Source organism: Ruegeria atlantica (genome assembly GCF_947495585.1).
Lineage (GTDB): Bacteria > Pseudomonadota > Alphaproteobacteria > Rhodobacterales > Rhodobacteraceae > Ruegeria > Ruegeria atlantica_G.
This window is the reverse complement of record NZ_CANLZK010000009.1, coordinates 57,444-111,864: the sequence shown is the minus strand read 5'-3', so window position 1 is coordinate 111,864 and position 54,421 is coordinate 57,444. Positions and strand designations below refer to the sequence as shown.

The 54,421-nt window shown below is 56.2% G+C and carries 63 protein-coding genes and 1 tRNA gene (2 of these 64 only partly in view); 29 read left to right on the top strand and 35 right to left on the bottom strand.

The window, feature by feature from the left end; genetic code table 11:
- Positions 1–202, bottom strand: the 5' portion of a protein-coding gene (locus QMP16_RS15720; RefSeq protein WP_282153142.1) for an adenylate/guanylate cyclase domain-containing protein. 1,043 nt of this gene lie to the left of the window's left edge; only the first 202 of its 1,245 coding nucleotides appear in the window; it begins with the start codon at positions 200–202; its stop codon lies beyond the left edge, outside the window.
- Positions 203–262: 60 nt separating this feature from the next.
- Positions 263–715, bottom strand: coding sequence for a MarR family winged helix-turn-helix transcriptional regulator (locus QMP16_RS15715; protein ID WP_282153141.1), 453 nt, complete (start codon positions 713–715; stop codon positions 263–265).
- A 57-nt stretch (positions 716–772) separates the two neighbouring features.
- On the opposite strand from QMP16_RS15715, the gene hmgA reads away from it, so the two are divergent.
- The 7 genes from hmgA (at position 773) to QMP16_RS15680 (ending at position 7,406) form a co-directional block, all read left to right on the top strand.
- Complete coding sequence (gene hmgA / locus QMP16_RS15710) at positions 773–2,128, top strand: homogentisate 1,2-dioxygenase (protein ID WP_282153140.1); 1,356 nt, start codon at positions 773–775, stop codon at positions 2,126–2,128.
- Between the two features lie 22 nt (positions 2,129–2,150).
- The gene (gene fahA, locus QMP16_RS15705; RefSeq protein WP_282153139.1) at positions 2,151–3,407 is read left to right on the top strand and encodes a fumarylacetoacetase; all 1,257 of its coding nucleotides are present in this window, start codon (positions 2,151–2,153) and stop codon (positions 3,405–3,407) included.
- A gap of 10 nt (positions 3,408–3,417) precedes the next feature.
- Positions 3,418–4,368, top strand: coding sequence for an MBL fold metallo-hydrolase (locus QMP16_RS15700; protein WP_282153138.1), 951 nt, complete (start codon positions 3,418–3,420; stop codon positions 4,366–4,368).
- A gap of 137 nt (positions 4,369–4,505) precedes the next feature.
- Positions 4,506–6,116 (top strand): FAD-dependent oxidoreductase, encoded by a 1,611-nt coding sequence (locus QMP16_RS15695; RefSeq protein ID WP_282153137.1) that lies wholly within the window; start codon positions 4,506–4,508, stop codon positions 6,114–6,116.
- Between the two features lie 5 nt (positions 6,117–6,121).
- A complete protein-coding gene (locus QMP16_RS15690) occupies positions 6,122–6,319 on the top strand; it encodes a DUF2783 domain-containing protein (protein ID WP_282153136.1) in 198 nt (65 codons plus the stop codon).
- 19 nt (positions 6,320–6,338) lie between these two features.
- Positions 6,339–6,977, top strand: a complete 639-nt coding sequence (gene maiA, locus QMP16_RS15685) for a maleylacetoacetate isomerase (RefSeq protein ID WP_282153135.1) — start codon at positions 6,339–6,341, stop codon at positions 6,975–6,977.
- A gap of 87 nt (positions 6,978–7,064) precedes the next feature.
- Positions 7,065–7,406, top strand: coding sequence for a DOPA 4,5-dioxygenase family protein (locus tag QMP16_RS15680; RefSeq protein ID WP_282153134.1), 342 nt, complete (start codon positions 7,065–7,067; stop codon positions 7,404–7,406).
- On the opposite strand, the gene QMP16_RS15675 is transcribed toward QMP16_RS15680, so the two are convergent.
- Complete coding sequence (locus QMP16_RS15675; protein ID WP_282153133.1) at positions 7,403–9,031, bottom strand: acyl-CoA synthetase; 1,629 nt, start codon at positions 9,029–9,031, stop codon at positions 7,403–7,405. The genes QMP16_RS15680 and QMP16_RS15675 overlap by 4 nt on opposite strands.
- Before the next feature lie 219 nt (positions 9,032–9,250).
- On the opposite strand from QMP16_RS15675, the gene QMP16_RS15670 reads away from it, so the two are divergent.
- Both QMP16_RS15670 and QMP16_RS15665 read left to right on the top strand, forming a co-directional pair.
- The gene (locus QMP16_RS15670) at positions 9,251–10,642 is read left to right on the top strand and encodes an aspartate aminotransferase family protein (RefSeq protein ID WP_282153207.1); all 1,392 of its coding nucleotides are present in this window, start codon (positions 9,251–9,253) and stop codon (positions 10,640–10,642) included.
- A gap of 162 nt (positions 10,643–10,804) precedes the next feature.
- Complete coding sequence (locus tag QMP16_RS15665) at positions 10,805–11,266, top strand: hypothetical protein (RefSeq protein WP_282153132.1); 462 nt, start codon at positions 10,805–10,807, stop codon at positions 11,264–11,266.
- Positions 11,267–11,297: 31 nt separating this feature from the next.
- Here QMP16_RS15665 and QMP16_RS15660 read toward each other — a convergent pair whose 3' ends face one another.
- The 6 genes from QMP16_RS15660 to pyk form a co-directional block, all read right to left on the bottom strand.
- The gene (locus QMP16_RS15660) at positions 11,298–11,699 is read right to left on the bottom strand and encodes a GNAT family N-acetyltransferase (protein ID WP_282153131.1); all 402 of its coding nucleotides are present in this window, start codon (positions 11,697–11,699) and stop codon (positions 11,298–11,300) included.
- 139 nt (positions 11,700–11,838) lie between these two features.
- Positions 11,839–12,204, bottom strand: coding sequence for a 50S ribosomal protein L20 (gene rplT / locus QMP16_RS15655; protein ID WP_058279005.1), 366 nt, complete (start codon positions 12,202–12,204; stop codon positions 11,839–11,841).
- Between the two features lie 14 nt (positions 12,205–12,218).
- Positions 12,219–12,419 (bottom strand): 50S ribosomal protein L35, encoded by a 201-nt coding sequence (rpmI, locus tag QMP16_RS15650; RefSeq protein WP_010443552.1) that lies wholly within the window; start codon positions 12,417–12,419, stop codon positions 12,219–12,221.
- 182 nt (positions 12,420–12,601) lie between these two features.
- Positions 12,602–14,152: an alanine/glycine:cation symporter family protein gene (locus QMP16_RS15645; protein ID WP_058279006.1), complete on the bottom strand. Its 1,551-nt coding sequence runs from the start codon at positions 14,150–14,152 to the stop codon at positions 12,602–12,604.
- A gap of 14 nt (positions 14,153–14,166) precedes the next feature.
- Positions 14,167–14,604 carry a universal stress protein gene (locus tag QMP16_RS15640; RefSeq protein WP_058273350.1) on the bottom strand — a complete coding sequence of 146 codons (438 nt, stop codon included), beginning with the start codon at positions 14,602–14,604 and terminating at the stop codon, positions 14,167–14,169.
- A 245-nt stretch (positions 14,605–14,849) separates the two neighbouring features.
- Positions 14,850–16,295, bottom strand: a complete 1,446-nt coding sequence (pyk, locus tag QMP16_RS15635; protein WP_108861341.1) for a pyruvate kinase — start codon at positions 16,293–16,295, stop codon at positions 14,850–14,852.
- 132 nt (positions 16,296–16,427) lie between these two features.
- On the opposite strand from pyk, the gene QMP16_RS15630 reads away from it, so the two are divergent.
- The 3 genes from QMP16_RS15630 to QMP16_RS15620 all read left to right on the top strand — a co-directional run bounded on the left by QMP16_RS15630 (position 16,428) and on the right by QMP16_RS15620 (position 17,862).
- The gene (locus QMP16_RS15630; protein ID WP_282153130.1) at positions 16,428–17,165 is read left to right on the top strand and encodes an N-formylglutamate amidohydrolase; all 738 of its coding nucleotides are present in this window, start codon (positions 16,428–16,430) and stop codon (positions 17,163–17,165) included.
- Between the two features lie 65 nt (positions 17,166–17,230).
- Positions 17,231–17,470 (top strand): DUF6868 family protein, encoded by a 240-nt coding sequence (locus QMP16_RS15625; RefSeq protein ID WP_108861343.1) that lies wholly within the window; start codon positions 17,231–17,233, stop codon positions 17,468–17,470.
- A 77-nt stretch (positions 17,471–17,547) separates the two neighbouring features.
- On the top strand, positions 17,548–17,862 hold the full coding sequence (locus QMP16_RS15620; RefSeq protein ID WP_282153129.1) for a DUF1244 domain-containing protein: 315 nt from the start codon (positions 17,548–17,550) through the stop codon (positions 17,860–17,862).
- A gap of 43 nt (positions 17,863–17,905) precedes the next feature.
- Here the strand turns inward: QMP16_RS15620 and QMP16_RS15615 are convergent, their stop codons facing one another.
- From QMP16_RS15615 to dgcN, 3 genes are all read right to left on the bottom strand, one after another.
- Positions 17,906–18,766, bottom strand: coding sequence for a D-amino-acid transaminase (locus QMP16_RS15615; RefSeq protein WP_109312218.1), 861 nt, complete (start codon positions 18,764–18,766; stop codon positions 17,906–17,908).
- Between the two features lie 11 nt (positions 18,767–18,777).
- Positions 18,778–19,743, bottom strand: a complete 966-nt coding sequence (dgcA, locus tag QMP16_RS15610) for an N-acetyl-D-Glu racemase DgcA (RefSeq protein WP_282153128.1) — start codon at positions 19,741–19,743, stop codon at positions 18,778–18,780.
- A gap of 74 nt (positions 19,744–19,817) precedes the next feature.
- Positions 19,818–20,819: an N-acetyltransferase DgcN gene (gene dgcN / locus QMP16_RS15605; RefSeq protein WP_058279014.1), complete on the bottom strand. Its 1,002-nt coding sequence runs from the start codon at positions 20,817–20,819 to the stop codon at positions 19,818–19,820.
- A 295-nt stretch (positions 20,820–21,114) separates the two neighbouring features.
- On the opposite strand from dgcN, the gene QMP16_RS15600 reads away from it, so the two are divergent.
- On the top strand, positions 21,115–22,074 hold the full coding sequence (locus QMP16_RS15600) for an L-malyl-CoA/beta-methylmalyl-CoA lyase (protein ID WP_282153127.1): 960 nt from the start codon (positions 21,115–21,117) through the stop codon (positions 22,072–22,074).
- Between the two features lie 41 nt (positions 22,075–22,115).
- Here QMP16_RS15600 and QMP16_RS15595 read toward each other — a convergent pair whose 3' ends face one another.
- Together QMP16_RS15595 and QMP16_RS15590 are read right to left on the bottom strand one after the other, a co-directional pair.
- On the bottom strand, positions 22,116–22,691 hold the full coding sequence (locus QMP16_RS15595) for a PA14 domain-containing protein (protein ID WP_282153126.1): 576 nt from the start codon (positions 22,689–22,691) through the stop codon (positions 22,116–22,118).
- Between the two features lie 115 nt (positions 22,692–22,806).
- Positions 22,807–23,259: an Lrp/AsnC family transcriptional regulator gene (locus QMP16_RS15590; RefSeq protein WP_058273360.1), complete on the bottom strand. Its 453-nt coding sequence runs from the start codon at positions 23,257–23,259 to the stop codon at positions 22,807–22,809.
- 73 nt (positions 23,260–23,332) lie between these two features.
- Between QMP16_RS15590 and QMP16_RS15585 the strand changes: the two genes are divergently transcribed.
- From QMP16_RS15585 to QMP16_RS15575, 3 genes are all read left to right on the top strand, one after another.
- A complete protein-coding gene (locus tag QMP16_RS15585; protein WP_109312213.1) occupies positions 23,333–23,929 on the top strand; it encodes a LysE family translocator in 597 nt (198 codons plus the stop codon).
- A 236-nt stretch (positions 23,930–24,165) separates the two neighbouring features.
- On the top strand, positions 24,166–24,849 hold the full coding sequence (locus QMP16_RS15580) for a hypothetical protein (protein WP_282153125.1): 684 nt from the start codon (positions 24,166–24,168) through the stop codon (positions 24,847–24,849).
- Between the two features lie 101 nt (positions 24,850–24,950).
- Positions 24,951–25,913 carry an acetyl-CoA carboxylase carboxyltransferase subunit alpha gene (locus tag QMP16_RS15575; RefSeq protein ID WP_108861352.1) on the top strand — a complete coding sequence of 321 codons (963 nt, stop codon included), beginning with the start codon at positions 24,951–24,953 and terminating at the stop codon, positions 25,911–25,913.
- Between the two features lie 4 nt (positions 25,914–25,917).
- On the opposite strand, the gene QMP16_RS15570 is transcribed toward QMP16_RS15575, so the two are convergent.
- The 3 genes from QMP16_RS15570 to QMP16_RS15560 form a co-directional block, all read right to left on the bottom strand.
- A complete protein-coding gene (locus QMP16_RS15570; protein ID WP_282153124.1) occupies positions 25,918–27,045 on the bottom strand; it encodes a lytic murein transglycosylase in 1,128 nt (375 codons plus the stop codon).
- A gap of 111 nt (positions 27,046–27,156) precedes the next feature.
- Positions 27,157–27,804, bottom strand: a complete 648-nt coding sequence (locus tag QMP16_RS15565) for a GntR family transcriptional regulator (RefSeq protein WP_282153123.1) — start codon at positions 27,802–27,804, stop codon at positions 27,157–27,159.
- 30 nt (positions 27,805–27,834) lie between these two features.
- Positions 27,835–28,530, bottom strand: coding sequence for a M48 family metallopeptidase (locus QMP16_RS15560; RefSeq protein ID WP_282153122.1), 696 nt, complete (start codon positions 28,528–28,530; stop codon positions 27,835–27,837).
- A gap of 100 nt (positions 28,531–28,630) precedes the next feature.
- Between QMP16_RS15560 and QMP16_RS15555 the strand changes: the two genes are divergently transcribed.
- The 3 genes from QMP16_RS15555 to QMP16_RS23585 all read left to right on the top strand — a co-directional run bounded on the left by QMP16_RS15555 (position 28,631) and on the right by QMP16_RS23585 (position 29,576).
- A complete protein-coding gene (locus QMP16_RS15555; RefSeq protein ID WP_108861356.1) occupies positions 28,631–28,957 on the top strand; it encodes a TIGR02300 family protein in 327 nt (108 codons plus the stop codon).
- A gap of 141 nt (positions 28,958–29,098) precedes the next feature.
- A tRNA-Ala gene (locus QMP16_RS15550) sits at positions 29,099–29,174 on the top strand.
- A gap of 63 nt (positions 29,175–29,237) precedes the next feature.
- On the top strand, positions 29,238–29,576 hold the full coding sequence (locus QMP16_RS23585; RefSeq protein WP_348774605.1) for a DUF6538 domain-containing protein: 339 nt from the start codon (positions 29,238–29,240) through the stop codon (positions 29,574–29,576).
- Between the two features lie 59 nt (positions 29,577–29,635).
- On the opposite strand, the gene QMP16_RS15545 is transcribed toward QMP16_RS23585, so the two are convergent.
- The 5 genes from QMP16_RS15545 to QMP16_RS15525 form a co-directional block, all read right to left on the bottom strand.
- Positions 29,636–30,133, bottom strand: coding sequence for a thermonuclease family protein (locus QMP16_RS15545; protein ID WP_282153121.1), 498 nt, complete (start codon positions 30,131–30,133; stop codon positions 29,636–29,638).
- Between the two features lie 194 nt (positions 30,134–30,327).
- A complete protein-coding gene (locus QMP16_RS15540) occupies positions 30,328–30,951 on the bottom strand; it encodes a hypothetical protein (protein ID WP_282153120.1) in 624 nt (207 codons plus the stop codon).
- A gap of 18 nt (positions 30,952–30,969) precedes the next feature.
- Positions 30,970–31,284: a hypothetical protein gene (locus QMP16_RS15535; protein ID WP_282153119.1), complete on the bottom strand. Its 315-nt coding sequence runs from the start codon at positions 31,282–31,284 to the stop codon at positions 30,970–30,972.
- Positions 31,285–31,399: 115 nt separating this feature from the next.
- The gene (locus QMP16_RS15530; protein ID WP_170398463.1) at positions 31,400–31,693 is read right to left on the bottom strand and encodes a hypothetical protein; all 294 of its coding nucleotides are present in this window, start codon (positions 31,691–31,693) and stop codon (positions 31,400–31,402) included.
- A 1,006-nt stretch (positions 31,694–32,699) separates the two neighbouring features.
- The gene (locus tag QMP16_RS15525) at positions 32,700–33,386 is read right to left on the bottom strand and encodes a GntR family transcriptional regulator (protein WP_282153118.1); all 687 of its coding nucleotides are present in this window, start codon (positions 33,384–33,386) and stop codon (positions 32,700–32,702) included.
- Positions 33,387–33,505: 119 nt separating this feature from the next.
- On the opposite strand from QMP16_RS15525, the gene QMP16_RS15520 reads away from it, so the two are divergent.
- The 4 genes from QMP16_RS15520 (at position 33,506) to QMP16_RS15505 (ending at position 37,555) form a co-directional block, all read left to right on the top strand.
- Positions 33,506–34,504, top strand: a complete 999-nt coding sequence (locus QMP16_RS15520) for a TRAP transporter substrate-binding protein (RefSeq protein ID WP_282153117.1) — start codon at positions 33,506–33,508, stop codon at positions 34,502–34,504.
- Between the two features lie 78 nt (positions 34,505–34,582).
- On the top strand, positions 34,583–35,068 hold the full coding sequence (locus tag QMP16_RS15515; protein WP_058276303.1) for a TRAP transporter small permease: 486 nt from the start codon (positions 34,583–34,585) through the stop codon (positions 35,066–35,068).
- Between the two features lie 10 nt (positions 35,069–35,078).
- On the top strand, positions 35,079–36,362 hold the full coding sequence (locus tag QMP16_RS15510) for a TRAP transporter large permease (protein WP_282153116.1): 1,284 nt from the start codon (positions 35,079–35,081) through the stop codon (positions 36,360–36,362).
- 47 nt (positions 36,363–36,409) lie between these two features.
- The gene (locus QMP16_RS15505) at positions 36,410–37,555 is read left to right on the top strand and encodes an alpha-hydroxy acid oxidase (RefSeq protein ID WP_282153115.1); all 1,146 of its coding nucleotides are present in this window, start codon (positions 36,410–36,412) and stop codon (positions 37,553–37,555) included.
- A gap of 24 nt (positions 37,556–37,579) precedes the next feature.
- On the opposite strand, the gene QMP16_RS15500 is transcribed toward QMP16_RS15505, so the two are convergent.
- The 13 genes from QMP16_RS15500 to QMP16_RS15440 form a co-directional block, all read right to left on the bottom strand.
- The gene (locus tag QMP16_RS15500; protein ID WP_282153114.1) at positions 37,580–37,993 is read right to left on the bottom strand and encodes a methylglyoxal synthase; all 414 of its coding nucleotides are present in this window, start codon (positions 37,991–37,993) and stop codon (positions 37,580–37,582) included.
- Complete coding sequence (locus QMP16_RS15495; protein WP_058275460.1) at positions 37,974–38,492, bottom strand: 2,4'-dihydroxyacetophenone dioxygenase family protein; 519 nt, start codon at positions 38,490–38,492, stop codon at positions 37,974–37,976. Before QMP16_RS15495 ends, QMP16_RS15500 begins: the two co-directional genes overlap by 20 nt.
- 10 nt (positions 38,493–38,502) lie before the next feature.
- On the bottom strand, positions 38,503–39,204 hold the full coding sequence (locus QMP16_RS15490; RefSeq protein WP_282153113.1) for an SDR family NAD(P)-dependent oxidoreductase: 702 nt from the start codon (positions 39,202–39,204) through the stop codon (positions 38,503–38,505).
- Positions 39,201–39,827 carry a 2-dehydro-3-deoxy-6-phosphogalactonate aldolase gene (locus QMP16_RS15485; RefSeq protein ID WP_282153112.1) on the bottom strand — a complete coding sequence of 209 codons (627 nt, stop codon included), beginning with the start codon at positions 39,825–39,827 and terminating at the stop codon, positions 39,201–39,203. The genes QMP16_RS15490 and QMP16_RS15485 overlap by 4 nt, the downstream gene beginning before the upstream one ends.
- Positions 39,824–40,744, bottom strand: coding sequence for a 2-dehydro-3-deoxygalactonokinase (locus tag QMP16_RS15480; RefSeq protein ID WP_282153111.1), 921 nt, complete (start codon positions 40,742–40,744; stop codon positions 39,824–39,826). The genes QMP16_RS15485 and QMP16_RS15480 overlap by 4 nt, the downstream gene beginning before the upstream one ends.
- A complete protein-coding gene (locus QMP16_RS15475) occupies positions 40,725–41,414 on the bottom strand; it encodes an RraA family protein (RefSeq protein ID WP_282153110.1) in 690 nt (229 codons plus the stop codon). Before QMP16_RS15475 ends, QMP16_RS15480 begins: the two co-directional genes overlap by 20 nt.
- Before the next feature lie 12 nt (positions 41,415–41,426).
- Positions 41,427–42,458, bottom strand: coding sequence for a C-terminal binding protein (locus QMP16_RS15470; protein WP_282153109.1), 1,032 nt, complete (start codon positions 42,456–42,458; stop codon positions 41,427–41,429).
- Positions 42,451–42,945 carry a lactoylglutathione lyase family protein gene (locus QMP16_RS15465; RefSeq protein ID WP_058275454.1) on the bottom strand — a complete coding sequence of 165 codons (495 nt, stop codon included), beginning with the start codon at positions 42,943–42,945 and terminating at the stop codon, positions 42,451–42,453. The genes QMP16_RS15470 and QMP16_RS15465 overlap by 8 nt, the downstream gene beginning before the upstream one ends.
- A 22-nt stretch (positions 42,946–42,967) precedes the next feature.
- Complete coding sequence (locus QMP16_RS15460; protein WP_282153108.1) at positions 42,968–43,756, bottom strand: SDR family NAD(P)-dependent oxidoreductase; 789 nt, start codon at positions 43,754–43,756, stop codon at positions 42,968–42,970.
- A 1-nt stretch (position 43,757) separates the two neighbouring features.
- Complete coding sequence (locus QMP16_RS15455) at positions 43,758–44,759, bottom strand: ABC transporter permease (RefSeq protein ID WP_282153107.1); 1,002 nt, start codon at positions 44,757–44,759, stop codon at positions 43,758–43,760.
- Positions 44,756–46,279: a sugar ABC transporter ATP-binding protein gene (locus tag QMP16_RS15450; protein WP_282153106.1), complete on the bottom strand. Its 1,524-nt coding sequence runs from the start codon at positions 46,277–46,279 to the stop codon at positions 44,756–44,758. Before QMP16_RS15450 ends, QMP16_RS15455 begins: the two co-directional genes overlap by 4 nt.
- Before the next feature lie 87 nt (positions 46,280–46,366).
- Positions 46,367–47,401: a sugar ABC transporter substrate-binding protein gene (locus tag QMP16_RS15445; protein ID WP_282153105.1), complete on the bottom strand. Its 1,035-nt coding sequence runs from the start codon at positions 47,399–47,401 to the stop codon at positions 46,367–46,369.
- A gap of 25 nt (positions 47,402–47,426) precedes the next feature.
- Positions 47,427–48,296, bottom strand: coding sequence for an SMP-30/gluconolactonase/LRE family protein (locus tag QMP16_RS15440; protein ID WP_282153104.1), 870 nt, complete (start codon positions 48,294–48,296; stop codon positions 47,427–47,429).
- Between the two features lie 110 nt (positions 48,297–48,406).
- Here QMP16_RS15440 and QMP16_RS15435 point away from each other — a divergent pair, with 110 nt between their 5' ends.
- The 6 genes from QMP16_RS15435 to QMP16_RS15410 form a co-directional block, all read left to right on the top strand.
- Positions 48,407–49,078 (top strand): GntR family transcriptional regulator, encoded by a 672-nt coding sequence (locus tag QMP16_RS15435; protein WP_282153103.1) that lies wholly within the window; start codon positions 48,407–48,409, stop codon positions 49,076–49,078.
- A gap of 127 nt (positions 49,079–49,205) precedes the next feature.
- Positions 49,206–50,768: a sugar ABC transporter ATP-binding protein gene (locus QMP16_RS15430; RefSeq protein WP_282153102.1), complete on the top strand. Its 1,563-nt coding sequence runs from the start codon at positions 49,206–49,208 to the stop codon at positions 50,766–50,768.
- Positions 50,769–50,770: 2 nt separating this feature from the next.
- Positions 50,771–51,757 (top strand): ABC transporter permease, encoded by a 987-nt coding sequence (locus QMP16_RS15425; protein WP_282153206.1) that lies wholly within the window; start codon positions 50,771–50,773, stop codon positions 51,755–51,757.
- Between the two features lie 51 nt (positions 51,758–51,808).
- Complete coding sequence (locus QMP16_RS15420; RefSeq protein WP_282153101.1) at positions 51,809–52,804, top strand: substrate-binding domain-containing protein; 996 nt, start codon at positions 51,809–51,811, stop codon at positions 52,802–52,804.
- A 52-nt stretch (positions 52,805–52,856) separates the two neighbouring features.
- The gene (locus QMP16_RS15415; RefSeq protein WP_282153100.1) at positions 52,857–53,747 is read left to right on the top strand and encodes a hypothetical protein; all 891 of its coding nucleotides are present in this window, start codon (positions 52,857–52,859) and stop codon (positions 53,745–53,747) included.
- Positions 53,735–54,421, top strand: the 5' portion of a protein-coding gene (locus QMP16_RS15410) for an NAD-dependent epimerase/dehydratase family protein (protein ID WP_282153099.1). Its footprint extends 123 nt past the window's final position; 687 of the gene's 810 nt are visible here — the first part of the coding sequence; the start codon lies at positions 53,735–53,737; its stop codon lies off the right edge, out of view. The genes QMP16_RS15415 and QMP16_RS15410 overlap by 13 nt, the downstream gene beginning before the upstream one ends.

The following is a 54,421-nucleotide window of genomic DNA, read 5'->3' as shown; positions in this document are numbered from 1 at the left end:
ACCAGCTATAGCCGGTTCCGCCATAAATCGGGTGCAGGGTCGACTGGGCCGCGTGAAATCGCATCAGCGGAACGCCCAGTTCCACCAGGCGATTGCAGTACTCTTCCAGCAGTTCTTCTTTTTCGACACCCTCAAGCCCGCGCGCCACCAGCCAGTTGATCAGATCGCTTGATTTTGCCGTATCGGCATCCAAGGTCGTCATGTTTTGTCCCATTTTTGTTCTGGGCTTCATCTGGGAATTGAGGCAGTAAATTACCAGTGGTCAATTCATATGCGCCAGACGCCGAAGCATTTTTCGCAACAGTTCTGCTTCGTCCCGGGAAAACAGGCCGGCAAGCTTTGTATCATAGGCTTCGGCCACCAGGCGCAAATCCCTGTAAACCGTCTGACCTGCGGATGTCAGCGTCAATTGTTCAACCCGGCGGTCGGATGTGTCGCGATTACGGGCTAAGTATCGGCGCTGTTCCAATTTCGAAACTGCACGGCTGACCTTGGTTTTGTGAATTTTGGCGCGCTCACCTATTTCTTTCGCAGTCATCTCGCCGTAATTTCCCAGATGAAACAAGACGCGCCATTCGGTGCGAAGCATTCCGTAACGGTCCTTATAGACCTGCTGAAACTCCAGCGAACTTTCTTCGGCTGCACGGTTCAGCAGATACGGCAGGAATTCCTGCAGATCAAAGTCATCTTTTTTGGCAGATTTGTCCTGAGTCATGCTTGTTAGTTACAAAATCAACTATTACTCGACAAGCAGCAATTGGAGGAATACAGGATGAACCATCCGACGGATCCGCACAAAATGACGCAAGCCGGCACGCCCGTTGGCACGCATGCGGGTTATATGCCCGGCTTTGGAAACGACTTCGAGACCGAGGCCCTGCCCGGGGCGCTGCCGCAGGGCATGAACAGCCCGCAGCGCTGCAATTACGGCCTTTATGGTGAACAGCTTAGCGGCACGGCCTTTACAGCCAATCCGCCCGAGCGCACGTGGTGCTATCGCATTCGCCCGTCGGTCAAGCATTCGCACCGTTACGAAAAAATCGACCTGCCGCTCTGGAAATCCGCGCCGTGCGTTGACCCGGACGTGATCAGCCTTGGCCAATACCGCTGGGACGCAGTGCCTCATTCCGATGAGAGGCTGACATGGCTCACCGGTATGCGCACCATGACAACGGCGGGGGATGTGAACACGCAGGTGGGAATGGCCAGCCACATCTATCTGGTCACCGACTCTATGGAGGATGACTATTTCTTCTCGGCCGATTCCGAAATGTTAGTGGTGCCACAGGAAGGTCGCCTGCGGTTCGCGACTGAACTTGGAACCATTGATCTGGAACCCAAGGAAATCGCCATTCTCCCCCGTGGCCTGGTGTACCGTGTCGAGGTGCTGGAAGGCCCGGCGCGCGGATTTGTCTGCGAGAACTACGGCCAGAAGTTCGAATTGCCCGGCCGCGGTCCAATTGGGGCCAATTGCATGGCCAATCCACGCGATTTCAAGGCTCCGGTGGCGGCGTTTGAAGACCGCGAGGTGCCTTCGACCGTGACGGTCAAATGGTGCGGGCAGTTCCATACCACAAAGATCGGCCAAAGCCCGCTGGACGTGGTGGCGTGGCACGGGAACTACGCGCCCTACAAATATGACCTGCGCACCTACTGTCCGGTCGGTGCAATTCTATTCGACCATCCCGATCCGTCGATCTTTACTGTCCTCACCGCGCCCTCGGGGCAACCGGGCACGGCAAACATCGATTTTGTGCTGTTCCGCGAACGCTGGATGGTGGCCGAGGATACGTTCCGCCCGCCCTGGTTTCACAAGAACATCATGTCCGAGCTGATGGGCAACATTTACGGCCAGTATGATGCCAAACCGCAGGGGTTTGTTCCGGGCGGCATGAGCCTGCACAACATGATGCTGCCGCATGGCCCGGATCGGGAAGCGTTTGAAAAAGCATCAAACGCGAACCTCGGGCCAGACAAGCTGGACAACACGATGTCCTTCATGTTCGAAACCCGTTTCCCGCAGCATCTGACACCATTTGCAGCCAACGAAGCCCCGTTGCAGGATGATTACATCGACTGCTGGACGTCGCTTGAGAAAAAGTTCGACGGCACACCGGGCAAAAAGTGACACCCAAAAGAGGTTTGAATACATGCCATTAATGAAATCCTGGGTGGCCTCGGCCAATGAGGCCGATCACCCGTTTCCCCTGAACAACCTGCCATACGGCGTTTTCTCGACCGAAGGCGGTGATCCGCGGTGCGGCGTGGCGATTGGCGACATGATTCTGGACGTCACCGCAGCTGAGGCAGGGGGCCTGATCGAACTGGCAGACGAGCCGCTCTTAGATCTGCCTTTCTGGAACCCGCTGATGGAGGAAGGTCCTGCCGTCTGGGCTGCATTGCGCAACCGCCTGACCGCATTGTTGGCCGAAGGTGCAGAGGAACAGGCGCAGGTTGAACCGTTGCTTATTGCCCAGATCGACGCCGAAATGCACATGCCTTTTGCGGTCAGCGAATACACCGATTTCTATGCCGGACGTCACCACGCGCAAAACGTCGGCACCATGTTCCGCGGACCGGAAAACGCCCTGCCGCCAAACTGGTTGCATATCCCCATCGGGTATAACGGCCGGGCTTCTTCCGTTGTCGTGTCGGGCACCGATATCCGTCGGCCTTGGGGCCAGCTCAAGTCGCCCGATCATGACATGCCCGCTTTTCTGCCTAGCCGCCGTTTTGACATCGAGCTTGAGATGGGCGCGATTGTAGGTACACCCTCGGACGGACCCATCTCGGTTCAGGAGGCCGACGACAACATCTTTGGCTACGTTCTGCTGAACGATTGGTCCGCACGCGATATTCAGGCCTGGGAATATCAACCCTTGGGGCCGTTTCAAGCCAAAGCCACAGCCACTTCGATCAGCCCGTGGATTGTGACAAAGGCGGCGCTGGAACCCTTCCGCTGCGACACGCCTGCGCGTGAATTCGAGTTATTGGATCACATCAAAGACTGCGGTCCGATGCTGTATGACATTGATCTTGAGGTCACGATGGAGCCCGACGGCAAGGACGCCACAGTCATTGCTCGGACGAACTACAACGAAATGTACTACTCGGCCGCCCAACAACTGGCACACCATTCGACCTCGGGCTGCCCGATGAACACGGGCGACCTGCTTGGGTCTGGCACGATTTCCGGTCCAACAAAACCAGAGCGGGGCTCGCTGCTGGAACTCAGCTGGGGTGGAAAAGAACCGCTGACGCTGGATACCGGCGAAACCCGCACCTTTATCGAGGACGGGGACACACTGACCCTGACAGGTGCTGCCAAGGGCAAAGGCTACACCATCGGGTTTGGCGACTGTGTCGGGACCCTGCTGCCCGCCCTTGAAAACCCATACACCCGATAAGGAACTCATCATGGCCAAGGCATTCGCGTCCCAAGGGGATATGTCGGAAAAGAAGATCTCTTTCACCGAGGTAGGCGAGGGCCTTTATGCCTTCACCGCCGAAGGCGATCCGAATTCCGGCGTCATCATCGGCGATGACAGCGTCATGATTGTCGAGGCGCAGGCGACTCCGCGCCTGGCCAACAAGGTGATCGAATGCGTGCGATCCGTGACCGACAAACCGATCACGCATGTTGCGCTGACCCACTATCACGCGGTTCGCGTACTGGGTGCCAGTGCGTTTGGTGCGCAACAGATCCTCATGTCCGACATGGCGCGCGCCATGGTCGTTGAACGCGGGCAAGAGGACTGGGACAGCGAGTTTCAGCGTTTCCCCCGCCTGTTTGAAGGTCATGAAAGCATCCCCAGCCTGACCTGGCCCACCACCACATTCAGTGACACGATGACGGTTTATCTGGGTAATCGTCGGGTCGATCTTATGCATTTGGGCCGCGCCCACACCGCAGGTGATATCGTCATTCACGTACCCGACCAGAATGTCATGTTCACCGGTGACATCGTCGAATACCACTCGGCCTGCTATTGCGGCGACGGGCATTTCAGCGATTGGGGTGATACGCTGGATGAAATCAAGTGGTTCGACGTCGATGCCATTGCACCGGGTCGCGGGAACGCCCTGGTCGGCAAGGACATGGTCAATGCAGCGATCGAAAACACCCGTGACTTTGTCGAGAGCACCTATCGCCCTGCTGCGAAAGTTGCGGCACGCGGTGGATCTCTGAAAGAGGCATGGGATGCAGTGCGCGCAGAGTGCGATCCGAAATTCGCGGATTACGCGATCTACGAACATTGCCTGCCCTTCAATGTCGCCCGCGCCTATGACGAAGCACGCGGCATCGACACGCCACGCATCTGGACCGCCCAGCGCGACTTGGAGATGTGGGAGGCCCTGCAGGGCTGAAGTAGACGGGCAAACTTGATCCAGATCGTTTTGCACAGGGGAAATAAGTGGAATCATAGGGCAAGGCCTTCTGGCGCACATGTGCCAGAGGGCGGGATCTAGTGCGCCCACGGCGCCTGAGTATCGGGGGAGAGCCCATGAACAAGATTTTCGAAGTTCCACTCTATGCTTATCAACGCAGCCCGGATCAGGACACGGCAAGCTCGGTACGACACAAGGTTATCGTGATTGGTGCCGGCCCGGTTGGGTTGGCCGCAGCCATTGACCTGGCCCAGAAAGGGGTTCCTGTCGTCGTGCTGGACGACAATGACAAGGTTAGTTTTGGCAGCCGCGCGATCTGCTTTTCACAGCGATCTCTGGAAATCGCCGACCGTCTGGGCGCCGGGGGTAAGTTGGTCGATAAAGGCGTGCTGTGGGATGCCGGCAAAGTCTTTTTTGACAACCGCCAGGTTTATGAGTTTCACCTGCAACCCGACGCGGGCTATGCGCACCCCGCCTTCATCAATCTGCAACAATACTATTTTGAAAAAGCGCTTGTTGAGCGGGTGCGGGAATTGCAGGCCGAGGGCGCGCCGATTGAAATTCGCGGCCAGAACAAGGTCGAAGCCGTCGGTACCCACAACGATCACGTCAAGCTAGAAGTCGAAACTCCTGAAGGCCCCTATAACGTTGAGGCGGAATGGCTGATTGCCTGTGACGGTGCGAACTCGCCCACCCGCCGCATGCTCGGCCTGGACTTCGAAGGCCGCGTATTCGAAGACAACTTTCTGATCGCTGACGTGGTGATGCAGGCGGACTTCCCGACCGAACGCTGGTTCTGGTTCGACCCGCCGTTCAATCGCGGACAGTCTGCCCTACTGCACAAACAACCCGACAACGTGTGGCGGATCGACCTGCAACTGGGCAGGGACATCGACCCCGAGCAGGAAAAACAACCTGAAAACGTGATCCCCCGGCTCAAGGCGATGCTGGGCGAAGAGATCAATTTCGAACTTGAATGGGTCTCGATCTACACGTTCCAATGCCGTCGGATGGAGCAGTTCCGTCATGGTCGCGTTTTGTTTGCTGGCGACAGCGCTCATCAGGTCAGCCCATTTGGCGCTCGGGGGGCCAACTCTGGCATACAGGACACAGACAACCTGTGCTGGAAGCTGAAGCTGGTCATTGACGGCGATGCGCCCGAGGTTTTGCTGGACAGCTACAATCGCGAACGGGTCGAGGCTGCTGATGAGAACATCAGCGCGTCCACGCAATCGACAGAGTTCATCACGCCCAAATCCGACATGTCGCGCCTGTTGCGGGATGCTGTTTTGGACCTCAGTGAGCATTATGAGTTTGCGCGCCCGTTGGTCAATTCCGGCCGTTTGAGCACACCCTGCGCCTATACCGCATCATCGCTCAACTCTGCCGACGCACTGAACGGGCCAGAGCTGACACGCCCCGGTTCCGCTTGCCCGGACGCACCTTTGAGCGATGAATTCCTGCTACCAAAACTGGCTGGGAAATTCACGTTGCTGACAATTGATGCGGATGCGCCCGACAGGATCGAAGAGGGCGGCGTGCAGGCGACGCGGCTGGCTCTGTCGGTCAAGGATGACCTGTCTTTGGAGTTGAAGCGCAGGTATCTGGGTGATGCCACGGGTGCGGTGTATCTGATCCGGCCCGACCAACACGTTGCAGCCCGTCGCGACACGTTCGAAGAAAACGCCTTCCGGCAGGCGATCCGCCGGGCAACCGGTAAGGAGTAAGCGACATGACAGATCTGATCCTCACCCCCAATCTGGAAAATGCCGACGGTTTCTATGCCGATCTGGTGGCGGCGCATGATGGGCTGGTCAAAGCCGACAGCGACGCCCTGAATGCACGTCTGGTTCTGGTCCTGGCCAATCACATCGGCAATGCAAATGTATTGTCTAGCGCCCTGAAAGCCGCCACGCTGAAGGACACCTGACGAACCGAGGAGATCGATGATGAGCGGCGTGGTGCTGTATGACTTTTGGCGGTCTTCGGCCAGCTACAGGGTGCGCATCGCGCTGAACCTGGCTGGGATCAGCTATCGCGGCGTGTCGGTTGATCTGACCGCGGGGGAACAAAGGTCCGACAACCACTTGGCGCGTAATCCACAGGGGCTGGTCCCCGTGCTCGAGATTGACGGGCTGCGGTTGACGCAATCTCTGGCCATTATCGACTATCTTGACCAAACTCGCGGCCTTGGACTGTTGCCTCCGGAACCGGCGGCCCGGGCGCATGCGCTGGCTTTGGCGCAATCCATCGCGGTTGATGTGCATCCGGTCTGCAATTTGTCCGTCGCGCAGTATGCGGCCGCGCTGAGTGATGGTGCTGACGGAATGCCCGGCATCTGGATGCGCCATTTCATTCTCCCCGGCCTACTGGCTTTTGAGGCGCTTCTCGAGGGTTTTGAACAAGCGCCCTATTGCACCGGGGCCAAGCCCGGACTGGCCGATGTTTGCTTGGTCCCGCAAATGTATAATGCGCGCCGTTGGGACGTGGATCTATCGGACTTGCCGCGCAGTCTAAGCGCTGAGGCCGCTTGTGCCGAACATCCCGCCTTTGCCGCAGCCCACCCAGATCTCCACGCACCCGAATGACCTGGCGCACAGAGCCTGTGTGACGGCGCAAGTGGCAATACCATTTGCAGTGCCATACCTTGTTCGAAACGTATGCAAGAGGCCCCAATGTCAGAGATCACCGGCTATCACGCCCATGTCTATTTCGACGCAAACACGCAAGAGATTGCCCAGCAGGTCTGTGAAGAGGTCGCCGCCCTGTTTCCCGTTCAGATGGGGCACATGCATGCCAAAAATGTAGGCCCCCACCCGCGATGGAGCTGCCAGTTGGGCTTTGGCCCGGACGCGTTCGATCAAGTCATGCCTTGGCTAATGCTGAACCGACAGGGCCTGACCATCTTCACCCACCCCGAAACCGGCGACCATCTGGCGGATCATCGGGACCGGGCCATCTGGATGGGTGAAATTCTGGATCTTGATCTGTCGATCTTTGACAAGGTGGGCACTTAAGTCAGCGCCTTTGCCTGATCCCGCAATTTGAACTTTTGGATCTTGCCAGTCGAGGTCTTGGGTAAAGGTCCAAACACCACCGTTTTGGGGGCCTTAAAATGGGCCATGTTTTCCCGACAGAAGCCGATGATATCAGCCTCACTCGCCTGCGCGTTTGGCTTAAGTTCGATGAATGCACAGGGCGTTTCGCCCCATTTGTCATCCGGGCGCGCAACCACGGCGGCCTCCATCACTGCCGGGTGCTTGTAAAGGATATCCTCAACCTCGACGGATGAGATATTCTCACCCCCCGAAATGATGATGTCTTTCGACCGGTCCTTAAGCGCGATGTAACCGTCCGGATGCATCACCCCCAGATCGCCAGAGGCAAACCATCCACCCCGGAACGCCTTATCTGTGGCTTCGGCGTTCTTGAGGTAGCCTTTCATGACGACGTTGCCCTGCATGAAAATCTCACCCATCGTCTCACCATCAGCAGGCACAGGTTCCAGCGTGTCCGGGTCCGCAACCATCAGCCCCGACAAGGCGGTATAGCGCACACCCTGACGGACCTTCAGCGCGGCGCGGTCTTCAGCCCCCTTGTCGTTCCACTCGTCTTTCCAGGCGCAGACAACCGACGGACCATAAGTCTCGGTCAATCCATAGACATGGGTAACCTCGACGCCCATGTTTTCCATGCTTTCGATCACCGCAGCGGGTGGCGGCGCGCCAGCGGTCATCACCTTGATCTCATGATCGAAATCCTTGAGGTGATCAGGCGCGTTGGCCAGCATGTTCAGAACGATCGGCGCGCCGCAGAAATGCGTGACTTTCTCATCCCGGAACGCCGCATAGATCGGTTCGTCCCGCACGGCCCGCAGGCAGACGGAAACCCCCGCATTGGCGGCAATCGCCCAGGGGAAACACCAGCCGTTGCAGTGGAACATCGGCAGGGTCCACAAATAGACCGAGTGCTTTGGCATGTTCCAGTCCAGCAGGTCCGACTGCGCGTTCAGCGCAGCCCCCCGGTGGTGATACACGACACCTTTCGGATTGCCGGTTGTACCAGAAGTATAGTTCAGCGTGATCGCGTCCCACTCATCTTTGGGTAAGGACCAGTTGAAATCCGGGTCGCCTTCGGCCAGCAAGGCGTCATAAGTCAGGCTGCCCAGCTTCTCTCCACCATCAAAGCTTGGGTCTTCGATATCGACAACCAATATATCGTGGTCGACCTGTTTCAGCGCCTCTTTCACCACGCCAGAGAATTCCGGATCGACCAGCAAAATCCTGGATTCTGCGTGGTTCAGAATGAAAGCAATGATCGGCGCGTCCAGGCGGGTATTGATGGCATTCAGAACAGCGCCCGCCATCGGCACGCCAAAATGCGCCTCATACATTTCCGGAATGTTGGCCGCGATGATTGAAACCGTGTCGCCCGTGCTGATTCCACGGGCCGACAATGCGCCTGCCAAACAACGACAGCGGGCATAGGATTCAGCCCATGCATAGCGGCGCGCGCCGAATACCACCGAGGGGTAATCCGGATAAATCTGCGCCGTCCGCTCGATAAAACTCAGCGGTGACAGCGGAGTATAGTTTGCCCGGCACTTGTCCAAATGACGCTCATAGATGCTGGCTTGTGTCATTTACTAACCCTCCCTCGTCCATTTCGGCGAATTGAGCACAAAGTTGATCCTCTGACAAACCCGTAAAAATACGGCGCGGTCATGGACTGGAATTACGGGATGGTGCAATCTGGCCCTATCTCCGACAGAGCTTTCGCGGTGATCTGAGCCATCGAAACACAAAGCCGGGAAAGCCCATTTTTGGCAACCCGCGCCCCAGTCATTCTGAAAGGACATGTCATGGACGGCACGTTCAACGAAAACGATCTCTCCCACGTGGTCGAGGCCGACCGCGCCCATATCTGGCACCACCTGCTGCAGCATAAGCCATTGGAAACCAATGATCCAAAGATCATTGTCGAAGGCAAAGGCATGCGCGTCTGGGACCAGAATGGCAAAGAACACCTTGATGCTGTGTCCGGCGGCGTCTGGACCGTAAACGTCGGCTATGGCCGCGAATCGATTTGTAGGGCGGTTCATGACCAGCTGATGAAGCTGTGCTATTTCGCCAATACCGCAGGGTCTATCCCCGGTTCGATCTTTGCTAAAATGCTGATTGAAAAAATGCCGGGCATGAGCCGGGTCTATTACACCAACTCCGGCTCTGAGGCGAACGAGAAGGTGTTCAAGATGGTTCGCCAGATCGCGCACAAGCGCTACGGCGGCAAGAAAACTAAGATTCTGTACCGTGACCGCGACTATCACGGCTCGACGCTGGCAACCATGTCTGCAGGCGGTCAGGACGAGCGCACGGCTCAGTACGGTCCGTTCGCGCCCGATTTCGTCCGCGTTCCCCACTGCATGGAATACCGCAAGCACGAGCTGGACGGTGCGCCTGAAGAAAACTTTGGCGTCTGGGCCGCGGATCAGATCGAAGAAGTTATCCTGCGCGAAGGTCCCGAAACCGTTGGTGCCCTGTGCCTTGAGCCTGTGACCGCCGGTGGTGGCGTCATCGAAGCGCCCGAAGGTTACTGGGAACGCGTGCAGGAAATCTGCAAAAAGTACGACATCTTGCTGCATATCGACGAAGTTGTCTGCGGCGTGGGCCGTACCGGAACCTGGTTCGGTTATCAGCAGTACGGCATCAAGCCGGACTTCGTGACCATGGCGAAAGGCGTTGCCTCGGGCTACGCGGCGATTGCCGTAATGGTCACCACCGAGGAAGTCTTTGACATGTTCAAAGACGACATGTCGGACCCGATGAGCTATTTCCGCGACATCTCGACATTTGGTGGCTGCACCGCCGGTCCAGCTGCGGCAATCGAAAACATGCGCATCATCGAAGACGAGAACCTGCTGCAGAACTGCATTGATATGGGCAACCGGATGTTGGGCAACCTGCAGGCGCTGATGGAAAAGCACGAAGTCATCGGCGACGTGCGCGGCAAGGGTCTGTTCCTGGGTGCTGAACTGGTCGCAGATCGTGCCACCAAAGAGCCCATGGACGAGAAAAAGGTTCAGGCGGTCGTTGCCGACTGTATGGCGCAGGGCGTCATCATCGGTGCCACCAACCGTTCGATCCCCAGCCGCAACAACACGCTGTGCTTCTCGCCTGCTCTGATTGCAACCGCAGACGACATCGACCAGATCACTGATGCGGTCGACGGCGCACTGGGTCGTGTATTCGGCTGAACGTAACTGAAAACATCTGCCACCACTCACGCAATCACGGCAGATGAACTTAAACCGGCGCGCCCACCGCGCCGGTTTTTTTGTGTTTACCCACGCGGGTTTGTCAAATGCGCCAACTCAAGTACCCTGTGGTTATCACACCCCATGCAGGAGACGTGTCCAATGGTACTCAAGCTCATCCGAAGCCTCGCCGCCGTGGCCATCCTTGCGGTCGCCACCCCTTCCAGCGCCAATGAAGGCAGCGGCTTTCCCCAGATCGTCGGCTCCTGGCACGGCACCTATCTGGTGGCCTTCGCCAAATCGAATCCGAACCACGCAAAAGGCCTGCTGAAAACCGAGATGGAGCTGGAGATCACCAAACTGGACGGCAATCTTATCACCGCCACCAATCGCTGGCGGCGCATCGGGGACAAAGATTGGATCGTCGAAGAAGCAATGGGCACCTTCAGCCTGGACGATCCCACCCGCTTTGTTCTGGCTGAGGCCGGGATATCGGGCGACGATGTTTCATCTGGTATTTTTAACGGAGTCTATCTGGATGAGGTGATAATGGTCACCTATGCCGGGCCGGGAACGGGCGTGTCCTTTGCGGCGCAGTTGGTGAAGAAGGATGACTCAAAGTAACTTCTTGGATCAAATTCGCGGGGACCAGAGATCAACCTCGGCGCAAATACATGTAAATACCGTCCGGTGAGTTCTTGAAGCCGAACGGCCTGTAAAAGTCGTGTGCATCTTTGGTGCCCAAATACCAAGCTCCGACATCTTGCAGGTCGGGGTGGTCTAACAAACCCCGCATCAGGCGCTGGCCGACCCCCTGACCTCGATATTCCGGGAACACCAGAAAATCTTTAATATGCGAGCAGGTAACACGGTCGGAAACGGCCCTGGCAAAACCTAGTTGCTGTCCTGCCCTCACCGCAGTGACACAGGACGAAAATTGGAAAGATGCGCGGATTTGTTCTTTAGTTAAATTCTTCCCCCAGTATTCGTTTTGAATGGAAGAACTGAGCTTCTCAGCTTCGACTCGCGTCAAATCATATATCAGATCGATACTCATTATATCTTCCGGTTATCAAAGTCGAATTCTAACTTGAAGCACCTAATTGGGCTAAATGCGGACAATTGATCCGTCCATTATCACAAAAAAGGCCGCCCCAAACGGGACGGCCCTTCTTTCACTGTCTCTTTTCAGAGGATCAGGCAGCCAGAGCAGCCTGAGCTTGGGCGACGATCGTGCCGAACGCTTCCGGTTCGTGCACGGCCAGGTCGGCCAGAACTTTGCGGTCCACTTCGATACCGGCCAAGGTCAGGCCGTTGATGAAGCGGGAATATGTCAGTGCTTCGTCATGCGAACGGACAGCAGCGTTGATACGCTGGATCCACAGCGCGCGGAAGTTGCGCTTGCGGTTCTTACGGTCGCGGGTTGCATACTGGTTCGCCTTGTCGACGGCCTGACGGGCAACCTTGAAGGTGCTCTTGCGGCGGCCATAATAACCTTTGGCGGCCTTGATAACCTTCTTGTGACGGGCGTGAGTTACGGTTCCACCTTTAACGCGGGACATCTCTTAATCTCCTCTTAGCGGTCGTAGGGCATGTAGCCCTTGACGATCTTGGCGTCGGGGGCGGACAGGGTGGTGTTGCCACGGGCGTCGCGGATGAATTTCTTGGTCCGCTTGATCATGCCGTGACGTTTACCGGCTTGGCCAGCAAGGACCTTACCGGTCGCAGTCACCTTAAAGCGCTTTTTGGCGCTCGACTTTGTCTTCATCTTAGGCATTTCCGTCTCCTTTCGGGGTTCGGTTTCAGACGCGACTCGGCATGCCATCTCGGCCGGTCACGCGATCAGAAGCGCCGTTTACGCAAGTTCGACTATACTGGCAAGGGGGTTTGGACCAGAATCTGCGCTTTTTACAGGCTGATCAGGCACCGGGGCGACAAAGGCCGCCCCGGTGGTTTGATTTAGTGTTCGAATTTGCGGATTTCGCCAGTCTTTAGTCGACTCGCATAGCTGGCCAGTTCTTCACGCACCACCTTCATCAGGAAGTAGAGCGCAAACACGTTCACGACCGCCATCGCAAAGATTGCCGCATCCGAGAAGTCGATGACAGGGCCAAGATTGGCCGCCGCGCCGATAACAACGAAGATGCAGAAGATGACCTTGAACACCAGCTCCTTGGCGTGGCCTTCCCCGAACAGGTAAGTCCAGGCCTTGAGGCCATAGTAGGACCAGCTGATCATGGTTGAGAAGGCAAACAAGACCACCGCAATCGCCAGTACATATGGGAACCAGCTGAAGGCACTACCAAAGGCTGCCGAGGTCAGGCTGACGCCCGAGTTGCCATCAACAGTCGCAATAGCATTGCCCGCTTCGTTCAGCATGTAATTGCCGGTTTCCGGATCGACGATCAGCTGCTGGGTGATGATGATCACCAGCGCAGTCATCGTACAGATCACAACCGTGTCGATGAACGGCTCAAGCAACGAAACGAACCCTTCGGTGATCGGCTCTTTGGTCCGAACAGCCGAGTGCGCAATCGCCGCAGAACCCACGCCCGCTTCGTTCGAAAACGCGGCACGCCGGAAGCCCTGGATCAGTGCCCCGACCATACCACCAGCGACGCCGAGGCCGGTGAAGGCACCTGCGAAAATCTGGCCGAACGCCCAGCCGATTTGATCAGCATTCATGATGATAATCACCAATGCCGCGGCCACATACAGGATGCCCATGAACGGAACGACCTTTTCGGTCACCCGTGCGATGGATTTCAGGCCGCCCACAATGACAAGGAACACGATGATTGCAAAGACAACCCCTGTGATCCATCCGGGATAGTCGCCCGTGATGCCCGCAATCTGTTGGTGAGCCTGATTGGCCTGGAACATATTGCCCCCGCCCAGCGCGCCCAGAATACAGAAGATCGAGAACAGGACGGCCAGAATCTTGCCTCCAGGCAGGCCCAGCTCGTCAAAGCCCTTGGACATATAGTACATTGGGCCACCGGAAACGGTGCCATCTTCGTATTCGTTGCGGTATTTCACGCCCAACGTACATTCGGTGAATTTCGACGCCATGCCCAGAAGGCCCGCGACAATCATCCAGAAGGTGGCACCCGGTCCGCCAATGCCGACAGCAACCGCCACACCGGCGATGTTTCCTAGGCCAACCGTACCCGACAGCGCCGTGGCCAGAGCCTGAAAGTGGCTGACCTCACCCGCATCGTTGGGGTCGGAGTAGTCACCTTTGACAAGGCTGATCGCATGGCCAAAGAACCTGAGCTGCACAAAGGCAAAGTACAGCGTAAAGACAGTCGCCGCGACGACCAACCAACCCACGATCCACGGGAAACTGGTTCCCGGAAACGGAGCAAAGATAAAGCTGACAAATGGCCCGGTGAAATCGGCAAATGCCTGATTGATCTTGTCGTCCAGTCCAGGCGCGTCTTGCGCCATTGCCGGTGCGGCGATCAAGGCGGCAATTACAGCCAGCCAGAGATGTTTCAACATAGTCATTCTCATCCCTCCTGTCAGTTCACAACAGTGACTGGCACATCGGCGTGCATGACCAGATTTTGGGTCGAGCTGCCAAACAAGCGTTTCTTGAAACCATCGGCCGAGGCGCGCCCGACGATGATCTGCGAACCGCCATTCTCGACGGTGATTGCGTTCAGAGTTTCAGCCACGTCGCCATGACGCACGATGCCCTGCACTGTGTAACCATCTGCGGTCAGGGCTTCGACAGCCGGGGTAACAATCCGGTTCGTCGCAAGTTCGATTTCTTCTTCTCGCCGCTTGTGCCGCAATGCGTTCTCTTCAGGGGTCTGAAAAGTAAATGGGGACCATTCGATGACATAAACAACCAGCAATTCACACGTGCCAATTCGGCCAGCCAGATCTTTGGCAAAGGCGATGGCGCGTTCTCCGGTTTCTGTCCCGTCCAGTCCAATGACAATTTTCGTTGTCATAACGTTCCTCCAATAATTTTGGTTATGCCGGGACCCGTGTACCCGGCAGGGCGGCCGGAACCTGGAACTTATTAAGTGGACCGCCCATGCGCCCGAGTATCCCGGAAAAACCCTCAAAAACAGAGAGTTATCTTCCGGACACATCCGTTATTTCGGCATGTCATTGAAATTTATATATTTTTTTTCGCCTAAAATTTAAGCGTATCGGTTTGATACCTGCTTTTCTAGACCCTGTATCGCAACTGTCACCCAGGATCAGTGTTGTAGATCAGTCGTTCATCGCAAGGCGCGATACGCAAAATATTGGTCGTTCCCGGGACGTTGAAAGGCACGCCAGCAGTCACCACGATCTGATCGGCTTCGGAAGCGAACCCTCCGGCACGGGCCGCACGGGCCGCGTTGACGACGGCACCTTTGAACCGCTCCAGCTCGGGCGTCATCACGCAATGACAGCCCCAGCTCAGACACAGACGCCGCGCGGTTCCGGTGGCCGGCGTCATTGCGATGATCGGAACGCCCGGACGCTCGCGGGCGGTCAGCAGCGCGGTGGTGCCGCTTTGGGTAAAACAGCAAATCGCTTTGATATCTGTTTTTTCGGCAATCTCGCGCGCGGCGGCAACGATACCATCTGCAATAGTCGTCCCCTTTGCCGTCCGGGACGCCGCTATGATCTGCGTATAGGTCGGGTCGGCTTCGACCTCGATGGCGACCTTGTTCATAGTTTGTACAGCCTCGATCGGATACGTACCCGCCGCGGATTCCGCGCTGAGCATGATCGCATCCGTGCCCTCGTAGATTGCCGTCGCCACGTCCGAGACCTCGGCCCGGGTTGGCATCGGGCTTTCGATCATGCTTTCCAGCATCTGGGTGGCCACGATCACAGGTTTAGCCGCCCCACGGCATTTGCGCACCAGTCGTTTCTGGATCGGGGGCACGGCTGACACCGGAAGCTCGACACCCAGATCGCCGCGCGCGACCATGATCCCATCAGAGGCATCCAGAATATCGTCGAATGCCTCGACCGCTGCAGGCTTTTCGATCTTCGACAGGATGGATGCACGCCCATCTGCCAGCGCGCGAGCCTCAAACACGTCCTTGGCGCGCTGCACAAAGCTGAGCGCCAGCCAGTCCACGCCCAGTTGGCAGACAAACTCCAGATCATCACGGTCCTTGGCCGACAAGGCGGCCAGGGGCAGCACCACATCAGGAACGTTCACACCTTTGCGGTTCGAGATCGTACCGCCGACCTCAACGGTGCAATTGGCAAAATCCTGGCCACAGTCCTGCACGGTCAGGCGGATTTTGCCGTCGTTGACCAGAAGGCGCGCACCCGGCTCCAACGCGGCAAAAATCTCGGGATGCGGCAGGCAAACGCGGTTGATATCTCCGGGCGCAGGGTCCAAGTCCAGACGGAAGGCCGCGCCTTCTTCAAGTTCTTCTGCGTCGTTGGCGAACACCCCGACACGCAACTTGGGTCCTTGAAGGTCAGCCAGAATTGCTATTGGCCTGTCCAGATCTTTTTCAATCTGTCGGATGATCCGGTGGCGTTCGCGGATCTCATCATGGCTGCCGTGACTCATATTCAGGCGGAAGACGTCTGCGCCTGCCTCGTACAGCGCGCGGATCATGTCATAGTCATTTGACGCCGGTCCCAGCGTCGCCACGATTTTCACATTTCTCAGGCGTCGCATTGGTCTGGCTCTCCTAACGTCTTCTCTTGATTCTGCGCAAATGTTACCGCAAACATTGCTCCGCCTGCTTATTGCGCAATTCCCTTTTCAAAGCAACTGCCCTAAACCTGCGACAAACTAGATGACAGGCTTATGACGTATTCCCCGTTTTTTATCCACGGCGCGGATCGGCCCTCGCGCTGGCTGATCACATGCGACCACGCATCCAACTTGGTTCCGCCCGAAATCCACGGTGGCGATCTTGGCCTACCTCGTGAAGATATGGAACGCCACATCGCTTATGATGTAGGTGCCTACGAGGTGTCAAAACATCTGGGTGAGCTTTTGAATGCACCCGTGATCGCGGCCAATTTTTCCCGCCTCGTGATTGATCCGAACCGCGGCGAAGATGATCCGACCCTGTTGATGAAGCTCTATGACGGGTCGATCATTCCCGGCAACCGGCACGCCGATGCGGCAGAACGAGAGCGGCGGTTGAACATGTGCTATCGCCCGTATCATGACGCGCTGGCGCAGATGGCCGCGTTGCCGCATGCGGTGATCGTGTCGATGCACTCGTTCACGCGGCAATTAAGGGGTCGTGATCCCCGCCCGTGGCATATTGGGGTTTTGCATACTCCGGACGAACGATTCTCGGGCCCGTTGATCAACCGTCTAGAGGCCGAGGGTGACCTTTGCGTCGGCGTTAATGAACCCTATACCGGCGTGCTGCCCGGTGATGCCATTGACAAACACTGTACCAGTTTTGGTCGCCCCAACGCACTGATCGAGCTGCGCAATGACCTGATTGGCGAACACGCGGGACAGCGAGAATGGGCCGAGCGGCTAGCCCCTATCCTGCAGGACGCACTGGGCGAAAGCGGGTTGTGACAAATGCCCTCACGTCATTGTGAGAACCCGCCCCAGACCCCATATTATTGGGAAAGGAGGCCACAATGACTCAGGAGTTTCTGACGTCCGTCTTTGGCTGGATGGCTGTGCTTAACATCGCGGTTCTGCTGTTCACCACAGTGATGATCTTGCTGTTGCAGGATTGGATCGCAGGCATCCACGGCAAGATGTTCCAGATGGAGCGCCCCGCAGTGAAACGGGCATATTTCCGGTATCTGGCCAACTACAAGATTTTGACACTAATCTTCTGCATCACTCCTTGGCTGGCATTGAAACTGGCCTGATACGCTGATCGTTGAAACATCGCCCTTTGGCCGCTAGGTCATTTACAGCACGTATTTCTGTCATCCGGAGCCAGACCATGGACAAGCAAACCGAAATAGAACTTCAGGCCGCCGCATTCCGTCGCTTGCAACAGCATCTGATGGAGGACCGCACCGATGTGCAGAACATCGACATGATGAATCTGGCCGGGTTCTGCCGCAACTGCCTGTCGCGATGGTATCAGGAAGCCGCCAATGAAAAAGGCATTGAGATGGGCAAGGATGAAGCCCGTCAGATTTTCTATGCCATGACAATGGATGAGTGGAAAGCCAACTATCAGACTGACGCCAGTCCGGAAAAACAGGCCGCCTTCAAAGTCGCGTTCGAAGAGAATGTGACGAATAAGGGCTGACGCCCAAAATGAAAGAAGCCCGCCAAACTGGCGGGCCTTTTGCTTAGATTGCGACCTTGCGGCTTTCGTCCAGATAAATCTCTCGCAAACGCTTGGCGATTGGCCCCGGCGTACCGTCGCCCAGCGCAACCCCGTCAATCTCAACCACGGGCATGACAAACGCACTGGCCGAAGTGGTGAAAGCCTCATCCGCTTCCTTCGCCTCATCAATGGTGAACAGACGTTCTTCCACCTCCATCTGCGCCTCGGCGGCCATGCGCAGGACGGCTTTGCGGGTGATGCCGTGCAGAATGTCATTCGACAGCGGACGCGTGACGATCTTGCCGTCCTTGACGTAGTAGGCGTTGTTGCTTGTGCCTTCGGTCACATAACCGTCCTCAATCAACCACGCATCGTCACAGCCTGCCTTCTTGGCCATCATCTTACCCATCGATGGGTACAGCAGTTGAACGGTCTTGATGTCCCGGCGGCCCCAGCGGATGTCTTCGATCGAGATGATCTTGGCACCCTTCTTGGCGGCTGGGCTATCGGCCAGACCAGGCTTGTTCTGGGTGAAAAGCACGAGGCTGGGCTTGGTATCTTCGGACGGGAAAACAAAGTCCCGATCGCCATCCGATCCACGGCTGACCTGCAGGTAGACAAGCCCTTCTTCGATGCCGTTCAGTTCCACCAGCTTGCGGTGAATTTCAAGCAGCTCATCCTTGGTGCAGGGCTCAGCCATCTCCAGCTCATCCAGAGACCGCTTCAGACGCACGGCGTGACCTTCGAAATCGATCAGCTTGCCATCCAGAACGCTGGTGACTTCGTAAACGGCGTCTGCGAACAGAAAACCACGGTCAAAGATGGACACCTTGGCCTCGGTCTCGGGCAGGTATTCGCCATTTACAAAAACGGTGCGGGTCATGTCTTGTCTCCTCAGCCCCAGAGGTCCGCTTTGGGCGGGTGCACTCCGGCATCATCAAAAATCAGCGGGTTGTCGCGGTCTTCGGCCAGCAGAAGCGGGCCGTCAAGGTCTGTCACCATCACACCTTGTGCCAACAGTGTCGCAGGTGCCATAGCCAGAGAGCTGCCAACCATGCAGCCGACCATCACGCGATAGCCTTCAGCCAGCGCCTGCTGGCGCAGGGCCAGCGCCTCGGTCAGGCCGCCCGTTTTATCCAGTTTGATGTTGACCACATCGTACTTGCCCTTGAGGCCCTGAAGGCTTGTGCGATCATGACAGGACTCATCAGCACACACTGGCACGGGGCGCTCCATTCCAATCAGGGCGTCATCTTCCCCGGCGGGCAAAGGCTGCTCGACCAGGGCTACACCCAAACGCACCAGATGCGGGGCAAGGTCGGCGTAAACCGCAGCTGACCAGCCTTCGTTGGCGTCCACGATGATCGTGGCATCTGGTGCACCTGAGCGCACAGCCTCCAGCCGGGGCATGTCATCCGGTGTGCCCAATTTGATCTTCAGCAAGGGCCGATGCGCATTGGCTGCGGCCTGCGCCTGCATTTTTTTCGGCGTGTCCAGCGACAGCGTATACGCTGTGATTTCTGGCCCCGGAACCGGCAGCCCGGCCAGATCCCAGGCCCGCTTTCCTGCGCGCTTGGCCTCAAGGTCCCAAAGGGCGCAATCAACCGCATTCCGCGCCGCCCCGGCAGGTAAAAAGTCCATTAGGCTGTCGCGGGTAAACTCGGCAGGCAAAGCTGCGATCTCGGCCTCGACCGAGTCCAGCGTTTCATCATACCTGGCATAGGGCACGCATTCGCCCCACCCCTGATGGGTACGGTCAGAAATCCGAACCGTCAGCACCTTGGCCTCGGTCCGAGACCCGCGCGAGATCGTAAAGACCTGCGCCAGCCGAAACACGTCACGAGAGACTTCTACCTGCACGCGCCAGCTCCTTCATCTTTTTCAAAATACTTTCGCCGAAGGCGGACAAGCCCGCCTCCGACGCGCCGCTTAGATCACAGTGCGGCCAGCGCATCCACCAGCTTGCCCGAACCAAAGCGGAACGGGTCAGTCGCGGGCAGGCCCATATCGGCCTCAACCTTGGCCAGATATGCGGTGGCGTCCTCTTCGGACATGTGCTGCGTGTTGACCGAAATACCAACGACCTGGCAATCCGGGTTGGCAACCTTGGCCAGACCCAATGCCGTGTCGCGCAGCGCTTCCAGGGTCGGCAACTGATAGGTCGGCAGACCACGCATATGGTCGCGGGTCGGCTCGTGGCTCAGGATCAGCGCATCCGGCTGGCCGCCGTGGATCAGCGCCATGGTCACACCGGAATAAGACACGTGGAACAGCGACCCCTGCCCTTCGATCAGATCCCAGTGATCGTCATCGTTGTCAGGCGTCAGCCATTCGACCGAACCGGCCATGAAATCGGCAATGACCGCATCCAGCGGCACACCGTCCCCGGTGATCAGAATGCCTGTCTGACCGGTTGCGCGGAAGGTCGACTTCATGCCGCGCTCGCGCATCTCGGCATCCATCGCCATCGCCGTGTACATTTTGCCGACAGAGCAATCGGTGCCAACAGCCAGACAGCGCTTGCCCTTGCGCTTGATGCCGTTTGCAATCGGGTATTCCACCGAAGGTACGCGAACATCGTGCAGCTTGCGGCCGGTGGCTTCAGCAACAGCCACCAGATCGGGTTCGTCGCATAGCAGGTTGTGCAGACCAGAGGCCAGGTCAAAGCCTTCCTCCAACGCCATGACCAGAACCTTTTTCCATTCCTGGCTGATCACGCCACCACGGTTGGCAACGCCGATAACCAGCGTCTTGGCGCCGGCTTCTTTCGCCTCGGTCAGGGACATGTCGGTCAGGCCCAGATCGGCCTTGCAACCTTCCATACGGTACTGGCCAACGGCATTCTCAGGACGCCAGTCCTTGATGCCGATTGCAACTTTGGCCGCCAATTGGTCGGGCGCATCGCCCAAAAACAGCAGGTACGGTGTCTCGATCATTGCGGTTTACTCCTTTGATTCTGGCGCAATCTAGGGGACGATTTCCACGAGTGTTTCGCGTTTTCGTCTGACAACGCCCCGTCAGGTGGGAAATTTTTGCGCCTTCTTCCTAAATGGCGCACTAATCTTTCAAGTTTCCAAAGCGATTAAACTTTAATCACTGTTTTGACCCTGTATTGCGGCAATTGCTGCGATTGCATTGCCGCGCCTGCACAAAGATGCTTGCTATGGCTTGCGCAATTTAATACCCCATGAGGCAAGAAAATCGTAATTTCCTTTCTCGCACGAGGTCCAGATGAGCTTTCGCATCCAACCCGCCGCCCCCGCGCGCCCCAACCGTTGCCAGTTGTTCGGACCGGGATCAAACACCAAGCTGTTCCCGAAAATGGCCGCGTCGGCCGCAGACGTAATCAACCTCGACCTTGAGGACTCGGTCGCGCCGTCGGACAAGGACGCCGCGCGCGCAAATGTGATCGAAGCGCTGAACACCGTCGATTGGGGCAACAAATACATGTCCGTGCGCATCAACGGACTGGACACACCCTATTGGTACCGCGATGTGGTGGACCTGCTGGAACAAACCGGCGACCGGCTGGATCAGATCATGATCCCCAAGGTCGGCTGCGCGGCAGATGTCTACGCCGTAGACGCGCTGGTCACCGCCATCGAGCGCGCCAAGGGCCGTACAAAGCCCGTCAGCTTTGAGGTCATCATCGAATCCGCGGCTGGCGTTGCCCATGTCGAAGAGATCGCGGCCTCGTCTCCGCGCATGCAAGCGATGAGCCTGGGCGCAGCAGATTTTGCAGCCTCGATGGGGATGCAGACCACTGGTATCGGTGGCACGCAGGAAAACTATTACATGCTGCGCGAAGGCGAAAAACACTGGTCCGACCCGTGGCATTGGGCGCAGGCTGCCATTGTTGCTGCATGCCGGACACATGGCGTTCTGCCCGTGGACGGACCCTTTGGCGACTTCTCAGACAACGAAGGCTACATCGCGCAAGCGAAACGTTCGGCTACCCTGGGTATGGTTGGCAAATGGGCGATCCACCCCAAGCAGATCGCGTTGGCCAATCAGGTCTTCACCCCGTCGGACGAAGCCGTGTCCGAGGCACGCGAAATCCTGGCTGCGATGGAGCAGGCCAAAGCGAATGGCGAAGGCGCAACCGTTTACAAAGGCCGTCTGGTCGACATCGCCTCGATCAAACAGGCCGAGGTGATCGTGGCGCAGGCCGAATTGATCGCCGCGAACTGATCCAATTGAAAAAGGCGCCCTTAGGGGCGCCTTATTTGGGCCTAACGGCCAAAGACGTCGTTAGGCGTCCATGTAAAACGCTCACCTTTCTTTCCTGACTTCATCATCAGGCAAGATGTACCGAGCTTCTGAAAATAGATTATATTCAGCGGATACCAACCCGCCTTCGGCACCTCTACTTCGGTTCGTTGATTGGCCTCACACCCCTGAATACTATTGACTTTGCCGATCTGCTGCCCGCCAACCCAGGCATCGATCCCATCGTTTGACCATGTCTCCAACTCGTAAACGCCCGGTGAGTCAAAGCGCATGTAACCGGTGATTTCTGCAGCGACATTATAGTGGTGGTCGAATGTCAAAACATCCTCGCCCTCGTTTGTATCCCTATAATCCAAACCGATCAGCGGCTGCCCCGGCTGGGCCTTAGGCAATAACTGCTTGGCATGAGTGAGATTGCGGATTTTGCGCTGAGTACCAGTTCCCACATATTTTACATTCAATCCCGCTTTTGGACTGGGTTGCGGACTGGCGGGCTGCAGTTTGAGCGGCGCGGCCACTGCTGAACTGGCGATAAACGCCGCAGCTGCTATCAGCGCTCCAATGCGAACAAATTTCATTATCTTCTCCCTGTGTGTGGCCTGTTGGGGTTGTTCCCCTTCGATCAGGTCCTTGAGAAGACACTAGGCTGTGAAAATTCACCCGGCAAGCCGGTTGAAGATCACAATTCCAACGTCAGGCGCGCATATCTTTGGGTGAATCCATCACCACATAAGACGTGATCGACGTCACATGCGGCAGTGTTCCCAGAACTTCGGTGTGGAATGTCTTGTACGAAGGTAAGTCCGCGCATTCCACGCGCAACAGGTATTCGATGGTCCCCGTGATATTGTGGCATTCGACCACTTCCGGCACACGTTGAAGGGCGCGTTCGAACCCTTCCTGTGCGGCTTTGGTGTGTTCACCCAGCCCAACGCCGATATAGGCGACGAATCCGACACCAATCTCGGATGGGTTCAAGACTGCGCGGTAGCCCGAGATTACACCCGAACGCTCCAGCTCCTGCACGCGGCGCAGGCAGGCAGAAGGAGACAACCCTACCCGGTCCGCCAGATCCAAATTACTGATGCGGCCGTCTTGCGAAAGTTCTCGCAATATTTGCTGATTTATGTGGTCAATTTTCGCCATTGATTGTGATATTAACGAGATCGCGCATTAAAACGCAATTTCATTTGTTCGGTTTGCAGCAATTATCCAACTTATGACCTACGATATCCTTCTGGCCCTGATCGCCTTTGCTTTTGTCTCGTCCATTACACCTGGACCCAACAACCTGATGCTGATGGCGTCTGGGGCCAATTTCGGATTTCGCAAGAGCATCCCGCACATGCTGGGGATCGGGCTTGGGTTTACCTTCATGGTGCTATTGGTCGGCACCGGCCTGGTGCAGCTATTCGACAGATATCCGATCAGCTACACGGTGCTGAAATTCGCCTCTGTTGCATATCTTCTGTTCCTTGCTTGGAAAATCGCACATGCCGCGCCGGCGAAGGGGCAAAACACGACAGGCACGCCGATGACGTTCCTGCAGGCAGCAGCCTTTCAGTGGGTCAACCCAAAGGCCTGGGCCATGGCCCTGACAGCCACAACCGCCTACACACCTGATCAGACCCTTCAGGCGATCATTGTGGTGGCCCTTGTTTTCGGAGCAGTCAACCTGCCCTCGGTCAGCACATGGACCGTTCTGGGCCAGCAAATGGCACGCATCCTGACGAACCCGCGCCGGTTGATGGTGTTCAACTGGACAATGGCGGCTCTACTCGTCGGCTCGCTCTACCCGGTTCTATACCCGAACTGAGCAATTTCAGCGGTAGGCCTTCAGCCCAATTATCATGAACGTGGGCCAAAACACGCAGAACACGGTCTTCATAACGGGTCGCCATCAGTATCGTTTCTATTTGCTCGCCTACGGATGCATATGCCGCAGCCACAAATCTCGCTGCATTTACATCGGGTTACACACGTAAGAATGTTACACTGGGCGGATAACTCTCGAGATCAATAGATTATTCAACATGGTAAATGAGGACTGATATGAACAATCCATCTCGCCCGCTCCACCAAATCCTGTTTGCCGCCATCCTTGCCGCAATGCCGGCTATTGCACAGGCCGATGACGTCCAGACACAATCCATTATTTCTGAACGTGTCAGCCAGCATAACCCGGCGCCCGAAGCCTATATCAAGGATCGCCCAATCCTGGGCTGGCAGCTGACCAGCGATGACTTCGACGCCATCCCCGAGGCGATCCGCGACAACCTCGGTTCGGTTGATGGCACCAGCTACGATCAAGCTTACCTGACCGAGAATACCGGTTCGATCATTGCGCTGCAGTTCCGCAAAGATGGCCCGGACTTCTACATCATCGGCAAGAGCACGTTTGACGAGGCCTACGAGCTTGTTTCACTGGACGATGTTGTGGCCAAGAATGCGCGCCTGATCGAACGGCTGGACATGGCCCCTGAGGTCAAGGCGATGTTCGAAGATCAAGCGCCCGGCATTGTAGGTGCGCTCAAGACGACGCCAGTTGATATGCTGCGCCTGTCTGATCTGGGATATGCAAAAAGCGATGCTCTGACCATTCAGGCCCCATGGGGCGAACAGACCAAACCCGAAGGGGCGGACGCATTTCTGGTCTGGGACAGCGGCGAAAACCAGTACTACATGGTGAACGCAGACGATGACGGCCTGCCGTCCAGCTATGTACCCGTCCAGTGACCTAAACCGGCGTGGCCCCGAACCACGCCCCGCTTTACCTTGTGTTGCATTCCTCTGACAGCAAGTTCATATAGCAATGAACTTCCGCGTTGAGAGGCGTCATGACCCAGTATCTGGATTTCGAAAAACCCCTGGCCGAGATCGAAGGCAAGGCCGAGGAATTGCGCGCGCTGGCCCGCGCCAACGAAGAGATGGACGTGGCCGAAGAAGCCGCCGCGCTGGATGCCAAGGCCGCCAAGTTGCTGGATGAGCTTTATGGCGATCTGACCCCATGGCGGAAATGTCAGGTCGCACGTCACCCCGAACGCCCCCATTGCCAGGATTACGTAGCCGAGCTGTTTACTGAATTCACGCCACTGGCTGGTGATCGCAACTTTGCTGACGATCTGGCTGTGATCGGCGGTCTGGCGCGTTTCGATGATCAGCCTGTCATGGTGATCGGACACGAAAAAGGCTCGGATACCAAATCGCGGATTGAACGAAATTTCGGCATGGCCCGACCCGAGGGGTATCGCAAGGCTGTGCGCCTGATGGAAATGGCCGGACGTTTCGGTCTGCCTGTCATCACCCTGATCGACACGGCCGGCGCATATCCAGGCAAAGGTGCCGAGGAACGCGGCCAGTCCGAGGCCATCGCACGGTCGACCGAGATGTGCCTGAAGATCGGCGTGCCCTTGGTGTCTGTGATCATCGGCGAAGGTGGTTCAGGCGGCGCAGTAGCGTTTGCCACGGCAAACCGCGTCGCGATGCTGGAACATTCGGTCTATTCGGTGATCTCGCCCGAAGGCTGCGCGTCGATCTTGTGGAAAGACTCGGAGAAAATGCGTGAGGCCGCCGAAGCCCTGCGCCTGACCGCACAAGACCTGCAAAAGCTGGGCGTCTGCGATCACATCATCACCGAACCCAAGGGCGGCGCGCATCGCGACCGCGCCGCAACGGTCGACTCTGTACGCGGCGCTATTGCTGCTATGCTGAAAGAGCTGGATGGCAAGGATGCGGCAGCCCTTATCAAGGACCGCCGTCAAAAATTCCTGGATATCGGCTCGAAGGGGTTGGCGGCCTAAAGCGTCAGCCACCGAGCTGGCGCAACAAAGCCGCCGAAGGTTCCCCGGTTACGGCCAAGCCACTGGCGCGTTGATACGCGCTGATGGCAGATTTCGTGTTGTTGCCGATAACCCCATCCGCGCCCTGCGTGTCGTACCCTGCGGATGTCAGGCGGCGCTGCAGCTCTTTGCGATCCTCAAGCGTCAACCCGGTCGCATCGGGCCCGAACGAGGCCTGAAATGGCGCACCACCAGCGATCCGGTCAGACAAATGTCCAACGCCGATCGCGTAGCTGTCCGAGTTATTATAGCGCTTGATCACCTGGAAATTGCGGAACACCGCAATGCGCGGCCCCGGCGTTTGCGGCTGTAACACCGCGACAGGTGTTCCCGAAACAGTGCCAGCTTCGCCACCCCATGGCTGTCCGCTCACCCAGCCAGCCCGCGCCAGATAGGCGGCGGTCGAGGCCAAAGAGTCCGTGGGATCCTCGGACCAGATGTCCCGACGGCCATCACCGGTGAAATCCACCGCATAAGCCAAGTAAGACGTCGGGATGAACTGCGTATGCCCCATCGCCCCGGCCCAGCTGCCGGTCATGTTCGCGGGCGTTGTATCGCCCTCTTGAATGATCTTCAGGGCAGCGATCAGCTGTTTTTCAAAAAACGCGCCGCGACGGCCGTCATAAGCCAGGGTCGACACTGCCGACACCACCGGCACGTCCCCCCGGCGAGATCCATAACGGCTTTCCAGGCCCCAGACGGCAACGATAACCTCTTTATCGACGCCGTACTTTGCCTCGATCTCTGACAGGGTTCCTGCATGGCGCACCAGCATCTGCTTGCCGGTTGCGATCCTTTCATCAGAAGCTGCAATCGCCAGATAATCCTCAAGCGAGCGTTTGAATTCGACCTGATTGCGATCTCGTTCGATCACGCCCGGCAGGTACCCCGCCCCCTGAAAGGCCCGGTTGATGGTGGTTTGAGAAATACCTTGCGAGGCCGCGCGGGACTTAAAGCCGGCAACCCAGGCGTCATAGCCTGCGTTGGGGACGGCCCGCATCCGCGTTGCCGGGGCGCTGGTTGGCGTGCCACCGGAACAGGCGGCCAAAAACGTTGACCCAAGTCCAACTGAAAATAGGCGTCGATTGATCATGTCTGAAATCTGCTCTTGTTGTGATTTGGGTCAGAGTATCGCAGACCAGGTGCGCAAGCTAGTTCTGCGGTGCTTGGAAACGGCAACCCGATCACTTCGGCGACAAGCCGCTTAACTGACCAGCATCCGCAGCCCCTGCGTCACATCCGACCGTACAGCCAGCCTCAATCCGGGCTCATCCCCCGCCTTCAACGCAGCGATGATCAGCTTGTGATAATGCGGCGGTTCTGTCCGCCGCAACCGCCCATAGAGCGCCCGCATTGTTGGCCCTAGCTGAAGCCATACCGTTTCCACAATGGCCAGCATCGCCGGAGCCTGAGCACGCAGATACAGCGTGCGATGGAATTCCAGGTTCGACCGGATGTAACCGACGGCATCCCGTTTGGTGACCATTTCCGCGACGGTCATGTTGATGCTCTGCAATCGGTCGATCAGGGCCATATGTGCACGGGGCAATGCGCGACTGGCCAGTTCGACTTCTAGCAGTGTACGCAGGGCTGCCAGCTCTTCGATACGATCATTAGTCAGCTCGGGCGTGGACACCCGACCCGAAGAAGACAGAAACAGCGCCCCTTCGGCCACCAGTCGCCGCACCGCTTCGCGCGCAGGCGTCATTGAGACATCAAATTCCTTGCCGATGCCGCGCAGGGTCAACGCCTGCCCGGGCGCTATGTCGCCGTGCATGATACGCGAGCGCAGGGCTCGATAGACCAAATCATGGGCTGCGGGTTGGGTGTCGGTTGGGCGAGCGCTTAACATAACCCCATGTGATCACAAATCGCCGCGCGGTCAACTCGTCGCGCTATCAAATCTGTAATGGTGAAGCTGCGCCCCGTTGTCGCGCAGCCAGCGCCTTTGGGCTTTGCAGTCACCAAACAGGCGCTCGACCTGCGCCCAGAACGCGGAGGAATGGTTCATTTCAGCCAGATGTGCGACCTCATGTGCGGCGACATAATGAAGGATGTCCGATGGCGCGAGGATCAGGCGCCACGAAAACATCAGACCACCAGCCGAACTGCACGATCCCCAACGAGACCGCGTATCGCGCAAGGTCAGGCTGGAATAAGGTCGACCCAGCATTGCCGCATAATCGTCGCAGGCCTCGGTCAGGCGATCCCGCGCCAGTTCCTTTAGGAACCGCGCCAATCGCCGGGCTTCGGCCCCTTTGGGGATTGCAACCTCTGCGTCCCGCAGCAGAACGCGTCGGCCCTCTGCCGGTACGATTCGCCTATCTTTGCCTTCAATGGGGATTGATTGCCCGAATCCCACGGCCAATGGGTTGGGTCTGTCCTCAAGATGCTCACGGATCCAGTTTTCCTTGACCTTGGCGAAATTCAGCGCCTCGGCTTCTGCGACACCTTTAGGGTAGGTCAGTGTAACCCGCCCGTCCAATTGAGAAATTCGCAAGCTGATACGCCGCGCCCTGGCCGATTTGCGCAGCGTTAGCGGCACCGGCGGTTTTCCGGGCAATGCGTGGTCCCCCATGTGCCTGTTTCTCCTGCTCAAAGGCTTTGACAGTGCCCGCTGCATGTGGCACGTGACCTGAATCATTACTACGACTCACCTGATATCAAGGGGATCTGAAATGCCCAAGGAAGAATGGGGTGTAAAACGCGTTTGCCCGACCACCGGTAAGCGGTTTTACGACCTGAACAAGAACCCGATCGTCAGCCCCTACACCGGCGAGATCGTGGAGCTTGAAACCGGCAAGAGCCGGATGATCGCCGCAGATGCGGAAGATGCCGCGTCGGCAAAAGCACGTGAAAATGCATCGGAAGAAGATCTGGTTCTGGACGATGACGACAGTGTCGACGTCGAACTGGACGATGATCTGCTGGATGATGATGACGACAGCAGTGACGACGTTTCGCTGGACGAAATCACCGATATGCCAGCGGAAGAAGAAAGCTAAAACCAGTCCGGGGCGGCCCTTGCGCCGCCTCAAACTACCCCCGGATGCGAGGCAGAATCTTTTCCGCATAATCCATTTTGGACTTGCACTCATTGCCGTCGTCTCATAAACGTCCGTCCACCGCTACAGCGGTACCTGGAAGGGGCCTTAGCTCAGTTGGGAGAGCGCTTGCATGGCATGCAAGAGGTCAGGGGTTCGACTCCCCTAGGCTCCACCAAAACCTAACAATATAACTAGATAGCAAGCATTAGAGCGGTGTGACACACAGGTGTGACACAAAATGAAGCTGCATGCGTATCTCTCACTGTCCAGACACGGCATATATTACTTTCGTTGGCCACTGCCCGACACAAGATCAAAACCCCACACTAGACCAAGCACCACACGCAGGACCATTCGGGTGTCTTTGCGTACGAGATGCCCTAAAGAGGCTGGCACTCTGGCACGGCGTCTTGCAGTGTGCGGCGACACAATAACAAAGCACATAGAAGTATCGGGCGTGAACCACGGCGAACTACGCACAAATGTGCATGAGCACTTCACGGAAGACCTACTGGATAGTTTAGACGTTACCGCATCAGTAAGACCGCTCCAAACACCCCTCGGCGACATCTTCTGAATACCGAGCCAAGCACCATACAATGGACCCACACCATTGCCGCAAGAGAGTGCGAAGTCCTATTTGTTCTGATTGCGCTGTGCTTGTTTGGCTTCGAATTGTTCCCAGACCTTAGTACGACCCTTTTGCCGCGCATCAGCCAGCCACAGCTTCTTACGCACATCCGGCACCTCTAGGCTCTTGTACTTGCCATCTGAGAACTTAGGCCAATCTATCGCCATCCCCAACTTGACCATTTCAGCAGACAGATCACGCCCATCCTCAAGGTAGCACTTTGCCACCGTTCGACCGTGGGTATCCTCAGCAGTAACCACTGCCCTCACCTTTTGCCCTTTGCAAAGGGATACCAAAGCCCACTTGGCCTTCTTGCCGTAAGGGTGGTTAATCTCAGGCGCATCTACGCCAAACAAGCGCACTTGTGTTTTCTGTATTTTTATCGTGTCGCCGTCCACAACATAGGCTGAGCCTTCCAATATCTTTTCTGTAGGTTCTGGTATGGCACTGTCAGCGTCAAAACGCTGGGGCTGCTGAACCCCTTGAGACGGGGAGGCATCCAACCTCGGTTTCCTATCTGAAGTTGCTTGGTATGGTTGCCTTGTCACTCTGTGTGGTTGGCGATTTCTATGCACCAATACCAGCTGGACAACCACAACAAGAATTAGCAGTATCACGACTTCCAAAGCATCGGACCTTGTAATTAGCTTGGCTCAATAAGCATGCAGCGAAGCCATCGGATATATTAGTCGAGGGTTTATTCGATGCCGATACCAATATCGAAGGTAACTGGTTGTGCCCCGGCGTTGACGACCTCAACGATATGATCGCCGGACTGCCAGAGTTGACCATAATAGGGCGTGTCTGAAGAGATTAGATCCAGCAGAAGCGAACCGTCGGGATTAAATATCTTGTCGTCCAACGCACCTCCGTGAGACCCAACATCCACCCTCAAAAACTGACCATTTGCAGCGCCAAGCACATAACTTACCGAAGCATTTGGGTTCAGCGTGCCCGACAATGCCGCTCCGCTGGTGCCGGTGGCAAACTGGACACGTTGTGTCCCCGAAACGACCGGTACACCACCTGAGCCCGCAATTGCGCCTTGGCCGTCATCAGCGGCCTGTGCGACGCTGAGTTCAGCGACTTGACCATCGTTGGAGACAAGACATCTCCAAACCGTTTCGCCGCGGTCTTTAAGCATGACGAGCGAATTAGCATCGGAAAACTCGGTGGAGAGCACCGTGCCGCCTTGCCCGTCCCGCCCGCCTACAGAGCGTAACTGATCAATACAGCCGTCAATTGCCTCCTGCCCAACTTCTGCAGCGAGAACGAGTGCAGGCGAAACACAAAGACACATAGCCAAAATCTTGGATCGCATCTTTCTAAACTCCCTAAGTCAATTGGACGCGGCAGCGTCCCGCAACTTTTGCAGTACGTCGTCGCATTCGCTTGCCGCACCAACAATAGCTTCACCACTGCCTTCGGCTTCCGGTGTTAATTCACTAAGATTACTGACCGCGCGGTTGAAGACTTGATCGACTTCTTCTTTGGTCAATAGCCCTTCCTGCTGAGCTGCGTTGGCAACACCACACACACCCGCTGACAGACCCGTTAAAATGCCTGCGCCTGCACCAGTGCCTATACCTAGCATTCCACCGCCTATGCCGCCTACGATCAGTCCAATGACCAGCCCCAAAATCAGCTTACCCATGCTTTCTCTCCCCAAAGTTCAAAGTGGGTTCTCAAATATCACTGGCAATCGACACTGTGCCGGAGACTGCACAGTGTCCAAAGGCTAAAGACCATGTTCAGAGAACATAATGAGACTAGAGAGTACCTTCGTTCGTCAGCGACATGATGCCATCTGTTGTACCGTCACTGTAAGCGATGCACTGCCAAGGGGCGCGGTCAGGTCCGACGCCGACGCGCACAAACGTACCGGCTTCAGAAAACTCCGAACCGAGCAGTGCTACATCCGGATTGTTGGTGGTCGTAGTGACATCACGCAAGCACGCTTGTTCTGCTGCGGTTGGGGTCGCCGACGTGCCACTGGTTGTGCTGCCTTCGTCGCAAGCACCGAGAATTGCGGCTGCTGGCAAAGCTAAAAGAAGTTTCTTCATAGTGTCCCTCTTTCATTTTGATCTACAATTGTTTCGAAGCACTTCACGGCGTGAACTTATTGTTGCTCCATATTCGACAATACGAATTTAATGTAAGTGGTCAATTTTATTGCACCGTGAAGACGCTATCTAGGTTGGCCCCATCAAGTGTGTCCACTCTGGGCTCGTGACAGCTATTTTGTGCATATCGCATCAATATCCGCTGTTCTGGCCCACCCCACTTGCCAAATTGTTGGCGAATTTTTCCGGGCCCGTATCTATCACTCGAGGCAGGCAGAGTTCCCCCATGCTTGGACAACGACAGTGCATACACCACCGGGGTACACCCCCCTCAGGCCTGATCACTAGAGACTTCACAGAGGAAACGACTTCGCACTTTGCTATGCTGCCTGAATGAACGTGATCAATAGGAGTTGCCTAAGCATAGGTGTGACACTAGGGTGAGACATACCGCAAACCAACACACTACAATAGTGTTTACTATCAGTGCATTAGGCGTTCGGCGGCGTTTCCCCTAGGCTCCACCAAAACTCCATAAGTTGTTGATTCGATTTTTTAATCCCTTAAGTTACAGGGACTTAAAAACGAGTCTGTTACAGTGAAGGCGTTAGAAAAGATGCCCGGGCACACTCGACTCTATAGACGCGGAGACGTCTTCTACCACCGCGCAAGCATCCCCATGGCAAAGCTCAGGTTATAGTACGAGCGGCAGGCACAACACTGGCGAGTGGGGCAGATTCTGGCTATTTGCCGCCAGTGCGATGAGATGGTGCCAAGACAGTGAGAGCGGACGTTCAGAATGGCCTGAAACCGAGCATCCCACCGCACGAGCGCATAGCAGCGCTGAGCCCAACTCGGAAGTGCCATTTTTTGCGTACGCATGTAGCGCCGGTTTTGCTGCAATCGCGCGAAAGATCACGCCGCTCGGTGGAAGACAATCGGCCATTCAGTCCAAGCGCAGCAAAATTTGGATGCGCAATGGACGGGCTAAAGGCAAACTGGAATCTTACCGCTTCTTCTCCGATGGCAGCTCGTTGCCAACCAGATCCGAGTAAGAGCGTTCTCCACGCGTGATTTGGCGGCTCAAGATGTTCTTTGCGGCTTTCACTTTGCCCTCACGCAGATGCGCCGTGATTGCATCATGTTCTTTCAATGATTTGGCAGTGCGATCCGGGCGCTTTGATAAATACGTGCGCATTGTGCGGACGATGTCACTGACTTTCTGATATCCGTCCCGCAGATAGATGTTGCCACAATGTCTAAAAAATGCGTCGTGAAAAGCTGCGTCCAACTCGAGATAGCGTTCGAAATCATCGGTCTTCCGCGCGTCAGTCATCTCGGAAACTAAATCCGTAAGCTCATCAAGCAAGGCAGAAGGGTTTTCAATAAGCGCCTGATCCATAGCCGCTGATTCGAGGATCAACCGATACCTACAGAGTTGCACGACATCCTCGTGAGACAGAGTGAAAACAAATGCTCCGCGCCGCGGAACGATCTGCACAAGACCCTGAAGGTTTAACGCTGCAAGGGCCTCGCGAATCGGCGTCTTACTGATGCCCATGGCCGTTGAAAGTTTGGCTTCCTGCAGCGAATCGCCCAGCCCAAAGACACCCTGCACGATGTTTCTCCGGATTTCCGCCTCCGCAATTTTACTCAATGAATCCGGTCGCTTAAGTTGCATTTTCCCTGCCATATTTAAGGTATCTGACCACTCTACTGCTTCAAGGTATCACGTCCAGCATTGATTTATATATTGTATCTGATATGTCAGATGAAAGATCGTAAAAACTGAACAATTTATGGGAGGAAACCTTGTTCAACAAATCCACATTCGCGCTTGCCGTCGCCATGTCGACCGGACTTGCCTTCGCGGCCTCGGCCGAAACAGTTATCAAAGTTGGGCACGGTGCCGCCGAAGCATTCCACATGCATCGTGCGCTCCTGAAATTCGAAGAACTGGTTGAGACCGGTTCGAATGGCGAGATCGATGTCCAGATCTTTCCATCCTCGCAGATGGGCCCGGATCGCGAGATGATCGAAGGTGTTCAAACCGGCGTTCTTGAAATGGCCATTCCCCCGTCTTCGTTCTTCGCAGGCTGGGATCCGGCTTTTGCGGTGATCGAGCTTCCCTACATGTATGCCTCCAAGGACATCGCCTTTAATGTTCTTGATGGTGAGGCCGGTGACGGAATGCTCGGACGGGTCGAAAATCAGGGGCTCGTCGGTCTTGGTTGGCTAGAATTGGGCGTGCGCAACGTGACTAACAATGTCCGCCGGGTTGAAACACCCGAAGACCTCGAGGGCGTTAAGCTGCGCACCATGAAGGTTCCGGCGCATGTGGCAACATTCGAGACACTCGGCGCCAACCCGACGCCGATGAACTTCGGCGAGGTTTACTCTGCCCTTCAGCAAGGCGTGATCGACGGGCAGGAAAACCCGCTGGCGATTATTACCTCACAACGTTTCTACGAGGTGCAGAAATACCTTTCGACCACGGGCCATGTCTTCGCGGTCTACATGCCGGTCGTCTCCAAGCCATTCTTTGACTCGCTGCCTGCGGAGCATCAGCAACTAATCCGGGACTCGATGGCTGCCGCACGTGACTATCAGGCTGAACTGGTCGCCAGTGAAGATGCGGAGCAACTGGAACAGATCCGTGCCGCAGGTGTCGAGGTTCTGGAACTGACTGCAGAGCAGAGACAGGCCTTCGCTGACAAAACCGAAAGCGTTCGCCTGCAATATCGCGACGAAGTTGGCGCCGAAGCCTACGACGCTTGGGTCGCGGCGGTGTCCGCAGCAGGCGGAAGCTGACCCACGGTTCACTCAGCCAATCCGGGCACCCGTGCCGAGCAGGTTCGGGCGCCCCTTTCGTTCAAGGGGAGGTGAACGATGTCGGTTATCAAATGGATCGATATGAATGCCGAAAAGGTCCTAGCCAGTGCGCTACTAGCCGCGATTGTCGTGTTGATCTTTGGCAACGTGTTCATGCGCTACATCATGAATGCCTCTCTTTCATGGGGAGAAGAGCTAACGCTTTGGCTATTTGTCTGGTTCGTCTGGCTTGGCGTCAGTTATGCCTTCCATACCGGCGATCATGTGCGCATTACGGTCCTGCGCGATGTCCTGAGCGAGCGGGCAAGGCTTTACGCGGATGTTGTGATCGCGCTTCTTGTCCTTGGATTCCTGATCGTTCTTACAATTGAATGCATCAAGCTGATCCGGCAGCCCTTTGTGGCCAGCCAGACCTCAGTTGTTTTGGGGCTGCCAATCCCGATCCTGTATGCCTCAGCGCCGGTTGGTGCAGGCCTGTCCGCAATCCGCGTTACTCAACATCTGATCCGAACCCTGCACCTGATCGCAGAGACCAAAGCGTGAGGAACCCGGCATGCTTGCAACAACGCTTTTCCTGACTCTCTTCGCGCTTCTGCTCTTCAGCGTGCCAATTGGCATCTGCCTGGGTCTTGCGACGATGATCGTGATGGTCTTCGTGGATGGCACTCCGCCGATGGTGCTTTTGGCGCGCTCGGTGGTGACAGGCGCAGACTCGTTTCCGCTGATCGCTGTTCCTTTATTCATCCTCGCGGGCGACCTGATGCAGCACGGTGGAATGTCGCGCCGTCTGGTTGGGTTCGCCAATGCACTGATAGGTCATATCCGGGGCGGGCTGGCTTATGTGAACGTGCTTGCCTGCGTGTTCTTTGCCGCCATATCCGGGTCGTCCCCTGCAACTGTCGCCGCCATCGGATCAAACATGATCCCCGAGATGGAAAAGGTTGGCTATACGCGCAAATTCAGCGGCGCATTGACGGCGTCTTCAGGGATGATCGGCGTGATGATCCCGCCAAGTATCCCCTTTATCATCTACGGTGTTACTGCCGAGGTTTCGATCGGAAAGCTGTTCCTGGCGGGTGTTGTTCCCGGCATCCTCTTTGCCCTCATGTTCATGTTGGTCGCCCGTGTCCTGCTGCGAAAGGATGAGGTTGTTCAGCAATCGACAACCACGTTCTCAGGCCCGGGTGTCTGGAAGAGCTTCCGGTCTTCGATCTGGGCACTTCTGGTGCCTGTAATCATCCTTGGGGGCATCTACAGTGGCATCTTCACCCCAACCGAAGCAGGCGCCGTCGCTGTGGTTTACGCCGCCTTCATCGGCATCTTTGTCTATGGCGATATCACCGTCAGGGACCTGCCAGAGGTCTTAGCAGGCAGTGCAAAGACCAGTGGAACCATTCTGATATTGGTGATCATGGCGACCGCCTTTGGCAGACTGATCACGCTTGCAAGAATCCCGACGGAACTCGCCACAACAATCACCAGCCTGTCCGACAATCCGATCATCATCCTGTTGTTGATCAACCTGCTTTTGTTGGTGATCGGCATGTTCATGGAGACGATTTCGTCGATCATCATCATGACACCGATTCTGCTGCCGGTAGCAACTGCACTGGGTGTCGATCCGATCGTCTTTGGTGTCATTTTGACGGTCAATCTGGCCATCGGATTCTGTACACCGCCATTGGGTGTAAACCTGTTCGTGGCCAGCAGTATTTCGAAGGTCTCCATCGAAAGCCTCAGCCGGGCGATCCTGCCATTCTTTGCCGGCATGCTGATCCTGCTGATGTTCATCACCTATGTGCCCGCAATTTCTTTGGCCTTACCGTCCCTTTGGTGACCGGCTGAGGCGCTTCAAACGTTAGACAACAAAACCAGAGGACCCGGATGGATTTGGACCTATCCCACCCGTCGATAGAAGACCTTCGGAAAACCGCGCAAAAGCGCATCCCGAAGTTTGCGTTCGAGTATCTCGACAGCGCAACAGGCAGAGAGCTGGGGAAAAGCGTGAATCGTGATTCGCTTGATGCCATCGGATTCATGCCCAGCGTGCTGTGTGGACGAACCAAAGCGGACCTCCAAACGACACTGCTGGGGCAGACGTACGATCTTCCGTTTGGAATTGCACCTGTCGGTATGTCTGGATTGTTGTGGGCCGGTGCGGAACGGATGCTGGCGCAGGCAGCCGTCGAGCACAACATCCCGTTTTCACTGTCCAGCGTCGCGGTCGCCTCACCGGAGGATGTCGCCCCTTACATCGGCCGAAACGGATGGTTTCAGCACTACCCAGTGAACTCTGCAGAATTGCGCCGGGCAATGCTGTCACGGATCAAGGCCGCTGGTTTTCACACTCTCATTATGACTGTCGATGTCCCGGAAGAAAGCAGGCGCGAACGCCAGAGACGTGCAAACCTCACTGTCCCGCCCAAGGCCGACTTGCGCACGCTTGCTGAAATGGCCGCGCGGCCGGCTTGGTGCCTTGCCCATATGCTTGAAGGTATCATGCCGCGCATGCGGTTCTTTGATGACTATGTGCCGCAACGCGGTCGCGAGAGCTTTACGCACGCGGGCGCTCTGATCCGCGGCATTCCCGATTGGCAATATCTGCGAGAATTGCGCGACGAATGGGATGGTCATCTTGTCGTCAAAGGCGTTTTACGGTCGGAGGATGCTGAAAAAATGGTGGCCCAGGGCGTAGATTGCATTTGGGTTTCAAATCATTCCGGCCGCCAATTCGAAGCCGGACCTGCCGTCATCGACCAATTGCCAAAAATCCGTGATGCAGTCGGACCGGATGTCCCACTCATATACGATTCTGGTGTGGCCTGGGGTTTGGATATCATGCGCGCGTTGGCCAAAGGTGCCGATTTTGTCATGGTCGGGCGGGCGTTTCAGTATGCGGTCGCAGCATTTGGATCACGGGGCATAGATCACCTCGTGCATATTTTGCGAGCTGACATGACAGCTAATATGAGCCAGTTGGGCGTTGAAAAACCTGACCATCTTGCCCGGTTCCTTCTAAACAGCGACTGAGCAATCCGCCGGAACCGGAGAGCTTTAGGACTGCGCGTTGCTGTTGGTCTCACGCAGGCCCTTCACGATTAGATCAGCCGTTGATCGTGAACACGCCATCGGCAGATCGTACACTGTGGCAAGACGGGTCAACGCCTTTACATCCACATCATGCGGCATAGGCGAGAGCGGATCGACGAAGAATATCAAAGCGTCAAGCTTCTCTTCGCAGATCATTGCACCAATCTGCTGGTCACCGCCAAGCGGGCCACTTTTCAAACAGGTTACATTCAATTCAGGAAAGGCTTCTTTGATACGACCGCCGGTCGTACCTGTTGATACGATGCTAACACCTGATATCCAGGTCCGCTGAAGGCCAACCCAGGCCACGATCTCGTCTTTTCTTGCGTCATGCGCAACAAGCGCAAAACACGGGCGATCACCGGATGAATTGTTCAACGTAGTTCTCCCCAAGACCAACTTCGGCGAAGTGCTTTCGACACAGATCGATCTTCGTGAACACATCCTCGTAGCCTTGCACCTTGCCCCACGGATCGACATAGCACATCACACCGTTGACCTGGAAATAGGTGATCATCTCTTCGACATCATCCGGAACAACCAGCGTGTGTGTTTCACCCGGTGGTTCATAGACATAGCCGCCCTCTTCGGCGACCCAGTCGTGTTCCAAGTAGTGCCAGCGTCCTTTCAGAACAAAGCCGTGGACAGGTTGCGGGTGACGATGGCGCGAAAGGACACCAGCCTTTCGGACCTTCAGCAGGTTCATCCAATAGCCTTGTGACCGATTGAGGCAGAGGGGTCGGAACCACACGTTTTCGGCCTGCGGCACCCAGAGCCTTTCGTCCTCAGAGACCGCGTTCGGTATCACAATCTCTTCCTGTGCATCTGTTGGGAACGGCAACTGATATGGCATTCGGGCAGTGTCGTCGTTTTTCATTGGCCTCTCCTCACATTGCCAGATAGCCACCGTCGACCGGATAAACCGACCCGGTGACAAAGCTGGCATCTTCACTCAGAAGCCAGCGTACAAGCGCTCCAACCTCTTCAGGTTTACCCCATCGTTTCATCGGCGTACGCGCCATGATCCCTTCGGTCCGTTCCGGGTCCTCCCGAAGACCTTGGGTCATTTCCGTCTCGATCCAGCCCGGCGCAATGGCATTTACTCTGACGCCGTCTTCGGCCCAGCGACCTGCCAATGCCTTGGTGAGTTGTGCGACCCCACCTTTTGAGGCGGAATAGGCCGGGACCAGTGGGCCGCCAAAAGTGCTGAGCATGGACGCGGTGTTAACGATTGCCCCACCCTGCTTGACCAAAAGCGGTTGCGCGGCGAGGCAGCAGCGCATCGTCCCGGTCAGGTTTACATCAAGAACCCTGGCAAAGACGTCGATATCATATTCTTCACCCCTGAGCAGAATCCCCGCGCAGTTCACCAAAGCGTCGAGGCGCCTGAGGTTGCCGAACACAGCATCGACCGAAGCCTGATCTGTCACATCGAGAAGCTGTGTTGTTATCCCGGCCTGAGGAGCAAAGGCATCCAGCTCGGAGTCCGACACGGATGCGGCGATAACGGACCAACCAGCATCGGCAAGCGACCGCGCCACACCCGCGCCGATACCTCGGGTGCCTCCGGTGACAATGGCTTGTTTCATCTTTGATCTTTCAGTGCTTGGGTGAAAGCACGCGCACGTGCGCCAATATCATCCAATGCACGGCCCGGCTTGAACAGGGCCGATCCCAATCCGAACCCGTTTGTCCCGGCTGCCTGGTACGCGGCCATTGTTTCAGGTGTGATCCCCCCCACCGTAGCAATGACAGCCTCTTGGGGCAAAATCGCACGCATGGCGGCGATAGCGGTCGGCGGCACCATCTCAGCTGGAAAGAACTTTAGAACAGAGGCACCAAGATCCAAGGCGGCAAAGGCCTCGGACGGGGTCACCACGCCCGGACACCAAAATAGACCCCGCGCAACCGCGGCACGCCCCACATCCGGGTTCATGTTCGGTGAGACTATGATCCGCCCGCCTGCATCAGCAACCGCGGCGACTTGCTCAGCGGTCAGGACTGTGCCTGCCCCTACGACGGCTTGCGAGCCATAATGCTTGGCAATTCGAGCGATCGAATCCAGCGGATCTGGAGAGTTCAGCGGAACTTCGACGATACGAAAGGCGGCCTCAATCAGCTCACCCGCAACTGGTAACGCGTTTTCTGGTTCCAGTCCGCGCAAGATTGCAATCAGTGGGTTTTCGGTCAGCGCCGCGGTGAGGTCGATCATCCCAAAAGCCCCGCTGCGCGGGCAATAAGAAAATGCCCTTTGGCGACGATATCATCCGGCGCTCGGCGGGTTTCCAGCCGCGCGGCCCGTAGGGCAATATCATAGCGGTCTGACAGGTCGCTGCGTCCGACAAGGGTGACGGTGCCGATGTTTTCGACAGCGCGGGTCGCAGCCGCAACCTCCGCACCTATCAGAAGGCCGGACAAGTAATCAGCCGTAGCGACCTTGGGGATTTTGCCCATGAGTGGAAGGGTCCGAACGTGAAACAAATTGTGCAATAGATTAGAACCCCCTTCGAGGCCCGCAGCTACGCCGGTTTCAAAGGCAGCTACGTCAAAGTCGTGATCCTCCATCAACGTGCCAAGGATCGTGTGCCCCTTGAGAGCTGCGAAGATCTCGCCCGTCATATAGGTCGAGAAATCCACGATCTGCCCATCCGCAACTTGGACCCATTTGCTGTGCGTGCCCGGCATTACGAAAGTACCGTCGTTCAGGCCAAGCGCGGACGCGCCAATAATCTGCGTCTCCTCGCCGCGCATCACGTCCGGGCCGCCCGCGTGCTCGATAGATGCACCCGTCACAAAGTGAATCCGGGCTCCGCTATCGGCATCATGTGGCACCAAAGCCCGCGCAAGACCACAAGCGCTAAGCGGCATTTCGGCATAGGGCGTTTCAACCCATCCGTTCCGGCTGGTTATCATGCCAGATGCAAGGATCGGCAGATCAATCTGAGCAACCCAAGGACCAATGAGACGATCAAGGACCGCCTCGAAGGTCTTTCCAGAAACCTGCATGATGCCTTCGGGTGAAGAGACACCGTCAATGACCTCACCCTCCGCACCAATAAGAAAAGCACGGAGAGAAGACGTTCCCCAATCGACACCGATAAGGGCTGGTTCAGATACGACCGAATTCATTTAAAAGATCCTCGACGGTTTTTCCCTTGGCGACCCACTTGCGGGTTTCTTCTTCGCGGTCAGCCTGTTCCTGGGCAAGGCGCACGGTTTCTTCGGCCAGTTCCTGTGGAACCACGACCACGCCCATCAAATCGGCCACGATGAAGTCCCCCGGGTTTACGACCACGCCACCACAGGCAATCGGCACGTTGATCGAAAGCTCGTCCTTGCGTCCAGAAAACATCGTGTGCGTTCCGCGCGGGGTGATCGCCCGTGCCCAGATGGGCCAGTTGATGTCTTCCAATTCGTCCGTATCGCGTCCCGTACCATCTACGATCATGCCGCGAATGCCCCGATTCTGCGCCAGCCCACCCATGAGCCCGCCGCAGACCGACGTATTGACGTCGCCGCCCGCATCCACAACGATCACATCGCCGGGTTGGCCCATCTCCAAGGCTTTCAGAGGGTCAACGAGGTCGCCTTTGGAAAGCTGCACAGTGACGGCCTGGCCCGTAACCTTGGCGCGAAATGCGGGTTTGATAGCGCTGTCCATCACACCGGTGCGGTACTGAACATCGGCAAAGATGGCTGCTGCTGAATAGGCCTCAAGCACCTTGTCGAATTTCTTGAGCAGATCCGGGTTTCGTTCAAAGTCATTGAAGACCCTAAGGTCACTACTAACGTCTGGCATTCTTGTCTCCTGTTATGCGGGTGTTGCGGCCAATGCCTCGGCATTGACCGTGTAGTCTGGCTTTTGCCCTGTGAGCACCTTGGCCACCTGCGTTGCAGCGGTGACCCGGGCGGCACGTATGGATTCTTCGGAGTAGTAGGCGGCGTGTGGTGTCACGAGCACGTTGGGCAACGCGAAGAGCGGGTTGTCATCCGGGCTCCAATTGGCGCGCTTGGCCGGTTCTTCTTCGGGGTCATCGAGGCCGGCGGCGGCCAGGTGGCCGTTGGTCAGAGCCCGGTAGAGGGCCTTGTTGTCCACGGTTGGACCACGACCCGTGTTCACCAGGATTGCGCCCGATTTCATCGAAGCAAACTCCGCATCCGACAAGAAATGATGTGTGTCAGGCGTCATAGGCGCCTGCATCAGGACATAGTCGGAGCGTGCCAGAAGATCAGCCTTGGAAACCAACTCCACCCCCAGCGACGCCGCGACATTTGCTGGCAGAAAGGGGTCATAGGCGATGACATTGACGCCGAAGGACTGTGCCCGTGTCACAATGGCCTGTCCGATCTTGCCCAACGACACGACACCCATTGTGCGTCCGCGCAACCGAAAAACCGGTTGCCCACTTTGCCATTGCCAGATCCCCGCATGCGTTGCTCGGTCGTAGTCTGGCAATTTGCGGGCAAGTGTAAGCCACAGGGAGATCGCGTGATCCGCGACCTCTTCGGTGCAGTAGTTTTGCACATTGGTCACCAGAATGCCCCGTTCGGTGGCCGTGCCGACATCGACAATATCGACACCAACACCATAGCGCGCGATCACTTCACAGCGTTCCATCCGCGTGATCGTTTGCTGCCCTACCTTGGCATATTGGTTCATCATCGCAGCGCAGTGCGGCGCGACCTCAAAAAGGTCCTCTTCGGATTTGGCCTGAAGCGCGATGACTTCGGCACCGGCCGCTTCGAGGATCTCGGTTTCCACATCGACATTGCCAAAGTCGTAGTCGGCGATCACGACCATCGGCCGATCCGTCCGTGGAACGAATGTCGGCTGATCAGACATAGGCGCCTGCCGAATATGTCAACTCGTACGAGTGGCTGTAGAGTTCGAAAATGTTGCCAAACGGGTCTTCCATGTAGACCATGCGATATGGCTTTTCGCCCGGGTAATACTTGCGCACCTGTTCCATGCGCTGGCGACCGCCCAATTCTTCGATAATTTTGATCCGCCCCTCCAGGTCCGCATCCTGCACACAGAAGTGAAACAGACCCCGGCGCCAATACTCAAACGGGCGTTCTTCTTCGATCGTCTTGGGAAATTCGAATAGCTCGATACCAACGCCGTCGCCCATCGATAGGTGTGCGATACGGAATTTGCCCCAACCTTCGCCAAAGACGTCGTCGCACATCTGGCCGATGGCGCTTTCGTCATGGAGGATTTCTGTGGGCTCCATCAGCACGTATAGATCAAACGCCTTGGAATAAAATTCCACGGCCTTTTCCAGATCCGGAACCGTGATGCCGATGTGAGAGAATGTAAGTGCGACCATGATAGGCTCCTGTGTTTGAATGTCAGAGAATGTTGCGAATGATGCCGCCTTCGATCCGATGCGCAGAACCATTGGAGGCGGTACTGGCCGAGATCGTGACGATCATGCGGGCGACTTCGTCCGGTTGAACGAACCGCTGGATCAGCGAGGTGGGCTCGTCCGACTTGAAGTAGTTGTCCACGATTGTGTCGAGCGGTTCGCCTTTTTGAGCTGCAAGACCATCAAAATAAACCTCTACCCCTTCGGTCCATGTCGGACCGGGCAGGACGGAGTTAACCCGTACCTGCGTACCCTTGGTGAGCTCTGCCATGCCACGGGTGAGACCTAACATGGCAGTTTTAGTGACTGAATAGTGCACCATCTGAGGTAGAGGCTTTACCGCTGCTTCACTTGCCATGTTGATGATCGACCCAATGCCGCGTTTTAGCATAGCAGGCAGAAAAACCCGGCTCATCCGAACTGCAGACAGGACGTTGATGTTAAAATAGTGCATCCAGTCCTCATCGGTCAGGTCTTCGAATGCTTTGACCGAAAAGATGCCGACATTGTTAACCAGGACATCAACATCACCCTGCATTTGCGCGAACTCTGCCAGTGCGCTTGAGTCAGTCGTGCTCGTCAGATCCGCTGCCATCCCTGTGACGTCGCCCAAGGTGGCAAGGTCGTCCACGCATGCACTCACTTCGGTCTCCGTCAGGCCGTGAACAATGACACGTGCTCCTTCCTGCAAATAGACTTTCGCAGTCGCCTTCCCGATACCAGAGCCAGAGCCGGTGACGAGTACAAGCTTGCCTTTCAGCCCAAGGTCCATGTCATGCTCCCTTTTTCACACTGGATGTCTGAGCGGGCGACGCGCGCCCAAAAATGCGCGCCATCATGGCAGAAATCTCAGCCCGCCACATGTCGATGCCAACGGCCAGAAGGATGATCAGTCCCAGCACGATATTCTGAACAGATGACGGTGCTGCATTCAGGTTCAGGCCGTTCTGGACAATCACGATGGTCATGGCTCCCATCAGAGTGGCGAGGATGTTGCCGCGCCCTCCAGCGAGACTGGCACCTCCGACCACTGCTGCGGCTATCGCCTGCAGTTCAAGCGTTTGCCCATAATTAGGGGAGCCAGAGTTCAAGCGTGCTGACATCAGGATCGCGCCTACGGCGGTCATGAACCCTGCAATAACAAACGTTGTTGTCTGCACCTTGCGCACGTTGATGCCGGTCAGAACGGCGGCGGCCGGGTTGCCGCCAACGGCATAAATTTCGCGGCCCAGCTTTGTAAAATTCATCGCAAATGCCGCAAGTGCATAGAAGAAAACGAGATAGAAGAAGGGCAGCGGAATGCCAAACAACTTACCGTAAAAGATTGGCTCAAGCGCGGGATCGAGCGAAAAGATCGGTGAGCCATTGTTGAACGTCAGTGCGAGACCACGGAATGCGATCAGCGCTGCCAGTGTGGTAATAAACGACGGTATGCGTCCGTAAGCTGTAATCAAGCCAATGAAGAGCCCCAGCAATCCACCGGCGAAAAGGATAAGCGGGAGTGCCAGCACAAGCGGAATGCCAAGGAACTTCAGCATTTGAGCAAGGATCATGGTCAGCAAAGCCACCATGGAACCGGAGCTCAAATCGATGCCGGCGGCGAAAATCACGATCGTAGAACCGATGGCAATGAGCGCCACGATGCTGACCTGCAAGGAAAGGTTCGAAAGATTTCCCGGATTCAGAAACCGCTCAGTTGTGAGAGCAACAATCAGGGCGACGATCACCATGGCCGCGAAGGGTCCGATCAATTGAGTGTCAAAGATCCGCTTCATGCGAAAACCTCCTCAGGCTTGAGATGTGGGGTGTCGGCGGAGGCCCGAACCAGGTCATCATGGGTCAGTTCCGACGCATCCACGGTGCGCGTGATCGTGCCGTGCTGAACGATTGCGATCCGATCGCTCATCGCCAGAAGCTCATCGTGGTCTGAACTGATCAGGATGATGGATTTACCCGCGCGGGTCAGTTTGTTTATCAGCTTGTAGACCGCGATCTTGGCGCCGATATCGATCCCTTGCGTGGGTTCATCAAGGATCAATATCTCCGAATCTGAGAACAGCCAACGCGCGATTACGATCTTCTGCTGGTTCCCTCCAGAAAGGAAGTTGACCGTCTTTTCCTCAGCTTGGGTCGAAATCTCCAGATCGCGGATCAGGTCGTGTGTGGCGTGTTCCTCAGCCTTAAGGTCCAAAACGCCAAGTCGGCTGAGACCGCCAAGCGACGCTGCGGTAATGTTGCCGCTGGCCCGGAAATTGAAGAACAAGCCATCATATTTGCGGTTCTCCGGAACCAAGGCCAAACCAGCGCGGATCGCGTCGATTTCTCGGCCGAACCTGACTGGATTGCCCTTTAACGTTACCTGACCGGCAATAACCTCATCTGTTCCAAACAAGGCACGTGCGATTTCTGTGCGCCCGCTTCCCAACACGCCGCCCAGGCCAAGCACTTCACCTTTGTGGAGTGCAAAGGATGCATCCGTCACTCCAGCATTGGTTGCAAGCCCGCTCGCTTCGAGAACGACTTCGTCGGTTGCGTTCTGCTCTTTTGGGTAATGCTCACCTATGTCTTCCCCGACCATGGCGCTGACAATTTCAGAGACGTTGATTTCCGTCTCGCCACTGGCTCGCACGACGCGCCCATTGCGAAGGATCGTTACTTCGTCGACGATCCGCTCCACCTCATCCAAGCGATGAGAGACATAAAGAATAGCTGTTCCGCGGCTGCGCATGTTGCGCAACAACTGGTGCAGGCGTTCGATCTCGTCCTCGCCCAGCGCAGCCGTGGGCTCGTCGAGGATGATCATACGGGCGTCCATCGCAATAGCCTTGGCAATCTCGACAAGCTGCTGCTCACCCACTGAAAGCGTGCCGGTGATGGCATTGGGTGAAACATCGACGTCCATCTCTGCCAAAACACGGGCGGCTTCGTCGTGCACCTTACCCCACTCAATTACCCCCAATCTCGACCGGGGCATGTTGCCCAAGAATATGTTCTCGCCAACAGACAGTGTTGGAACGATCGAGAACTCCTGAAACACCGTTGCTATGCCCAAATCGCGTGCGACCTGTGGGTCACCGACTGTCACCGGTTGCCCGTTGTGAAGAATCCGGCCGCTGTCAGGTTGCTGCACGCCGGACAGCGTCTTAATCATCGTGGACTTGCCGCAGCCATTCTCGCCAAGCAGCCCATGGATCGAGCCGGGCATAAGCTTGATACAGACTTTGTCATTCGCCAAAACGCCGGGATAGGCCTTGGTGATATCGACAAACTCCCAAAGGGGCATTTCTGTTGTCATCTTGGGGGCCTCAACTTGAACGGGAAACTTAGCTTATTTGCGCCCCCGGCAGCACACGAAGATGCCACCGAGGAGCAGGGAGAACGCTCAGTATTCTTTAGACGGCTGCGGGAAGAGCTTTTCAGGCTCCTTTAGCACGGCCACAGCACCGTCTTTATCTTCGATGGAGGTTGGCGTTTCGATCCATCCTCCGGGATAAGTTCCGTTCAGTGCATCAATCGTCGCCTGCATAGCCGCCCGCCCCATAAGGAACGGCGAGGTATTGACGGTCGCAGTAATGTTGCCCGCTGCGATTTCCTCCAGACCCGAGGTATCGCCATCGTTGCCGAGCAGAACAATGTCGGAGCGCCCGAGCGCCTTGGCTGCAAACGATGCCCCGATGATCATGTAGTCATTTGCAGCAAAGATCATGTCGAGGTCGGGATGCGACTGTAGGATATCCATACCAGCGGTATTGCCACCTTCGACATTCCACTTGCCGTCAATGGACACGACCACTTCGAAGTTTTCGTTGCCGTCGATACCGTCGAGAAAACCGCCAACACGCTCGGTCGAGTGGTACCCGGGCTGACCTTCAATGATGCCAACCTTCAGAGGTTTGTCGCCGTAATTCTTGATGGCCCAATCGGCGATATTGTGTGTGCCGTTTCGCTGAGAGTATCCGACCACACCGTGGATCGGCGTCGGAAAGTTCGGGATATCCGAGTTGATCATCAAAACGGCCATACCCTTGTCGACCGCTTGCTTGAGAAGGGGTGCGGCAGCAAATTCATCGTGGGTGCCAAAGATGATCGCATCCACATCCTGGGTAAGCACGTCCTGGATCATGCCCATTTGGCCGTTGATGTCAGCACCCGATTGTGGGGCCAACATGAAGACTTCAACGCCCGCTTCAGCCGCAACCGCTTTGATACCCTCGCCAATTGCGATGTAGTAGTTGAACTCGGTTGCGGGCGGCATGTAGGCGATGCGGAACTTTTCGTTTTTTGGAGCAATCGCATCAATCGGAGCCTGCGCTCCCTCTTCGAGCGGGACAGGTGTCGGATAGTCTTCCGCATGGACGACAGACGCGAGCACGGCGAAACCAGCGGCCATAGTCGTATTCATAAGTGTTTTCAGCATTTTATTCTCCTCCAGAAATTTTCCGTTATCCGTTGAATGGCGTGTCGAGCACGCCGCAAACGCCGGGTTTGACTGCGAACAAGCCGCCAGATTCCGGTTCTCTTGATAGAGCGTCCTCGTCACTCATCAGGCGTGAAGTCGTAATGAAGAGCGTGTCGAGTTCCGGGCCACCAAAGGCACAGCAGGTGGGCTTCCAGACAGGAGTTTCTATGACCCGGTCAATCGCGCCGTTCGGGGCTACGCGAACAACGCGGCGACCTTCCCACTCGGCGTTCCAGACACCACCTTCGGCATCGACACAGGACCCGTCGGGCAGCCCCGGTTCGTCCTTGAATGAAGCGTGAATGCGTCGGTCAGAAACCGAACCATTGGCGGTGTCGTAATCAAAGGCTACGATTTCCCGGTCTGGTGTATCCGCAAAAAACATCGTTCCGCCATCTGGGGCAAAACAGGCAGAGTTTGCACAAGACACCTTTTCGATGATTGTCCGCACGGACAGGTCTGTGTCGATGCACAAGACTGACGAATCGTGGGCTCCGGACACCTCGTTCATCCCACCGACGATCAGCCTTCCCTGCCGATCTGTCCGTCCGTCGTTCAGTCGCGTCTCTGCGTTATTGGGTTCGAAGCGGGCAACAAGCGTTTCCATGTTCGTGTCCAGATCAAGCAGAACGACCCGATCAGCAAAGGCAACGACCCACCCCCCTGTGGCGCGCGGAGCAAAACAGCATACACGCTCTGTCATAGAGTGTTTGACGCTCTTCAAAGTCGACGGATCGTAAGACCAAAGCGCGCAGCCTTCGATATCAGTCCACCAGACAAGTTCATCGGCAGGGTTCCAGAAGATCCCTTCCCCATGCTCATTCCTGCAATCAAGAACTAACTCTGCACGCATTTCAAACTGGCTCCTCTCCAGTTAATCTGATATCTGATATTCCAGCTTGCCTTATCTGGTGTATCAGATATCTTTTGTCATGCAACACATTTTTTTTGGAGACTCCAGTTATGACCTTGGAACGACCCAAATCTCTCCGAGAACTTGCCTTGGAGCATTTGAGAAACAGTATCATCGACGGCTCGTTAAAGATGGGTCAGATTCTGTCTGAGCGTAAGATATCGGAGGAACTTGGTGTCTCCAAATCGCCGGTTCGCGAAGCATTAGCCCAACTGCGCGATGAAGGACTCGTCAGTATCGAACCGCAAAAAGGCGCGCGTGTGTTCTCACTTTCCGAGTCTGAAGTAACGCAAATCTGTGACTTTAGGCAGGCCATCGAGACAGCCGCATTTGAATTGGCTCTATCAAGGGACCCTAAGGGGTTGGCCGATGGCATGGCGCGGGTTGTGAAAGACATGGCGCGCGCGCGATCCCGACGCGATGAAAGAGAGTACCTGGCTCTGGATACCGCTTTTCACCAATTGATCTTTGAGCACGCCGGGAACGATTATCTGACCGCGAGCTATACGCGCTACATTGGTAAGATCGCCGCATTGCGGACCCATTTATCCAAGCTACCGCAGCACACTGAGCTTTCATTCGAAGAACATCAGAAAATCGCGGTCGCGGTGCGTCAAGGTGATATGGCGAAGATTAAATTGCTTCTGGTGGAGCACATTGATCGAACTCGGCAGGCCTATGAAAGTGCTTCGATCGTACTTAAGGGCGCCAAGGCCTCCTAATCAACGCTAACTCGTTTCAAGGGGCAGTCCTGCGAAGGGCTGCCCTTCTTCATGCCGTCCTTAGCTTCTCCATAAAGTATTTGACATCTGATATCTCAGATGTCAATCAAGCGTTGGGAGGAACACAATGACGTCAGTTTCGATTCTTGATCCGAGGAACACGCCACCCCTGATCCGATTGGATGCGGTTAGCAAAAGCTTCGGTGCAAACGTTGTTCTTAATCATTTGGAATTCGAACTGCGCCCAGGTGAAGTGCATGCGCTTTGCGGTGAAAACGGAGCAGGCAAATCCACGTGCTTGGGTCTGCTCTACGGGCTTCATCAACCGTCAGCGGGAAGAATTCTGTGTGACGGCAATGAACGCCGAATTGAGAATCCGTCGCACGCGCAATCGCTTGGCATCAGTTGCGTGTTTCAAGAACTTAGTCTGGCCGGGGCTCTTTCTGTCGCTGAAAACATCTATGCCGGACGAGCTCCGACCCGTTTGGGTGTCGTCGACTGGCCGGAACTGCGCCGCCGGGCCGAAGCGCTTTTGGCAGAGTTCGGTCTGGACATCGACGTCTCATTGCCCGTCGACAACCTGCCAATCAGCTCCCGCCAGATAGTAGAAATTGCCAAGGCGCTGTCCCTGAACTCGCGCGTCCTTTTGCTGGATGAGCCGACATCAGCGCTGGCTCCTGACGAAGTGGACGCGTTGTTCGACGTACTTCGCGGGCTTACAAAAAAGGGTATCGGCATTGTCTATGTCAGTCACCATATGGACGAGATATTCCGAATTTCCGATCGAATTACCGTTTTGCGGGACGGACGCCATATCAGCACTTTATCGGTGAGCGAAACCTCCCAGGAACAAGTCGTTGCGGAAATGATTGGCGGCGGGCACCCGGGTGACGTCTGTAGATCAGTCAACACCTCAGGGAATGATATCCTTACCGTCAAAGGCCTGACGCACCCAGGTGAATTCGAAGACATCTCCTTTTCGATTAGGGCCGGCGAAATAGTCGGCATGGCCGGGCTAATGGGCGCCCGCCGAAGCGAGATTGTCCGCTCGATAGTTGGATTGATGCAAGGAGCCGAAGGGATTGTCGAGTTGCGTGGGGTGCGCGTGAAACTCAAGTCGCTACGCCATGCCATGCGCTTTGGCGTAGGTTTTATACCGGAAGAACGGAAGACAGAAGGTTTGTTTCTCGAGCAATCGCTTAGCGACAACCTGATCGCCGCAAGTCTTTCTGAACACGCGAGCTTGGGCATCATGCGCAAGGCGTCAATAAAGAAAGCCAGCAACGCTGCCATTGATGCATTTAGCGTCAAAGCCAGTGGGATCACTGAAGACGTCGGCGCTCTGTCGGGAGGAAATCAGCAAAAGATCATGCTGGCCAAATGGCTCAAGCGCACGCCTGACCTTCTGATCGTAGAAGAACCTACGAAAGGCGTCGATGTGGGCGCGAAATTTCAGATCCACACAGAGCTGCTCCGCCAAGCGGCAGAAGGAATGGCGATTCTGGTGGTGTCGTCCGATTTTCCGGAATTGGTTTCGCTGTCCTCGCGCATTCTTGTCGTTCACGAGGGTCGTCTGATGGGCGACATCGCCGCCGAAGACGCCAGTGAAGGCGTACTTCTGCAAATGGCCGCCGGGAACGCCAATCGCTCGGCTGCACAGCCATCCCAACATAAAGGAGTCGCGTCGTGACTATGGTCGCTCAAGCCAACATTCCCGAGAAACGGTCACTTATGCGGCGCATCCTGCAGGCGTTCGTTGACATCCGTGAGCTGACGCTAATCGTTTTGATCGCCGCGATCATCATCGTGATGGCCAACGTCAATCCCTATTTCTTCAGCTTCTCGAACTTTCGGGCCGTGGCTGTGGGCATGGCCCCGACTGCAATCATTGTGATCGGTATGGCAATCCTGCTGGCGTCTGGCGGGTTCGATCTTTCGGTTGGATCAGTCATGGCACTGTCTTCCACCGTTGTTGCCATGTTGCTGCTGACTGGCATGCCTATCCCGCTTGCGGTGATCTGCGGTCTGATTCTTGGCGGCGTCATCGGGGTTGTGAATGGTTTGCTTGTCACGGGACTCGGGATCAACCCATTGATCGCCACACTTGGGACGATGTCGATCGCGCGCGGCATCGCGCTGGTTCTGACCGAGGGTTTCTCAGTCTCCAGTCTGCCCGCATCATTCGGCTGGATTGGCAAGACCGACATTGGCGGCTTTCCTGTGATCGTGTTGCTGACCCTCGTTTTGGTGATCATTTTTGACCTGGCAGTGCGCCACACCCGGTTTTTCAGGCAGGTCTACTTCATAGGTGCAAATGAAAAAGCTGCGATGCTTTCAGGCATCCACGTAACACGCGTTCGCATCATCCTTTATGCGCTCACGGGCGTTTTGGCGGCCTTGGCTGGGGTCCTGCTGGCCTCCCGCTTGATGAGCGGCACGCCAACAGCTGGCAATGGAATCGAACTGCAGGTGCTGGCTGCGGCCGTTATCGGTGGTGCGTCGTTGCGCGGAGGCGAAGGCACAATTCTCGGCGCATTCCTCGGCGTCGTGTTCGTTGCCTTGATCAACAACACGATGACCATGCAAGCCGTTTCGATCTACTGGCAAATGATTGTCATCGGTGGCGTGCTCGTCTCAGCCGTCGCATTGGACATGCTGATCCGCAGTAAACGGGGCTGACCTCAATCAAAAGAAACCGAAAACTACTAATCATCCAAAAGGGAGATCATAATGACTGAGATGACTGTAAATCGGCGCAGGCTTCTGACAGCGGGCACAACCGCAGGATTGGCCGCTGCCTTCGGACTACCAATCCTGTCGAAAGAAGCCATGGCACAGGCGGCTGGTAAGGAATATGTTTTTCTATCTATCGTGACTCAGGTGCCGTTTTGGGTGGATTATCGCAACGCGATGGAAGACCTCGAAGAACTTATGGGTTTCAAAGCCACGTTCACCGGTCCGCTGGACTTCGACACGGCCGCACAGGCACGTCAGCTGGATGAACTGATCGCCCGCCGCCCCGCTGGCATCCTGATTTTCCCCGGCGATCCCGCGACCTTAGCGCCCGGCGTGGAGCGTGCGGTCGAAGCTGGCATCCCAGTTACTTGCTGCATTGGCGACATCCCCGACAGCCCCCGATCCACTTTCCTGGGCATCAACGGCGTTCAGGCCGGGCGGGTCGGTGGAGAGATGCTGGCCGAAGCAATTGGTGGAAAGGGAAAAGTCATCCTTGGTACATTCCCAGCGCCGTCGACCCTGGAGCGTGTTGAAGGGTACAAACAGATCTTTGCAGAGAAATATCCTGACATTGAGGTGGTTGACGTCGTCAACGATAAAGCCGACCCGTCATACGCTCCGACGGCCTATCTTCAGGCTATCCAGGCCAATCCTGACATTGTTGGCATTGGTGGTACGGACGGCGACAGCGGCAAAGGCGCAGCCATCGCGGTGACCGAAGCAGGTCGCAAGGACATCAAGATTGTCGCGATGGACCGCAACGATGACATGCTGCCCTATATCGAAGACGGCACGATCCACGGTGCGGTAGCTCAAAAATCCTACCTCGAGATCTTCCTCGCCTTCCACATGATGCACTGGCAGAACACGGACGCACTGAAGGTCTTGCCGGATTGGAAGGCCGCCGGGATCAATCCACTGCCGGAACGCGTCGAAACTGGGGTGATGCCGATAACGGCGCAAAACGTCGCCCAATTCAAGCACGTCTAAACGTTTTCCCGGCGCAGAAGTTTTGCGCCGGGTCACCGCTCGGGAACCCCTCATGTCTGATCGATGGTCCGTTCTGCAGTTAACAAGAGGCGAATTGGAGCTTGTTATCCTGCCCGGAATTGGTGGCCGTTTGTGGGGTGTTAATTTCCAAGAGCGATCGCTGCTTTTTCAGAATCCGGACTTGGTACACTTGCCGGTTGATGAAATTGATCTGGCTGACTTGCCAACACGTTCCCCGCAGTTTGGTTTCCCCCTCTGGGGCGGAGAAAAAACCTGGATAGCTCCGGACACGGCCTGGAAGGATAGTGCCCCGTTTTCGGCACTCGACAGTGACCCTTTTCTGGTCGCCTCACGAGATGAGGATCATGTCAAATTGACAAGCCAGATCTGTCCTGTCTCGCACCTGTCCGTGGCGCGACGCATCACCCTGAAGTCAGCCGCTGCGTGGAGCATTGAGCATAGTGTGACCAATCACGGTCACGTTTCCAGGGCGACAGGCATTTGGTCAGTCATGATGATCAATACGCCCGCCACGATCGGGATTACGATGGGCGATCCGGAAATCTATCCCGTTTTTGGGCACTCCGGCTCAATGGTTGAACTGGCGGCAAACTGCGTCATTGCAGATTGCGCCAAACAACAAGAATTCAAGGTTGGACTTCCTAACCCAGATGGGGAAACGCTTATCAAGATCGGCAAAGCTGGCCCTTGGATACTCTGTACAACACACCCGCCAGCACCGAGCGACAGCTTTATGCATCAGTATCCCGTCGAGGTATTCAATTCGGGCGACTATTCCTACTGTGAGGCCGAATGGCACTCGCCAAAATCTAATCTGGCGCGGGATGAGACGCTCAGGTTTCGTCAGGACTTTGAAATTTGGCCAAACAGCAATCCACCAATTCTTGGCTCGAATAGGGAGTTACTATCATGCATGTCCTGATTACAGGTGCAGGTGGGCATCTGGGTCGAAAACTCTTCGACGTGTTGGAGGCGGATCCTGACTACAAAGTGTCAGGGATCGACATTCGCCCGGTTGATCACCCTGATATTCATACCGCGGATCTGTCTGGTGACCCAATCTGGATCAAACTTCTCGAAGGCGTGGATGTGATCGTCCATCTGGCCGGAGACCGTGAGCCTGCCGCAAGCTGGTCATCGGCGATCAAGCACAACATGGACGCGACGCTGTCGCTCTACCATCATGCAGTGGCGGTGGGCGTTAAGCGTGTGGTTCTCGCCAGTTCGAACTGGGTCCAAGGAGACAAGCGTTTCTCCACTGATGCGTTGAACAGCGACACACCTCCAGGGCCGGTGAACGCCTACGGCATGTCGAAGCTGTTTTGCGAACGGACTGGCGCTTACTTTGCGCAGCATCATGGGCTTTCGGTCATCTGCCTACGAATCGGCTGGACCCAATGGACCCATGACAACAAGCCTGGACCGCATATGGCGATGGGCCGTTGGGGGCAGGAGATGTGGCTGAGCGATCGGGATTTTCTAAACGGCATGCGTGCAGCGATAGACGCCACGGACGTCGCGTTTGCGGCCTTAAATCTCATGTCAGACAATCCCGGCATGCGTTGGGATATCGCCGAAACAAAACGGAAAATCGGA

Excerpts from the sequence above, each read along its gene's own strand:
- QMP16_RS15715 (WP_282153141.1), bottom strand. The coding sequence starts at position 715 with ATGACTCAGGACAAATCTGCCAAAAAAGATGACTTTGATCTGCAGGAA.
- hmgA (WP_282153140.1), top strand. The coding sequence starts at position 773 with ATGAACCATCCGACGGATCCGCACAAAATGACGCAAGCCGGCACGCCC.
- fahA (WP_282153139.1), top strand. The coding sequence starts at position 2,151 with ATGCCATTAATGAAATCCTGGGTGGCCTCGGCCAATGAGGCCGATCAC.
- QMP16_RS15700 (WP_282153138.1), top strand. The coding sequence starts at position 3,418 with ATGGCCAAGGCATTCGCGTCCCAAGGGGATATGTCGGAAAAGAAGATC.
- QMP16_RS15695 (WP_282153137.1), top strand. The coding sequence starts at position 4,506 with ATGAACAAGATTTTCGAAGTTCCACTCTATGCTTATCAACGCAGCCCG.
- QMP16_RS15690 (WP_282153136.1), top strand. The coding sequence starts at position 6,122 with ATGACAGATCTGATCCTCACCCCCAATCTGGAAAATGCCGACGGTTTC.
- maiA (WP_282153135.1), top strand. The coding sequence starts at position 6,339 with ATGAGCGGCGTGGTGCTGTATGACTTTTGGCGGTCTTCGGCCAGCTAC.
- QMP16_RS15680 (WP_282153134.1), top strand. The coding sequence starts at position 7,065 with ATGTCAGAGATCACCGGCTATCACGCCCATGTCTATTTCGACGCAAAC.
- QMP16_RS15675 (WP_282153133.1), bottom strand. The coding sequence starts at position 9,031 with ATGACACAAGCCAGCATCTATGAGCGTCATTTGGACAAGTGCCGGGCA.
- QMP16_RS15670 (WP_282153207.1), top strand. The coding sequence starts at position 9,251 with ATGGACGGCACGTTCAACGAAAACGATCTCTCCCACGTGGTCGAGGCC.
- QMP16_RS15665 (WP_282153132.1), top strand. The coding sequence starts at position 10,805 with ATGGTACTCAAGCTCATCCGAAGCCTCGCCGCCGTGGCCATCCTTGCG.
- QMP16_RS15660 (WP_282153131.1), bottom strand. The coding sequence starts at position 11,699 with ATGAGTATCGATCTGATATATGATTTGACGCGAGTCGAAGCTGAGAAG.
- rplT (WP_058279005.1), bottom strand. The coding sequence starts at position 12,204 with ATGTCCCGCGTTAAAGGTGGAACCGTAACTCACGCCCGTCACAAGAAG.
- rpmI (WP_010443552.1), bottom strand. The coding sequence starts at position 12,419 with ATGCCTAAGATGAAGACAAAGTCGAGCGCCAAAAAGCGCTTTAAGGTG.
- QMP16_RS15645 (WP_058279006.1), bottom strand. The coding sequence starts at position 14,152 with ATGACTATGTTGAAACATCTCTGGCTGGCTGTAATTGCCGCCTTGATC.
- QMP16_RS15640 (WP_058273350.1), bottom strand. The coding sequence starts at position 14,604 with ATGACAACGAAAATTGTCATTGGACTGGACGGGACAGAAACCGGAGAA.
- pyk (WP_108861341.1), bottom strand. The coding sequence starts at position 16,295 with ATGCGACGCCTGAGAAATGTGAAAATCGTGGCGACGCTGGGACCGGCG.
- QMP16_RS15630 (WP_282153130.1), top strand. The coding sequence starts at position 16,428 with ATGACGTATTCCCCGTTTTTTATCCACGGCGCGGATCGGCCCTCGCGC.
- QMP16_RS15625 (WP_108861343.1), top strand. The coding sequence starts at position 17,231 with ATGACTCAGGAGTTTCTGACGTCCGTCTTTGGCTGGATGGCTGTGCTT.
- QMP16_RS15620 (WP_282153129.1), top strand. The coding sequence starts at position 17,548 with ATGGACAAGCAAACCGAAATAGAACTTCAGGCCGCCGCATTCCGTCGC.
- QMP16_RS15615 (WP_109312218.1), bottom strand. The coding sequence starts at position 18,766 with ATGACCCGCACCGTTTTTGTAAATGGCGAATACCTGCCCGAGACCGAG.
- dgcN (WP_058279014.1), bottom strand. The coding sequence starts at position 20,819 with ATGATCGAGACACCGTACCTGCTGTTTTTGGGCGATGCGCCCGACCAA.
- QMP16_RS15600 (WP_282153127.1), top strand. The coding sequence starts at position 21,115 with ATGAGCTTTCGCATCCAACCCGCCGCCCCCGCGCGCCCCAACCGTTGC.
- QMP16_RS15595 (WP_282153126.1), bottom strand. The coding sequence starts at position 22,691 with ATGAAATTTGTTCGCATTGGAGCGCTGATAGCAGCTGCGGCGTTTATC.
- QMP16_RS15590 (WP_058273360.1), bottom strand. The coding sequence starts at position 23,259 with ATGGCGAAAATTGACCACATAAATCAGCAAATATTGCGAGAACTTTCG.
- QMP16_RS15585 (WP_109312213.1), top strand. The coding sequence starts at position 23,333 with ATGACCTACGATATCCTTCTGGCCCTGATCGCCTTTGCTTTTGTCTCG.
- QMP16_RS15580 (WP_282153125.1), top strand. The coding sequence starts at position 24,166 with ATGAACAATCCATCTCGCCCGCTCCACCAAATCCTGTTTGCCGCCATC.
- QMP16_RS15575 (WP_108861352.1), top strand. The coding sequence starts at position 24,951 with ATGACCCAGTATCTGGATTTCGAAAAACCCCTGGCCGAGATCGAAGGC.
- QMP16_RS15570 (WP_282153124.1), bottom strand. The coding sequence starts at position 27,045 with ATGATCAATCGACGCCTATTTTCAGTTGGACTTGGGTCAACGTTTTTG.
- QMP16_RS15565 (WP_282153123.1), bottom strand. The coding sequence starts at position 27,804 with ATGTTAAGCGCTCGCCCAACCGACACCCAACCCGCAGCCCATGATTTG.
- QMP16_RS15560 (WP_282153122.1), bottom strand. The coding sequence starts at position 28,530 with ATGGGGGACCACGCATTGCCCGGAAAACCGCCGGTGCCGCTAACGCTG.
- QMP16_RS15555 (WP_108861356.1), top strand. The coding sequence starts at position 28,631 with ATGCCCAAGGAAGAATGGGGTGTAAAACGCGTTTGCCCGACCACCGGT.
- QMP16_RS23585 (WP_348774605.1), top strand. The coding sequence starts at position 29,238 with ATGAAGCTGCATGCGTATCTCTCACTGTCCAGACACGGCATATATTAC.
- QMP16_RS15540 (WP_282153120.1), bottom strand. The coding sequence starts at position 30,951 with ATGCGATCCAAGATTTTGGCTATGTGTCTTTGTGTTTCGCCTGCACTC.
- QMP16_RS15535 (WP_282153119.1), bottom strand. The coding sequence starts at position 31,284 with ATGGGTAAGCTGATTTTGGGGCTGGTCATTGGACTGATCGTAGGCGGC.
- QMP16_RS15530 (WP_170398463.1), bottom strand. The coding sequence starts at position 31,693 with ATGAAGAAACTTCTTTTAGCTTTGCCAGCAGCCGCAATTCTCGGTGCT.
- QMP16_RS15525 (WP_282153118.1), bottom strand. The coding sequence starts at position 33,386 with ATGGCAGGGAAAATGCAACTTAAGCGACCGGATTCATTGAGTAAAATT.
- QMP16_RS15515 (WP_058276303.1), top strand. The coding sequence starts at position 34,583 with ATGTCGGTTATCAAATGGATCGATATGAATGCCGAAAAGGTCCTAGCC.
- QMP16_RS15510 (WP_282153116.1), top strand. The coding sequence starts at position 35,079 with ATGCTTGCAACAACGCTTTTCCTGACTCTCTTCGCGCTTCTGCTCTTC.
- QMP16_RS15505 (WP_282153115.1), top strand. The coding sequence starts at position 36,410 with ATGGATTTGGACCTATCCCACCCGTCGATAGAAGACCTTCGGAAAACC.
- QMP16_RS15495 (WP_058275460.1), bottom strand. The coding sequence starts at position 38,492 with ATGAAAAACGACGACACTGCCCGAATGCCATATCAGTTGCCGTTCCCA.
- QMP16_RS15490 (WP_282153113.1), bottom strand. The coding sequence starts at position 39,204 with ATGAAACAAGCCATTGTCACCGGAGGCACCCGAGGTATCGGCGCGGGT.
- QMP16_RS15485 (WP_282153112.1), bottom strand. The coding sequence starts at position 39,827 with ATGATCGACCTCACCGCGGCGCTGACCGAAAACCCACTGATTGCAATC.
- QMP16_RS15480 (WP_282153111.1), bottom strand. The coding sequence starts at position 40,744 with ATGAATTCGGTCGTATCTGAACCAGCCCTTATCGGTGTCGATTGGGGA.
- QMP16_RS15475 (WP_282153110.1), bottom strand. The coding sequence starts at position 41,414 with ATGCCAGACGTTAGTAGTGACCTTAGGGTCTTCAATGACTTTGAACGA.
- QMP16_RS15470 (WP_282153109.1), bottom strand. The coding sequence starts at position 42,458 with ATGTCTGATCAGCCGACATTCGTTCCACGGACGGATCGGCCGATGGTC.
- QMP16_RS15465 (WP_058275454.1), bottom strand. The coding sequence starts at position 42,945 with ATGGTCGCACTTACATTCTCTCACATCGGCATCACGGTTCCGGATCTG.
- QMP16_RS15460 (WP_282153108.1), bottom strand. The coding sequence starts at position 43,756 with ATGGACCTTGGGCTGAAAGGCAAGCTTGTACTCGTCACCGGCTCTGGC.
- QMP16_RS15455 (WP_282153107.1), bottom strand. The coding sequence starts at position 44,759 with ATGAAGCGGATCTTTGACACTCAATTGATCGGACCCTTCGCGGCCATG.
- QMP16_RS15450 (WP_282153106.1), bottom strand. The coding sequence starts at position 46,279 with ATGACAACAGAAATGCCCCTTTGGGAGTTTGTCGATATCACCAAGGCC.
- QMP16_RS15445 (WP_282153105.1), bottom strand. The coding sequence starts at position 47,401 with ATGCTGAAAACACTTATGAATACGACTATGGCCGCTGGTTTCGCCGTG.
- QMP16_RS15440 (WP_282153104.1), bottom strand. The coding sequence starts at position 48,296 with ATGCGTGCAGAGTTAGTTCTTGATTGCAGGAATGAGCATGGGGAAGGG.
- QMP16_RS15435 (WP_282153103.1), top strand. The coding sequence starts at position 48,407 with ATGACCTTGGAACGACCCAAATCTCTCCGAGAACTTGCCTTGGAGCAT.
- QMP16_RS15430 (WP_282153102.1), top strand. The coding sequence starts at position 49,206 with ATGACGTCAGTTTCGATTCTTGATCCGAGGAACACGCCACCCCTGATC.
- QMP16_RS15425 (WP_282153206.1), top strand. The coding sequence starts at position 50,771 with ATGGTCGCTCAAGCCAACATTCCCGAGAAACGGTCACTTATGCGGCGC.
- QMP16_RS15420 (WP_282153101.1), top strand. The coding sequence starts at position 51,809 with ATGACTGAGATGACTGTAAATCGGCGCAGGCTTCTGACAGCGGGCACA.
- QMP16_RS15415 (WP_282153100.1), top strand. The coding sequence starts at position 52,857 with ATGTCTGATCGATGGTCCGTTCTGCAGTTAACAAGAGGCGAATTGGAG.